This is a genomic window from Corynebacterium sp. HMSC076C10 (assembly GCF_001812455.1).
Lineage (GTDB): Bacteria > Actinomycetota > Actinomycetes > Mycobacteriales > Mycobacteriaceae > Corynebacterium > Corynebacterium jeikeium_D.
The window spans coordinates 57,672-103,629 of the sequence record NZ_KV809157.1; the positions used below are offsets into that span (position 1 = coordinate 57,672).

The 45,958-nt window shown below is 58.7% G+C and carries 38 protein-coding genes and 2 tRNA genes (1 of these 40 running past the window's edge); 24 read left to right on the forward strand and 16 right to left on the reverse strand.

The genetic code is table 11. The features are described 5' to 3' along the window. The 3 genes from HMPREF2857_RS09280 to HMPREF2857_RS09290 all read left to right on the forward strand — a co-directional run. Positions 1-615, forward strand: partial view of an ABC transporter substrate-binding protein gene (locus tag HMPREF2857_RS09280; RefSeq protein ID WP_070603750.1) — the 3' portion only. The gene continues 510 nt to the left of window position 1, outside the view; 615 of the gene's 1,125 nt are visible here — the last part of the coding sequence; the start codon falls outside the window, past its left edge; it ends in the stop codon at positions 613-615. A gap of 53 nt (positions 616-668) precedes the next feature. Continuing rightward, complete coding sequence (locus HMPREF2857_RS09285; protein ID WP_042389253.1) at positions 669-1,700, forward strand: ATP-dependent 6-phosphofructokinase; 1,032 nt, start codon at positions 669-671, stop codon at positions 1,698-1,700. A gap of 159 nt (positions 1,701-1,859) precedes the next feature. Continuing rightward, positions 1,860-3,323 (forward strand): YkvI family membrane protein, encoded by a 1,464-nt coding sequence (locus tag HMPREF2857_RS09290; RefSeq protein ID WP_070643889.1) that lies wholly within the window; start codon positions 1,860-1,862, stop codon positions 3,321-3,323. Positions 3,324-3,349: 26 nt separating this feature from the next. On the opposite strand, the gene HMPREF2857_RS09295 is transcribed toward HMPREF2857_RS09290, so the two are convergent. Continuing rightward, positions 3,350-4,183: a class I SAM-dependent methyltransferase gene (locus HMPREF2857_RS09295; RefSeq protein WP_070643890.1), complete on the reverse strand. Its 834-nt coding sequence runs from the start codon at positions 4,181-4,183 to the stop codon at positions 3,350-3,352. Between the two features lie 53 nt (positions 4,184-4,236). On the opposite strand from HMPREF2857_RS09295, the gene gatB reads away from it, so the two are divergent. Beyond that, the gene (gatB, locus tag HMPREF2857_RS09300) at positions 4,237-5,745 is read left to right on the forward strand and encodes an Asp-tRNA(Asn)/Glu-tRNA(Gln) amidotransferase subunit GatB (RefSeq protein ID WP_070643893.1); all 1,509 of its coding nucleotides are present in this window, start codon (positions 4,237-4,239) and stop codon (positions 5,743-5,745) included. A gap of 26 nt (positions 5,746-5,771) precedes the next feature. Here gatB and HMPREF2857_RS09305 read toward each other — a convergent pair whose 3' ends face one another. Continuing rightward, positions 5,772-6,848 (reverse strand): glucose dehydrogenase, encoded by a 1,077-nt coding sequence (locus HMPREF2857_RS09305; protein WP_240593323.1) that lies wholly within the window; start codon positions 6,846-6,848, stop codon positions 5,772-5,774. A gap of 76 nt (positions 6,849-6,924) precedes the next feature. Between HMPREF2857_RS09305 and HMPREF2857_RS09310 the strand changes: the two genes are divergently transcribed. Then, positions 6,925-8,298, forward strand: a complete 1,374-nt coding sequence (locus HMPREF2857_RS09310) for a DoxX family membrane protein (RefSeq protein ID WP_246819684.1) — start codon at positions 6,925-6,927, stop codon at positions 8,296-8,298. Between the two features lie 75 nt (positions 8,299-8,373). Then, a complete protein-coding gene (locus HMPREF2857_RS09315; protein ID WP_246819685.1) occupies positions 8,374-9,258 on the forward strand; it encodes a hypothetical protein in 885 nt (294 codons plus the stop codon). A 15-nt stretch (positions 9,259-9,273) separates the two neighbouring features. On the opposite strand, the gene ilvD is transcribed toward HMPREF2857_RS09315, so the two are convergent. The 3 genes from ilvD to HMPREF2857_RS09330 all read right to left on the reverse strand — a co-directional run bounded on the left by ilvD (position 9,274) and on the right by HMPREF2857_RS09330 (position 13,514). Then, a complete protein-coding gene (gene ilvD / locus HMPREF2857_RS09320; protein ID WP_070643904.1) occupies positions 9,274-11,118 on the reverse strand; it encodes a dihydroxy-acid dehydratase in 1,845 nt (614 codons plus the stop codon). 134 nt (positions 11,119-11,252) lie between these two features. Next, positions 11,253-11,801 (reverse strand): PH domain-containing protein, encoded by a 549-nt coding sequence (locus HMPREF2857_RS09325; protein ID WP_070643907.1) that lies wholly within the window; start codon positions 11,799-11,801, stop codon positions 11,253-11,255. A 57-nt stretch (positions 11,802-11,858) separates the two neighbouring features. Then, a complete protein-coding gene (locus HMPREF2857_RS09330; RefSeq protein WP_070644048.1) occupies positions 11,859-13,514 on the reverse strand; it encodes a mechanosensitive ion channel family protein in 1,656 nt (551 codons plus the stop codon). Between the two features lie 360 nt (positions 13,515-13,874). On the opposite strand from HMPREF2857_RS09330, the gene HMPREF2857_RS09335 reads away from it, so the two are divergent. The 5 genes from HMPREF2857_RS09335 to serA all read left to right on the forward strand — a co-directional run bounded on the left by HMPREF2857_RS09335 (position 13,875) and on the right by serA (position 21,234). Next, positions 13,875-15,785: an acetolactate synthase large subunit gene (locus HMPREF2857_RS09335; RefSeq protein WP_049172103.1), complete on the forward strand. Its 1,911-nt coding sequence runs from the start codon at positions 13,875-13,877 to the stop codon at positions 15,783-15,785. Positions 15,786-15,819: 34 nt separating this feature from the next. After that, positions 15,820-16,323 (forward strand): acetolactate synthase small subunit, encoded by a 504-nt coding sequence (gene ilvN / locus HMPREF2857_RS09340; protein ID WP_070643909.1) that lies wholly within the window; start codon positions 15,820-15,822, stop codon positions 16,321-16,323. Positions 16,324-16,376: 53 nt separating this feature from the next. Further along, entirely contained in the window at positions 16,377-17,393 is a 1,017-nt protein-coding gene (ilvC, locus tag HMPREF2857_RS09345; protein WP_038628558.1) for a ketol-acid reductoisomerase, read from the forward strand. Between the two features lie 282 nt (positions 17,394-17,675). Further along, complete coding sequence (locus HMPREF2857_RS09350; protein WP_016422497.1) at positions 17,676-19,400, forward strand: hypothetical protein; 1,725 nt, start codon at positions 17,676-17,678, stop codon at positions 19,398-19,400. A gap of 238 nt (positions 19,401-19,638) precedes the next feature. Further along, complete coding sequence (gene serA / locus HMPREF2857_RS09355) at positions 19,639-21,234, forward strand: phosphoglycerate dehydrogenase (protein ID WP_070644051.1); 1,596 nt, start codon at positions 19,639-19,641, stop codon at positions 21,232-21,234. Positions 21,235-21,356: 122 nt separating this feature from the next. Here the strand turns inward: serA and HMPREF2857_RS09360 are convergent, their stop codons facing one another. Beyond that, a complete protein-coding gene (locus HMPREF2857_RS09360; protein WP_070643912.1) occupies positions 21,357-22,859 on the reverse strand; it encodes an acetyl-CoA hydrolase/transferase family protein in 1,503 nt (500 codons plus the stop codon). A 151-nt stretch (positions 22,860-23,010) separates the two neighbouring features. After that, positions 23,011-24,087 (reverse strand): GTP-binding protein, encoded by a 1,077-nt coding sequence (locus HMPREF2857_RS09365; RefSeq protein WP_049172106.1) that lies wholly within the window; start codon positions 24,085-24,087, stop codon positions 23,011-23,013. 289 nt (positions 24,088-24,376) lie between these two features. Between HMPREF2857_RS09365 and HMPREF2857_RS09370 the strand changes: the two genes are divergently transcribed. The 3 genes from HMPREF2857_RS09370 to HMPREF2857_RS09380 all read left to right on the forward strand — a co-directional run bounded on the left by HMPREF2857_RS09370 (position 24,377) and on the right by HMPREF2857_RS09380 (position 28,708). Further along, positions 24,377-25,891 (forward strand): acetyl-CoA hydrolase/transferase family protein, encoded by a 1,515-nt coding sequence (locus HMPREF2857_RS09370; protein ID WP_070643915.1) that lies wholly within the window; start codon positions 24,377-24,379, stop codon positions 25,889-25,891. Positions 25,892-26,092: 201 nt separating this feature from the next. Further along, on the forward strand, positions 26,093-27,616 hold the full coding sequence (locus tag HMPREF2857_RS09375) for an HNH endonuclease signature motif containing protein (protein ID WP_070643917.1): 1,524 nt from the start codon (positions 26,093-26,095) through the stop codon (positions 27,614-27,616). 75 nt (positions 27,617-27,691) lie between these two features. Continuing rightward, entirely contained in the window at positions 27,692-28,708 is a 1,017-nt protein-coding gene (locus HMPREF2857_RS09380; RefSeq protein WP_101687711.1) for a 3-isopropylmalate dehydrogenase, read from the forward strand. A 28-nt stretch (positions 28,709-28,736) separates the two neighbouring features. Here HMPREF2857_RS09380 and HMPREF2857_RS09385 read toward each other — a convergent pair whose 3' ends face one another. From HMPREF2857_RS09385 to HMPREF2857_RS09400, 4 genes are all read right to left on the reverse strand, one after another. Next, positions 28,737-29,060 (reverse strand): DUF664 domain-containing protein, encoded by a 324-nt coding sequence (locus HMPREF2857_RS09385; RefSeq protein WP_246819686.1) that lies wholly within the window; start codon positions 29,058-29,060, stop codon positions 28,737-28,739. A 275-nt stretch (positions 29,061-29,335) separates the two neighbouring features. Beyond that, entirely contained in the window at positions 29,336-29,557 is a 222-nt protein-coding gene (locus HMPREF2857_RS09390) for a hypothetical protein (RefSeq protein ID WP_005323143.1), read from the reverse strand. Beyond that, on the reverse strand, positions 29,554-29,865 hold the full coding sequence (locus tag HMPREF2857_RS09395; RefSeq protein WP_005323142.1) for an ArsR/SmtB family transcription factor: 312 nt from the start codon (positions 29,863-29,865) through the stop codon (positions 29,554-29,556). Before HMPREF2857_RS09395 ends, HMPREF2857_RS09390 begins: the two co-directional genes overlap by 4 nt. A gap of 209 nt (positions 29,866-30,074) precedes the next feature. Continuing rightward, positions 30,075-30,743, reverse strand: a complete 669-nt coding sequence (locus tag HMPREF2857_RS09400) for a hypothetical protein (RefSeq protein ID WP_005323141.1) — start codon at positions 30,741-30,743, stop codon at positions 30,075-30,077. A 613-nt stretch (positions 30,744-31,356) separates the two neighbouring features. Here HMPREF2857_RS09400 and HMPREF2857_RS09405 point away from each other — a divergent pair. Next, positions 31,357-32,352 carry a tyrosine-type recombinase/integrase gene (locus HMPREF2857_RS09405; protein WP_070643920.1) on the forward strand — a complete coding sequence of 332 codons (996 nt, stop codon included), beginning with the start codon at positions 31,357-31,359 and terminating at the stop codon, positions 32,350-32,352. A 269-nt stretch (positions 32,353-32,621) separates the two neighbouring features. Here HMPREF2857_RS09405 and HMPREF2857_RS11440 read toward each other — a convergent pair whose 3' ends face one another. Continuing rightward, positions 32,622-32,741: a hypothetical protein gene (locus tag HMPREF2857_RS11440; protein WP_349267147.1), complete on the reverse strand. Its 120-nt coding sequence runs from the start codon at positions 32,739-32,741 to the stop codon at positions 32,622-32,624. On the opposite strand from HMPREF2857_RS11440, the gene HMPREF2857_RS09410 reads away from it, so the two are divergent. Further along, complete coding sequence (locus HMPREF2857_RS09410; RefSeq protein ID WP_371441572.1) at positions 32,688-33,983, forward strand: hypothetical protein; 1,296 nt, start codon at positions 32,688-32,690, stop codon at positions 33,981-33,983. The genes HMPREF2857_RS11440 and HMPREF2857_RS09410 overlap by 54 nt on opposite strands. Then, positions 33,984-35,750 (forward strand): hypothetical protein, encoded by a 1,767-nt coding sequence (locus tag HMPREF2857_RS09415; RefSeq protein WP_070456055.1) that lies wholly within the window; start codon positions 33,984-33,986, stop codon positions 35,748-35,750. A gap of 187 nt (positions 35,751-35,937) precedes the next feature. Here the strand turns inward: HMPREF2857_RS09415 and HMPREF2857_RS09420 are convergent, their stop codons facing one another. Further along, positions 35,938-36,342, reverse strand: coding sequence for a DUF664 domain-containing protein (locus HMPREF2857_RS09420; RefSeq protein WP_246819688.1), 405 nt, complete (start codon positions 36,340-36,342; stop codon positions 35,938-35,940). Positions 36,343-36,403: 61 nt separating this feature from the next. Between HMPREF2857_RS09420 and HMPREF2857_RS09425 the strand changes: the two genes are divergently transcribed. The 3 genes from HMPREF2857_RS09425 to HMPREF2857_RS09435 all read left to right on the forward strand — a co-directional run bounded on the left by HMPREF2857_RS09425 (position 36,404) and on the right by HMPREF2857_RS09435 (position 39,753). Further along, on the forward strand, positions 36,404-38,278 hold the full coding sequence (locus HMPREF2857_RS09425) for a DUF294 nucleotidyltransferase-like domain-containing protein (protein ID WP_070643923.1): 1,875 nt from the start codon (positions 36,404-36,406) through the stop codon (positions 38,276-38,278). Positions 38,279-38,311: 33 nt separating this feature from the next. Further along, positions 38,312-38,899, forward strand: a complete 588-nt coding sequence (locus HMPREF2857_RS09430; RefSeq protein WP_070643925.1) for a 3'-5' exonuclease — start codon at positions 38,312-38,314, stop codon at positions 38,897-38,899. Positions 38,900-38,964: 65 nt separating this feature from the next. After that, the gene (locus HMPREF2857_RS09435) at positions 38,965-39,753 is read left to right on the forward strand and encodes a fumarylacetoacetate hydrolase family protein (RefSeq protein ID WP_070644053.1); all 789 of its coding nucleotides are present in this window, start codon (positions 38,965-38,967) and stop codon (positions 39,751-39,753) included. Between the two features lie 25 nt (positions 39,754-39,778). Here the strand turns inward: HMPREF2857_RS09435 and HMPREF2857_RS09440 are convergent, their stop codons facing one another. Next, positions 39,779-41,011, reverse strand: a complete 1,233-nt coding sequence (locus HMPREF2857_RS09440) for an isochorismate synthase (protein WP_070643928.1) — start codon at positions 41,009-41,011, stop codon at positions 39,779-39,781. Between the two features lie 56 nt (positions 41,012-41,067). Beyond that, on the reverse strand, positions 41,068-41,790 hold the full coding sequence (locus HMPREF2857_RS09445) for an SDR family oxidoreductase (RefSeq protein ID WP_070643930.1): 723 nt from the start codon (positions 41,788-41,790) through the stop codon (positions 41,068-41,070). Between HMPREF2857_RS09445 and HMPREF2857_RS09450 the strand changes: the two genes are divergently transcribed. Next, the gene (locus HMPREF2857_RS09450) at positions 41,789-42,502 is read left to right on the forward strand and encodes a TIM barrel protein (RefSeq protein WP_070643932.1); all 714 of its coding nucleotides are present in this window, start codon (positions 41,789-41,791) and stop codon (positions 42,500-42,502) included. The two genes, HMPREF2857_RS09445 and HMPREF2857_RS09450, sit on opposite strands and share 2 nt — an antisense overlap. Before the next feature lie 45 nt (positions 42,503-42,547). After that, positions 42,548-44,035 carry a glutamate--tRNA ligase gene (gene gltX / locus HMPREF2857_RS09455; RefSeq protein WP_070643935.1) on the forward strand — a complete coding sequence of 496 codons (1,488 nt, stop codon included), beginning with the start codon at positions 42,548-42,550 and terminating at the stop codon, positions 44,033-44,035. Here the strand turns inward: gltX and HMPREF2857_RS09460 are convergent. Then, positions 44,019-45,428, reverse strand: coding sequence for a hypothetical protein (locus tag HMPREF2857_RS09460; protein ID WP_246819689.1), 1,410 nt, complete (start codon positions 45,426-45,428; stop codon positions 44,019-44,021). The two genes, gltX and HMPREF2857_RS09460, sit on opposite strands and share 17 nt — an antisense overlap. Positions 45,429-45,700: 272 nt before the next feature. Between HMPREF2857_RS09460 and HMPREF2857_RS09465 the strand changes: the two genes are divergently transcribed. Both HMPREF2857_RS09465 and HMPREF2857_RS09470 read left to right on the forward strand, forming a co-directional pair. Further along, a tRNA-Gln gene (locus HMPREF2857_RS09465) sits at positions 45,701-45,772 on the forward strand. Between the two features lie 49 nt (positions 45,773-45,821). Continuing rightward, positions 45,822-45,894 (forward strand) — tRNA-Glu (locus HMPREF2857_RS09470). Positions 45,895-45,958 lie beyond the last annotated feature (64 nt).

Below are 45,958 nucleotides of genomic sequence, written 5' to 3' on the forward strand. Positions count from 1 at the left end.
GGCAGTGGCGACCCGGGGCACACTCGTGGTCTGGTGGACCCGTGGGAAGCTGTCAAAATCGATTTGAAGAACATCGCTACTTTGACCGGACACGACGGTGAGGGCGACAAGGTTATTGCAGATATTGATAACCGTCTGCAAGCCCTGGATGCCGCGCCGAAGGGCGACAAGAAGCCGGTGGGCTTCCTCTTTGACTCTGCCGGCGACGCACCGTTTACCTCGGGTTCCTTTGGCGCACCGCAGGGCATCCTGGAAAAGGCCGGCGCGACGAATGCAGCCGAGTCTATTAAGGACACCTGGACCACGATGTCCTGGGAACATGTCGCGGAAACGGAACCCGACTTCATTGCGCTGGTGGACTACCCAGGTCAGACCTTCGAAGAGAAGATCAAGGTTTTGCGCACGAATCCGGCAACGAAGGATCTAGAGGCGGTCAAGGAAAATCGCTTTATTAACCTGCCGATTGCATTGTGGACGGAGTCTCCGCTGAATATCGATGCCGCCGAGTACGTGCGCAAGGCACTCGAAGAATATGGTCTTCTGCCGGCGTCGGAGGTGACGACGAAGATGGAGCTGCCATCCGAGCTGCCGGGGCAAGAGTACCTGCAGAAGTAGTTTTGACCAAGGCTGTCAAGCACGATCTGACTAACGCGACTAAGGTGGGCATCATGCGAATTGCGACCCTTACCTCCGGTGGAGATTGTCCCGGTCTGAATGCCGTTATCCGTGCAATTGTCCGTACCAGCTCGAGTGAGTACGGCTCAACCGTTGTCGGCTTTGAGGACGGTTGGATTGGTCTTATGGAAGACCGTAGGGTTCAGCTTTACGACGACGAGCGGATTGACCGCATGCTGCTGCGTGGCGGCACGATGCTGGGCACCGGCCGTGTGCACCCGGACATTCTCATGTCCAACCTCGACCGCATCAAGGAGAATCTCTCTGATGCGGGCATCGATGCCCTGATTCCAATCGGTGGCGAAGGCACGCTGAAGGCCGGCAAGTGGCTTTCGGACAATGGGGTGCCGGTCGTCGGTGTTCCGAAGACCATTGATAATGACGTCAACGGTACGGACTACACCTTCGGTTTCGACACTGCAGTGGCCGTTGCCACCGACGCGGTTGACCGTTTGCACACCACCGCGGAATCCCACCAGCGCGTCATGATTGTTGAGGTCATGGGCCGACACGTGGGCTGGATTGCATTGCATGCGGGTATGGCCGGTGGTGCTCACCACATTGTCATTCCGGAAAAGCCATTCGACATCAATGAGATTGTGAAGTCGATGGAACGCCGTTTCCAGATGGGCGAGAAGTACGGCATCATCGTCGTCGCCGAGGGCGCCACCCCGAAGCCGGGCACCATGGATTACGAAGAGGGCGGTGTCGACCAGTTCGGCCACCAAACCTTCAACGGCATTGGTCAGGTTATTGGTGCGGAGATTAAGAAGCGCACCGGGTACGACGTGCGCACCACGGTGCTTGGCCACATTCAGCGTGGCGGTACGCCTACTGCGTACGACCGCGTACTGGCTACCCGCTACGGTATCCACGCGACCCGTGCGGTCCACGAGGGCGATTTCGGCAAGATTGTTGCTCTCCACGGCGAGGACATTCAGCGTATCGACATCGATGATGCGGTCTCAGAGTTGAAGGTTGTACCTGAGGGGCGTTACCGCGCAGCTGCTGCGCTGTTTGGCTAAATGCGTTGGTTAAGCACGCTTTGCTAAACATTTCGGCACATCTTCATAACGAAATAGGCGTACGGCCCGGGTTGGTGTTTCAATCACCAGCCCGGGCAGTATGTTTTATAGGGTTCCAGTTTTTTTGAAAAATAGAAGAATATTTAGGATTTTCTCGCTATGTGGAAAAGAGCCACAACAATTGCAATGGCCTTTGTCGGCCTAACTGTCGGTGCCGGATTCGCCTCCGGCCAGGAAATGATGCAGTACTTCGTGGCATTCGGCACCAACGGACTGTGGGGTGTGATACTTGCCTCCGTCGTGATGATTGCCAGTGGTCTGGCGGTACTGTCAATTGCCAGCTATTTGCAGGCTGACGAACACTCCGAGGTCTTCGACGTAATCACCCGCAATTGGGTTTCGAAGATTTTGGATATCGCCGTGATGATCACGCTGTTCTGTACCGGCTTCGTCATGTTCGCCGGTGCCGGTGCGAACTTGAACCAGCAGTTCGGACTTGAGGTGTGGATTGGTGCCGTCATCATGGTTGCCCTGACATTGGGTGTCGGCATGCTGGATGCCGACAAGGTCAGCCGCGTGATTGGCATGATCACTCCGTTCATCATCGTGTTCTTGCTTGGTGCCGGTATCTACACTCTGTTCACCACCGACACGTCGATGTCGGAGGCTGCGCAGTACACCAATGAACTGTCGACATCGCTGCCGCACTGGTCTATTTCTGCCCTGAACTATGTTGGTTTCTGCGTGATGGTGGCCGTGTCGATGTCCATCGTCATCGGCGGTAGCTACCTGAACCCGCGCGAAGCTGGCATCGGTGGTCTCATGGGCGGCAGCATCTACGCAGGTCTGCTGACCCTGGTGACCTTTGCCCTCTTCTTCAAGGTCAAGGACGTTGGCCATGAGGATATGCCGACTCTGGCAATCGTCAATGAAATCCACCCGGTCCTGGGTACCGTGATGGCGATCATCATCTACGCCATGATTTTCAACACGGCCATTGGCATGTTCTACGCGCTGGGCCGCCGCCTGACGCGCAATACTCCGCACCGCTTCCGCTTGGTGTTTATCGTGACCGTGCTGATTGGTTTTGGCCTGAGTTTCTTCGGGTTCAAGGCTTTGGTCGGCTCCATCTACCCGGCCCTTGGATACGTCGGTATTGCTCTCATCGTTGTTCTGTGTGGTGCGTACTTGACTGGACGTAACAAGCTGATGGAGGAGTCGAAGCGCCGCGGCCGTATCCGCAAGCTCGCTCGCCGGAAGATGCATCCGAACAAAAAGTTCACCACCGCGGATCAGAAGAAGCTCGATCGAGCTTTGGCTAACTCCAACATTTCCAACGTCGACCTTCAGGAAAGCGTTCGCGATGACATCGTCGAGGAATTGGTCAGCGACGATAACGTGGACTTCACTGAGGATGACGCCGAGCGCATCGTAGAAAAGGACAATGAGCGGCTGGAGAAGCTCTCCGAAATTGAAGAGGCCTCTGACGCGGACAATCCTCGCGAGACTGCGAAGAACTCCTTCCCAGGCGAGGCCGTAGACACCGCTCCGAAGAAATTGGCAGGACAGACTAAGAATGCATTCAAGCGCGTGGCTCACCCTAAGTCGAAGAAAGAAAACTAACTAGCGCGACTAGGCAACTTGAAGATTTAGGCAGCTCGAAAATAGAAGGCATCGCACCGGTAGGGAAGGGCGATGCCTTCTTCGTATGTGTGCCCCAAGTGTTCGTGGAGATACCAGTGCAAGTTCGCCTCCACCTTGGCGCGTGTGGCGGGCTTGGAACGAAGCCAGTAGGAACGTGTCCGTGCCAGCAACACGATGTCCTCGATAGTCAGAGTCTGTTCCCAGGCCAGGCGTACCTCATCGACTAACTCCAACTCTGGACCAACCTCGGGGTAGAAGCCGGGGCGCAACACGTCGCCGGCGTGCATGATGCGGCTGAGCCGATGCACCCACGGTACGGAGACATCCAAGGTGTTCCAGACCAACATAGCCACGCCATCCGCACGTAACACCCGAGCGAGTTCTTTACTTGCAGCTGTCGGGTCCACCCAGTGCCACGTCTGCGCACATGTTGCTACATCGACGCTGTCGGACTCCAGTCTCATGCGCTCCGCAGTACCTTCCAGGCATTCCGCCGCTGGCACATTGTGCATCAGTGCTTGCCGCATCGCGGTGGAGGGATCGAGTGCCAGCAGGGTGGCATCGCGGTAGACGTCGGCAAGCGAGGCGGTGAGCTTTCCAGTGCCGGCGCCGATATCGGCGACTACCTGTGGGCGCGGTGCAAGGCGGGTAAGCGCTTCGATGACGGTTGGAGGATATCCGGGGCGCACGCGGTGGTAGCCCGAGGCGCCGTCGGCGCTTTCCTGCAGTTCGTCGCCGAAAGTAGCGCCTGCGCGGTGGCGGTCAGCGGCATCGCGGAACGTTGGCGTATCGCGTGCTGACGTCGGTGGAATCGGTGGGTGTTCGTTAACTCCGGGCACGACTTATACCCTAGGGCACGCACGCGGGGCCATCGCTAGTAGACTCTACAAACATGACCGTTGCATACGCTGATGACTTGATGGACTTTGATGAGGTCCTCGAACGTTTTGACCCGGTAATGGGCATGGAGGTTCACGTCGAGCTCTCGACGAATACCAAGATGTTCTCCTCCTCCTCGGCGCACTTTGGTGCCGAGCCGAATAGCAACGTCGATCCCTGCAGCCTCGGCCTGCCGGGCGCGCTGCCCGTGGTTAACCGTCAGGGCGTTGAGTGGGCTATCAAGATTGGCCTCGCGCTGAACTGCGAGATTGCTGAGTCCTCCCGCTTCGCGCGCAAGAATTACTTCTACCCGGACCAGCCGAAGAACTACCAGATTTCGCAGTACGACGAGCCAATCGCCTACGACGGATATCTTGACGTTCAGCTTGACGACGGCACGGAGTTCCGTGTCGAAATCGAGCGCGCTCACATGGAAGAAGACACCGGCAAGCTGACGCACCTGGGCGGTGCCGATGGTCGTATTCACGGCGCCACGCGTTCGCTGGTGGACTGCAACCGCGCAGGTATTCCGCTGATCGAGATTGTGACTAAGCCGATTCTCGGTGCAGGAGAGCGAGCCCCAGAGGTTGCTCGTGCGTACGTTTCTGCACTGCGTGACCTGGTGAAGTCCCTCGGTGTCTCCGATGCCCGCATGGACCAGGGCTCAATGCGTGTGGACTCCAACGTTTCCCTGCGCCCAATTGGCCAGGAGGAGTTCGGTACTCGTACCGAGACCAAGAACATCAACTCCCTGAAGTCGGTTGAACAGGCTGTTCGCTACGAGATGCAGCGCCAGGCTGCTGCGATTACCAATGGCGAGGAGATCGTTCAGGAAACCCGCCACTACCAGGAGACCGACGGTACGACTTCTAAGGGCCGCCCGAAGGAGTCGCAGTCGGACTACCGCTACTTCAACGACCCGGATTTGCCACCGGTTATCGCTCCGCGTGAGTGGGTGGAGGAAATCCGCGCAACTCTGCCGGAGCTGCCGTGGGTTCGCCGCGCTCGCATCCAGGAAGAGTGGGGTCTGAAGGACGAGGAAATGCGCGACCTGGTTAACGCCGGCGCACTCGACCTGATTGTCGACACCGTTGAGGCTGGTGCCGGCCCGGCTGAGGCTCGTTCCTGGTGGGTCGCTTACCTCGCTCAGAAGGCCAACGAGGCAGGCGTGGAGCTGGCTGAGCTCGCAATTACTCCGGCACAGGTCGCCCGCGTGATTGCTCTGATTGAAGAGGGCAAGCTCACCAACAAGCTGGCCCGTAAGGCCGTCGACGGCGTGCTCGCAGGTGAGGGCGATGTTGATGAGGTCGTTGCTGCCCGTGGCCTGGAGGTCGTTCGCGACGACGGTGCTATTGAGAAGGCCGTCGACGATGCACTGGCTGCTAATCCGGATATCGTGGAGAAGTACCGAGCTGGCAACAAGAAGGTTGTCGGTGCCATCGTGGGGCAGGTCATGAAGGCCACCCGTGGCAAGGCGGACCCGGCTCAGGTTAACCAGCTGATTGCGAAGAAGCTGAGCTAGCAACACCGAGCTAGCCTCCCCGAAAGTTAATCCGGGGAACCGCCGGCGGCACCATCGCTCGGCAGTCTGACGACGCGCTCGTCAGACTCCGACGGTTGTGCCCCGGCGGTTTTGTTTGTCGTGGCACCCCAAACTTCAATACCCTGATTCGCTGCGACAGCTGCTACATGCGAGATGTGGCCGAAGTCGCCGTCGACAAGCACTTCAGGGGACCCCTTGACCTCCCACGCCGCGTCGGGCCCACTGTACTGTGGCCCCACCGGCATGGAGATGACCTTCTGCGCGTCTGGGATAGCAATGACCACGCGGTCACCCATCACTGCGCATCCACCGATGGAATCGTTCAGGTCCACACCGCCGAGGGGGTTAATCACAGGGCCGGTGAGCTGAACCAGCTGTGGGGTGCCGTCGAGAATGGCGGTTGCCAACGGCGGCATTCCATCAGGACCATGGCAGAACTGCTGAAACTCGATGCCTGGATCCCCCACGAGCAATTTGCGCGGGGACAGGGCGCCCGAATTTCGGTCAAAATAGATACCGAGAATGCCCGGCTCGCTGAGGTCCGGAAGTTCGCGCACGTCAGCGGTGCTGCCCTCCACGAGGGTGACGCGCGCGATGGTGTCGTCGTTACGCAAAACAAAGACCTGGCGGTCCTCTTCAACCGAGGGACTGGGCAGCAACTGTTTTGCAGGGGCGCCGAGCCGTGCGACCTCACGCGGTGTCTTACCCGGTGCGACAACGGTGAGCGCACCGTCATCGGTGGCGACGAGAGCCTCCCCAGGGGCGGTTGAGGCTAGCGCGGTGGTAAGCGGTAGGCAGGCGGCGAGAGTGACATCGTCGAGGTCACAGGGGCCTTTGTCTTTGGCTTTGCTTTCCGTGGTCGGTACCGGGGTAGAGGGCAAATCAGGGGAGGAAAACTTTGGCATGGCAATGCCCGTCGGCTCTGACTTGTCTTCCGTAAACGGCAACTCAAGCGCGTTCGAGGCACTCATGCAGCCGGAAAGAGAGACCATCCCGATGACACCAGCGGCGAGCGCAGCACGACGACGCCGCCCGCGAGCGCGAGCCTGTGCACTGCTGGTGTGGACGAGGTGGAATCCCATAGGCATACACAATACAGCCTCGTTTCACGGCCACGCCTGCGACCAAAAGTGAGGCAGTAGATTTAATGTGGACGATGTGAGCGACTCAGAGAAGTACCCGAACGACCGCGCCCTCGAGAATGTGGAGGACGGATTCGATGACGATCTCGACGTCCCGACCTACCGCAAGCTCGCTGAGCCAATGAACGAAGAAACCAACCGTGATGACAGCGACAACACCGCAACGCAGGTTTTTCCGGGTGTGCCGGAAAAGCGCGTAGCGGAGGAGTCGGAGGCAGACCAGGAAAACCTGCCGCCGGAATCCACCGCTGTATCAGAGACAGTGGCAGAGACAGAGGTCGAGCCGAGCTCGGAACCGGAGCCTGAAGTTCAGGAAGCCCCGAAGAAGCGCTACGACGCCTACGCCGCTGCAGGCCGCACGGCACCTCAGGTGATTAGCCCTGCCGGTAAGCCTTCGCCGCGGGATGAGCAGGCTGAAACTGAGTCAGCGCCCGCGGCTGATAAAGAGTCGGAGGTGGCCCCGGAGTCGGAGGCAACCGAAATCTTTGAGCAGCCGGCTCGTAGTGAGCGCGTTGATTCAGACGAGGATTTCAGCCAGCCGACGCAAGCCTTCTCGGCTTCTGAAGCGGCAGGAGCGTCCGCAGCGGGAGCTACTGCAAATAAGTCGGAAGCACAGCCAGCATTCGACGATGAGGCGGAGCCGACCTATGACTCTTCACGCAATTCCGCAGCTGAGACTCAGTATTTCGACGAATCGGATTTCGCTGAACCGGCTGCGTCCCGCGATACCGCTGGTGCAGCTGGCGCAGCTGGTGTTGCAGGAGCAGGCGTAGGAGCTGCCGGGGCAACTGCTGCTACGACTACCGCCGCTGCTGACGACGATGAAGACACGGACTTCTACGACGACAACGAACCGGAGTTCCGTCGCGGTACCACTGACTTCGGCCTCCTGCTGCTGCGTCTTGGACTGGGTGCGCTACTGCTGGTCCATGGTCTGACAACGCTGCTCGGCTGGGGCAACTCCGGTGGCACCACTGCGCTGGAGACACAGTTTAGCCAGAACAACTTTGCCCTCGGCCCTGTAATGGCCACTGCCATCCCAACGGTTCAGCTTATCGCGGGTGCCCTGCTTATCTTGGGTCTCGCGACACCGCTGGCCGCGGCGTTGGCGCTGGCATTGTCCGCCTACCTCAGCATGTTTGATGTGGCTACCTCTGCCAATGGTGTGAATATCGTTGGACAGGATTCCAGTAACCTCCAACTACAGCTGTTGATGACCGCCATGGCGCTTGGCTTGCAGTTCACCGGCCCGGGCCGTATCGGCATCGACTTCGGACGCGGCTGGGCTCGTCGACCACTGGCATCGTCTTGGATTTTCGGAATTCTGTCCATCGCCGCAGCAATTGGCCTGTGGTGGCTGACGACCGGCACGCTGCCGTTTGTTGGCTAAGGCGGCTCGCAGCTACACAAACAGTCGAGCGACCTAAACTAGGTTCTCGGTTAGGGCCGGGGTACAATGCCCCCTATGCCAAAGTCGAGACACGCACTAAAGACCACCCTCGCGGTGGTCTTTTTCATGTCTTCGATAGGCGCTACAACGTCGATTCACTCACCCTCGACAGCCGCTGCCGGCGAGCACAATGAGGTTGCAGCCTCCGTCTCGTCGGCAAGCGCCTGGCCGACTCATGGGGTGAGTCTGCCGCGCATGAACCTCAACGCCGAAGGGTTGATCGAGACTGACCCGCGCACGCAAATGGCGGTGAGCTACGAGCCGGTGGGCGTGGGGTACAGCAGCCAGGCATCGCAACGCCCGCTGCCGGCGCTATCCCTGATTAAGTTGTATATCGGTCAGTATGTGCTCGAACACGGCACTGCCGACGATGCCGAGCGCGTCGAAAAGATGATTTCGCGTTCCGACGACGATTTGGCCGCCGACTTTTACCGGAAGTACCCGGAATCGGTCGATTCCATTGCGACCGAGTACGGCCTGTTCAACACTTCCGGCGGAGAAAAGTGGGGAGTATCGAGGACCACCGCGGAAGATGTGGTGTCTTTTATTTCCCAGCTTCATCTGAAGCATCCTAATTCTGAGGTGCTCGAGGCGATGCGACACTGGTCGCCGATTGCTGCCGATGGCTATCGACAGAATTTTGGTCTTGCCGGGCTGCCCGGCTCTGAAGGCGCGAAAATGGGCTGGTCCAACCGGCGTTCGTGGCACTCTTCCGTTGTTTTTGGCCCCGGATATGTAATGGCGGCCATTACCGAGGGCGGCAAATATGCACACACCGAGGACGTCGCTGAGGGGATTGCCGACGTCGAGTACCGGGATTTGGTGAAGCCCACGCAGAAGACTGGGCGCAAAGCCACTCTAGAAACGCCAAAGGCCCGTGCGGTAAGCACAGGCCTTTAAGCGGGTTTGATCTAGCTAGTCGACAATGCGGACCGCCCCCTTATCCGCACTGGACGCCATCTTGGCGTATGCGCGCAGCGCCTTGGAGACCTTGCGCGGACGCGGCTTGTGCGGAGTAAAAGGCTTATCGCGCTTGAGCTCCTCATCGCGGCGAGCGGCCAGCTCCTCGTCGGACACCTGAATCTCGAGCCGTCGTTCAGCGACATCGATGTACACCGGGTCGCCGTTGCGGACGAGACCGATTGCGCCGCCGGCAGCGGCCTCCGGGGAAACGTGGCCGATAGACAGTCCGGAGGAACCGCCGGAGAAGCGACCATCGGTGACCAGCGCACAGACCTTACCCAGGCCAGCGCCCTTGATGAATGCAGTCGGGTGCAGCATCTCCTGCATGCCAGGGCCGCCGGAAGGACCCTCGTAGATGACAAAGAGAACTTCGCCCGGCTGCAAGGTGCGGTTCAAGATGACCGAGACAGCCTCTTCTTGGCTCTCTACGACGCGAGCGGTGCCCTCGAAGTGGAACTGATCCTCGCCGATACCGGCGGTCTTCAGGATAGCGCCGTCCTCGGCGATGTTGCCGCGCAGGACACACAGACCGCCTTCCTTCGTGTAGGCGTGGTCGAAGTCGCGGATGCAGCCATTTTCGGAGTCCGTATCCAGGCTCTCCCAACGGTTGGATGTGGAGAACGGCTCGGTGGTGCGCACGCCGCCAGGGGCTGCGTGGAACAGTTCAATCGCTTCGTCAGTGGCCTTGCCGCCGCGGATATCCCAATTGTCCAGGTGCTCCTCCAGAGATGGGGAGTGAACGGAGCGGACACTCATTTGCAGCAGGCCCGCGCGGCGCAGTTCGCCGAGGATGGCTGGAATACCACCGGCGCGGTGGACGTCCTCCATGTAGTAGTCCGAGTTCGGTGCCACCTTGGACAGACAAGGCACGCGGCGCGAAATCGCGTCGATGTCAGAGAGGTCGAAGTCGATCTCGCCCTCCTGGGCGGCAGCGAGAATATGCAGCACCGTGTTGGTGGAACCGCCCATGGCAACGTCGAGCGTCATTGCGTTGACAAAGGCGTCGCGGTTGGCGATGTTGCGCGGCAGCACGGACTCGTCATCATCGTGGTAGTAGCTCTTCGCCAGGTCCACAATCAGTTCACCGGCGCGGGTGAACAAATCGCGACGCGCCTGCTGAGTTGCCAGGGTAGAACCGTTACCCGGCAGGGACAGGCCGAGGGCCTCGGTCAGGCAGTTCATCGAGTTTGCGGTGAACATGCCCGAGCACGATCCGCAGGTCGGGCATGCCGAGCGCTCGATGTCGAGCAGGTTCTTGTCATCGACCTTGTCGTTCGCGGATGCAGAAATAGCCGAGACGAGGTCAGAGCCGGGCTTGACGACGCCATCGATAACAACCGATGATCCCGATTCCATCGGCCCACCGGAAACGAAGACCACCGGGATGTTCAGACGCAGAGCCGCATTGAGCATGCCAGGCGTGATCTTGTCACAGTTGGAAATACAGACCAATGCGTCAGCGGTGTGAGCGTTGACCATGTACTCCACAGAGTCAGCAATAATCTCACGGGACGGCAGCGAGTAGAGCATGCCGTCGTGACCCATCGCAATTCCGTCGTCGACAGCAATGGTGTTGAACTCACGGGGGACGCCACCGGCTGCGGTTACAGCTTCTGCGACGATGTCGCCAACGTCCTTCAGGTGCACGTGACCCGGAACGAACTGAGTGTAAGAGTTGGCAATTGCGATAATCGGCTTGCCGAAGTCGTTATCGGTCATGCCAGTTGCGCGCCATAGCGAACGCGCACCTGCAGCATTACGGCCGGCAGTGGTGACTTTAGAGCGAAGGGGAATCATGGGGGCTGCCCTTCCTAGATAGGGTGCAAGGTAATTAATTATCCATATTAATCACAAAAAGCCCCTAATGTCTCATTTCATGGTCACTAGTGTCCGCATAATGAGATTTAGGGGCTTTGTGGACTGCTTATATGTTACTCGGCAGAGGCGTCACCTTTAGCCTTGGCACCTTTGGCTTTAGCACCTTTAGCCTTGGCATCAGCCTCAACCTCACTGACCTTCTTCATTACGGAGTAGCCATCGCGGTCGAAAACCTCGACCTTGTCATTTTCCGCCATACGAGCCGAAGCGATCGGATCTGGAATCAGACCGCCAGTGGCTTCCTTCAACTCCGGCAGCGAATTAAAAGAGATGGCCGGCAGGGCGATGCGCTCATCTGACTTGGTTACCGCAAAGGCGCGGCCGCCCTTGTTGAAGAAGATGCCCGCAAAATCGCCCCAGGGCACCGAACGGCGCTTGGACAATAGGTACACCGCAGTGATGCCGCGTGGCCCTACGGTGGTGCGTACTCGGAAAATCCAAAGCGTATAAATCAACGGTGCCAGGAAGGTAATGGCCAGCCACGGGGCAAAACCGGTGGCAATTACACACAGCACGAGCATGAACGCAACGATGAACAGATGCGTCTTCTGTGGGCGAAATCGCTGCGTCGCAATTTTTAGCTGTGGAGTCGAGTCAGTCATGGCCTTTGATTGTAGCGGGTAGTTCGGATTGGTTAATGCGCGGTAGGCAGTTGCGCGTTATTGCGCCCCGGCCGAGTTTGGTTCTGCGTTGTTAGTGGAGTCTGTCGACTGTGATCCGCCAGTGTTCTCGTTGTCGGTGTTGCTCTGAGTAGAGTCTGGCTCGGTGGAGGTGGCGGTCGAAGGTGCGCGGTTCTGCGTGCTCTGGGGCTGCTGTGAAGTCTCGGACGGCTGATTCTGTGATGTCTGAGGCTGCTGTGAAGTCTCGGTGGGCTGCACACTCTGTGTGGTGCTAGTCGGCTGGTTCGATGATTGCGGAGCTGACGACTCTTCCGAGTCCTCTTCCTGTGTCGTTACCCGATCGCTCCACCTGCTCGGTGCCAGCCATCCGGACGGACCGCCCTCGGTCTCGACCGTCATGAGATTCAAAACGCCGAGGACAATTAGGGTTGCCAAGAGCATGATTGTCGAAACGCGAGCACGTCCACCGGCAGAGAGGAATCGCCGGATCTTCTGGCGCGTCGTGAGCGTCTTCCAGTCAGGGTGGCTAACCAGCTTGCGGATGGCATTGTTGCTTCCGCTGTCCTCCTGCTCACGTCGAGCATCATCGAGGTTGGCACCCGCATGCGGTAGGTCGGATCGCTCGTTCCCGTCTTGCTTATCGACGGTCTGAGTTTCCATCAGTTTGGTTTCTGCGGTATCCGGCTGGGCAGTAGTGTCCGCTACCGCTTCGACAACTTCGGTTGGAGCGCTGTCGCCGTCGTCAAGCTGTTGTTTCTTCTCTTGCTTAGCATCGGCCTGCCTGAGCTGTTCGATCATCGCGTCATCGCGGACATGACCGGTGATTTCTTCGGCGGGAGCAAACGGGGTCTGTTGGGCGCGCTCGCCGTAGTCATCCCACCAAGTGTCGATGACTGCGGCTCGGATGGCGCGCTCGATGAGCCATTGGTCGCCCGGTTTGCAATCGACAATCAGGCGCATAGTGACGGTCCACGGCAGTCCCATAACCGTTGGCGGATTGAGTTCTGTGGAGGACTGCAATTTGATCTCAGAGAGAACTGCGTCCTTGACGGAGTCCAGTGCGATGGCACGCTTGGCGGCGGCGACAGTGCGCTCTTCCAGGTCCTTAATGGAGCCACCGGCGGTCATCGGTACGGGAACTTCAACAACAGCACGGGACCACTGTGAGGAGTAGTTGATACACATGCGTGCCTCGGAGTTCGGCACGATAATTTCCTCGCCGTTGAGGGTGCGGATGGTGGTGGCGCGCAATGTCATATTGACCACGTCACCCTGCACGGTGCCCGAAGGGGCATGGAACTCAACCCAGTCGCCAATGCCGTACTGCTTCTCGGCGATGATGAACAGTCCGCCAAGGAAGTCGGCGATGACTCCCTGTGCGCCAAAACCAACAGCGGCGGAAACAACCGTCGCGGGGATAGCGGCGGCGGTCAGTGAGATTCCGAATTTCGACAGAATCGCGATGATTAAGACGAAGTATGCAATGACTTCGACGATGTAAACCACAGCGCCAATCAGTGCGCGCCGTCCCTTGGACTGCTCCTCTGAAGAGGAGATGTTTCCGTCCGCAATTGCCAGAACGAAACGTCGGATGCGGGGAACAAGAATTAGCAGAATGGCCAGACATGCGATGGCAAGGCCGTTATTGGCCACCCATTGCCATGTCCGTAACAACATGTATTGCAAGAATTCCATGCCATCCACCGTAGGTCGTTCGCCTTAATATGCGCTGAGTTTAAAGGTAAAGAATTATGCATAAAGACGAGCTTTGGACTTGGGGCTTGCGGGGCTTGGGCGTGTAGGGCTCGGGTGTGCAGGCTTGGGTGTCCCCGGGGTCGTGGTCGGGGAGTTTCTGGGTAGAGTGATTCCCAAAGTTGGGGCGGGGTTCTCGTTGGAATCGGGTGGGTGCTCGGGGTGTGATACGGGTGGCGTGTCCAATTGGCGGGATTGACTTCTCACTATGTGGACGTTATGGTCGTATTCAACGTCACATTCGTAGCTTCTTAGCGGGAATGTGAGTTGAGTAGTTGCCCACCATGATCCAGGAGCGAAATCGTGAACGCGCACGAGCAGCACACCCCATCGCCCGCCCAATTCGCGGCCAAGGCGCGTACCAGCGCCCCCGAGCGAATTTCTGGTGCACAAGCCATTGTCCGATCCCTTGAAGAGCTCGGCGTCGAGGTAGCCTTCGGTATTCCCGGTGGTGCAGTGCTTCCGCTCTACGATCCGATTTATGACTCGGAGAAGCTTCGCCACGTCCTGGTGCGCCACGAGCAGGGAGCTGGCCACGCTGCCACTGGTTACGCGCAGGTTTCCGGCAAGGTTGGTGTCTGTATCGCGACTTCCGGCCCGGGTGCTACTAACCTGGTGACCCCGCTCGCGGATGCTCAGATGGACTCCGTTCCGGTTGTCGCTATCACTGGTCAGGTCGGTCGCCCGCTGCTGGGTACTGACGCTTTCCAGGAGGCTGACATCCGCGGTGTGACCATGCCGATTACGAAGCACAACTTCATGGTCACCGAAGCTGAGGACATCCCGCGCGCGCTCGCTGAGGCATTCCACCTGGCTTCTTCTGGTCGTCCAGGTCCGGTTCTGGTCGATGTCCCGAAGGACCTCCAGAACACGATGATCGACTTCACCTGGCCACCGGAGATCAACCTGCCGGGTTACCGTCCGGTGACAACCCCGCACCAGCGACAGATCGACGAAGCCGCTGAGATGATTGCGGCGGCAAAGCGTCCGGTGCTCTACATCGGTGGTGGCGTCATTAAGGCCGATGCTTCCAAGGAGCTGGTCGAGTTCGCCGAGCAGACTGGGGTTCCGGTCGTGACCACGCTGATGGCTCGCGGCGCATTCCCGGACTCGCACCCGCTGCACATGGGTATGCCGGGCATGCACGGCAAGGTGTCAGCCGTCGCTGCTCTGCAGAAGTCCGACCTGCTCATCACTATTGGCGCGCGTTTCGACGACCGTGTTACCGGTGATCTGAATTCCTTCGCGCCGAACGCGAAGGTAATCCACGCCGACATTGACCCGGCAGAGATTGGCAAGCTCCGCGAAGTTGATGTTCCCATCGTCGGCGATGCCCGCGAGGTCCTTGCCGCACTTAGCGAGTCCTACACCAAGCTCGGTCTTAGTCGCCCGCAGATTGCCGACTGGCTGAAGCTTCTCGACGGTCTCCGCGACGAGTTCCCCCTCGGGTGGGAAGAGCCCGCTGATGGTGCAATCGCTCCGCAGTTTGTAATTCAGACTCTGTCCGACATCGTTGGTCCAGAGGCCATCTATGCCGCTGGCGTCGGCCAGCACCAGATGTGGGCAGCGCAGTTCGTCCAGTACGAGAACCCGCGCACCTGGCTTAACTCCGGTGGTGCCGGCACGATGGGCTACTCAATCCCGGCTGCGATGGGTGCCAAGGCGGCTGCTCCAGAAAAGGAAGTCTGGGCCATCGACGGTGATGGTTGCTTCCAGATGACCAATCAAGAGCTGACCACCTGTGCAATGGAAGGTTTTCCCATCAAGGTTGCCTTGATTAACAACGGTAATCTGGGCATGGTTCGTCAGTGGCAGACGCTGTTCTACGATCAGCGCTACTCCAACACCAAGCTGCGCCCGGAGGATAACTCCTACCTGCCGGACTTCGTCCAGCTCTCCGAGGGGCTTGGCTGCGTGGCGATCCGCGTGACCAAGAAGGAAGATGTCGCGGCGGCGATTAAGAAGGCACGCGAGATTAATGACCGACCGGTGGTTATTGACTTCATTGTCGGTGAGGATGCTCAGGTGTGGCCGATGGTGGCAGCTGGCAAGTCCAATGATGAGGTCGAATACGCCCGCGGTCTGCGCCCGCTGTTCAATGATGAGAATTCAGCAGCTGAGGCCCCGGCTGACATCCACGGCACTGTTGTGGACAACTCCGAGGACGCCGCGAAGCAGCCCGACGCTAACCACCCGTCCATGAAGACCCGCTAATCGGGATCCGAAGCAACAGGAAGTGAGTCCCAAAATGGCTGAACTGCACACTCTATCCGTGTTGACCCTCGATGAGCCGGGTATTCTGGTCCGCATTGCGGGCATGTTCACCCGCCGAGGTTTCAGCATCCAGTCGATTACCTCGGGTGAAACTGAGACCGAGGGAGTCAACCGCATCACTGTCGTGGTTGAGACGGAGACGCTGCCGATCGAACAGATTACTAAGCAGCTGAACAAGCTGGTGCCCGTGCTGAAAGTGGTCCGCCAGCCCCCAGAGACCATGGTGTCGCGCGGACTGCTGATGGTGAAGGTTTCCTGCGACAACACCAATCGTCCGCAGGTAGTCGATGCCGCCAATCTCTTCCGTGCCCGTGTGGTGGACGTTTCTCAAGAGTCTGTCATCATTGAGGCGACGGGTGAGCACTCGAAGCTTGTAGCCCTGCTGGAGGTCCTCGAGCCGTTTGGTATCCGTGAGCTCATTCAGTCCGGTACCGTCGCAATGGCACGTGGGCCGAAGCCGATGCTCCAGGCCCGCTAACAACTAAACGCTAAGATTTTTAACGAATCCGATTCGAAAAGAGGCTAACTTTAATGGCTATTGAACTGCTGTACGACGACGATGCTGATCTGTCCATCATCCAGGGACGTAAGGTTGCCATCCTGGGCTACGGTTCCCAGGGCCACGCTCACGCTCAGAACCTGCGCGAGTCCGGTGTCGAGGTTGTTATCGGTCTGCGTGAAGGCTCCAAGTCCGCTGTGAAGGCTCAGGAAGCTGGCTTCGAGGTTAAGTCCAACGCAGATGCCGCTGCATGGGCAGACGTCATTATGGTGCTGGTTCCGGACACCACCCAGGCAAAGGTTTACAGCGAGGACATCGAGCCGAACCTGAAGGACGGCGACGCGCTGTTCTTCGGCCACGGTCTGAACATCCACTTCGACCTCATCAAGCCGGCTGACAACATCACCGTCGGTATGGTTGCTCCGAAGGGCCCGGGTCACCTGGTTCGTCGTCAGTTCGTCGATGGCAAGGGCGTTCCGTGCCTGATTGCCGTTGACCAGGACCCGAAGGGCGAGGGCCGCGACCTGGCTCTGTCCTACGCTGCGGCTATCGGTGGCGCCCGCGCTGGCGTTATCCCGACCACCTTCGAGGCAGAGACTGTGACCGACCTCTTCGGTGAGCAGGCTGTTCTCTGTGGTGGCACCGAGGAACTGGTCAAGGTCGGTTTCGAGGTTCTGGTTGAAGCTGGCTACGAGCCGGAGATGGCATACTTCGAGTGCCTGCACGAGCTGAAGCTGATTGTTGACCTGATGTTCGAGGGCGGTATTGCCAACATGAACTACTCGGTCTCCGACACCGCTGAGTTCGGTGGCTACCTGTCTGGCCCGCGCGTTATTACCGCTGATACCAAGCAGCACATGCGCGAGATTTTGTCTGACATTCAGGACGGCACCTTCACCAAGCGCCTGATTGCCAACGTCGAGGGCGGCAACAAGGAGCTCGAGGACCTGCGCGCTTCCTACAACAACCACCAGATTGAAGAGGTCGGCTCCAAGCTGCGCGACCTGATGAGCTGGGTTAAGGTCGACGCTCGCGCTGAGACTGCCTAAGTTTGTTGCTTAAGCGAATCCCTCGCTTGTTCGCGAAGTAGGGCTTCATCACTGAGCTTCACCGCCGTGATGAGGCCCTTTTCGTATCTCTTTTACTAGTTTTCTTTCGCTGAAAACGTGTGGGGTAAACGACTGAGATAAACGTCCGAGATAAAAGCACCTACTGCCAAATGGGTGTAGCCCCAGTCCTATCCGGGGTTCTAATCTGGGTTGAAAGGTCTCCCTCAACAAAGACGTTCGATAGTCTAATCGTTGAAATCAAATCATTTCACGGAGGTAAATGTGCGAGTATCCGCAATGACGCGGCGCGTGACGGCGACCGTTGCCCTGACGGTCAGCCTGGCGTTGGGGTCAAGCGCCTTGGTCGCGTGTGGTAATTCCGACAGCGCTGTTTCCACGAAGAAGGTGGACGCTGAATCGACGGTGCTTAGCGACGACATCGCAGCGTCGGAAAGCCTGATCGACAGTTCGGAAGCGGTTGTTGTTTCCTCGGCTGGCTCTGCTGAGCAGCGTAGAGCGGCAGGCATCGCGGTTGCTGCTGGTCTGCCGATGCTAGTGGCTGGTTCTGCCGAAGATGCGGAAGATGACACTACTGCCAAGAGCCCGAAGAAGGATGCTCGTGGCCGTGATACTGGCGCCGATATCGCCGATGTGGAAAAAGAGATCGACCGCCTGGGCGCAAAGACAGTCCTTACTGTGGGGGCAGTTGACCTGACTGGCGAAGAGGGCCGTCAGATCATTGCGGATCCGGGTACGGCCGATGGCCTTAAGGAGCTCGTCGGTACCGAGTTTAAGGTTCTCAAGAAGACGGAGTCGAAGCCGACTCGCGCTGTCGTTGAGATGGATCCGGAGAAGCCAACTGTCGTCGAGGGCGATGCAACGAAGGATGGGGTAGCCAACCAGGAGGCTCAGGATCGCGCCAGCGATGGGCAGGACGACAAGGGACAGGAGAGCGTCACCCTGCCGAAGGGATCTCCGAAGGAGGTCAAGGACAAATTGGCACTGGCCGCACCGGGTACCGGTTTGGCCTCCATTGCTACGGCCCGCGCCGCTGGCCTGAAGGTCAGTTGGTTGCCGGTGGGCGACGCGCGTGCTACCTCTGAGTCGATTTCTGCTGCTCGCGACGGCGAGTCCCTGATTGCTCTGGGTAAGGTTTTCGGCGATAAGGACAAGTTTGATCAGTCCATCGAGCTTGCCAAAGATGACAAGGTTAAGGAGCTGCCAGGTGGAGGCACACTGCTGTTCCCCGGTCGTCATCTGATTGCAACGTATGGTCACCCAGGTGTCGCTCCATTGGGCGTGATGGGCGAGGATGATCCGGAAGATGCCGTCGCACGTGCGAAGGACTACGTCAAGCAGTACGAGAAGTTCGCTGATGACCCGGTACTGCCGGCCTTCGAGATTATCGCTTCGGTCGCGCAGGCTGACCCGGGTCCACGCGGTGACTACTCCGAGCCAGCTCCGGTTGAGACTCTGAAGCCGTACGTCGAGGCCATGACCAAGGCCGGCGGCTACGTCATCATCGACCTGCAGCCGGGTAGTGCAGACTTCCTGGACCAGGCCAAGTTCTACGAAGAACTGCTGAAGATGCCAAACGTCGGTCTGGCGCTGGACCCGGAGTGGAAGATGGAACCGGGGCAGGTTCCGGCGACCCAGGTTGGTCACGTTAAGGCTGAAGAGGTTAACCGCGTTGCTGATTGGCTGGCTGAGCTGACTCGTAAGAACAACCTTCCGCAGAAGATGCTGATGCTGCACCAGTTCCAGCTACAGATGATTCGCGACCGTGAGACGCTGGATCTGTCGCACCCGGAGCTCGCATTCGTTCTGCATGCCGACGGCCATGGCACCGCGCAGGAGAAGTTTGAGACCTGGAACGTCATGCTGCAGGATTTGCAGCCGGAGATTTTCGAGGCGTGGAAGAACTTCATCGACGAGGATCAGCCGATGTTTACTCCTGAGGAGACCATGAACATCGAGCCGCGTCCGTGGTTGGTTACGTACCAGTAGGTTATAGACCAGCAGAAATAAAAATATAACGCGAAATATTTGCCGACTTGAATGTCGGGGGCAACGGCGCTTACTCCCTAAACAAAGGGTAGTAAGCGCCGTTTTGCTTAGGTAAGTCCCCCCGTGTCTCACCCCCAGAGTTTATGATGAGACGTAATGCGCGTGCACGCTTTAGTAGTTTTCTTAAGTGACACCGCACATACTGCATAAACTTTTCGAGACAAACCAGGAGATGCTTGTGAGCCAGAACGCTCGCCCCGTTGTCCTCATCGCCGACAAGCTGGCACAGTCCACTGTGGACGCATTGGGGGATTCCGTTGAGGTCCGTTGGGTAGATGGCCCGAACCGCGCTGAGCTCCTGGCTGCGGTTGGTAATGCTGACGCACTTCTCGTCCGCTCCGCTACCACCGTGGATCAGGAAGTCCTCGAGGCTGCTCCGAATCTGAAGATCGTCGGTCGCGCCGGCGTTGGCCTGGATAACGTCGACATCGATACCGCTACCAAGCGCGGCGTCATGGTTGTCAACGCTCCGACCTCTAATATTCACTCTGCATGTGAGCACGCAATCGCACTGCTGCTGGCCACCGCTCGCCAGCTGCCGGCTGCGGACGCGTCCCTGCGTGAGGGGGAGTGGAAGCGCTCTTCCTTCAAGGGTGTCGAAATCTTCGGCAAGACCGTCGGTATCGTCGGTTTCGGTCACATCGGCCAGCTGTTTGCGCAGCGTCTCGCTGCTTTCGAGACCAACATCATTGCGTACGATCCGTACGCGAACCCGGCTCGTGCTGCTCAGCTCGGTGTTGAGCTGGTTGAGCTGGAAGACCTGATGGCTCGTGCTGATTTCGTGACCATCCACCTGCCGAAGACCAAGGAAACCGCTGGCATGTTCGATGCTGAGCTCCTGGGCAAGGCCAAGAAGGGCCAGATCATCATCAACGCTGCCCGCGGCGGTCTCGTCGACGAGCAGGCGCTTGCCGACGCAATCAAGGCTGGCAACATCCGCGGTGCTGGCTTCGACGTGTACGCGACCGAGCCGTGCACGGATTCCCCGCTGTTTGGCCTGCCGGAAACTGTTTGTGCTCCGCACCTGGGTGCCTCCACCGTCGAGGCGCAGGACCGTGCAGGTACCGATGTCGCTAAGTCCGTACTGCTGGCCCTGGCTGGCGAGTTCGTCCCGGATGCAGTCAACGTTTCCGGTGGCGCTGTCGGAGAAGAGGTGGCCCTGTGGCTCGAGCTGGCTCGTGAGCTGGGTCTGGTTGCTGGCGGTCTGCTCGAGGGCGCTCCGGCTGCTGTTGAGGTCACCGCTCGCGGTGAGCTGCACACTGAGGACGTTAACGTTCTGGGTATGGCAGCAATCCGTGGACTGTTCTCCCTCATGGTGGAAGAGCCGGTCACTTTCGTCAACGCCCCGCGTATCGCAGAAGAGCGTGGTGTGACCTTCACTGTCGAGACCGAGCCGGAGTCCGTCTCCCACCGCTCCGTTCTCGAGGTCAAGGTCATCGGTGCTGATGGCTCCACCGCTACCGTCGTTGGTGCTCTCACTGGCCTGAACCGCGTCGAGAAGATTGTCCGTATCAATGGCCGCGGCATCGACATGCGCGCTCAGGGCCGTAACCTGTTCCTGCTGTACAAGGATGTCCCGGGCGCTCTGGGGCGCGTTGCTACCACCCTGGGTGAGTCCGGCATCAACATCGAGGCTGCTGCTCTGTCTCCGCAGGAAGCAGATCAGACTGCCATCCTGGTGCTGCGCGTTTCCAAGGAGGTTCCGGAGGAGCTCGTCGGAAAGATTACCGAGGAGATCTCCGCTACCCACGCTCTGCAGCTCGAGCTGGACTAGTTCTGAGCGCCTAGGCGTTTTAGAGCTAGTTTCTAGCGCAGCTTCTACTGCATGAAAAAATCCCCTCCGCATGGAGGGGATTTTTGTTTCCCAGCTAATCTATGCAGCCGTAGCCCTACTGCCTAGCCCTTCATCGAGCCCTTCTCAATCATGTTGACGTGGAAGTCGAAGGCAGTACGCAGGTCGTGCGGGGTAGACATGCCCGGAGCGGTCTTCAGCGCGCGCTCGTAGTACTCCTCCAGCAGTGGCTGGTACTCCGGGTGTGCAACGGAAATCATCTTCGCCACGCGGTCACGCGGTGCCAGGCCACGCAGGTCAGCGAATCCACGCTCGGTGATGATGACCATGGCGTCGTGCTCGGTGTGGTCAATGTGCGAAGCGAACGGAACGATAGTCGAAATTGCACCGTCCTTCGCCAGCGACGGCGAGATGAACGAGGAAACGAAGGCGTTACGGGTGAAGTCACCGGAACCGCCGATGCCGTTCATCATGCGGCTGCCGTTGATGTGGGTGGAGTTGACGTTGCCGTAGATATCGGCCTCAATCATGCCGTTGGTGGCGATCAGGCCGACGCGACGGACAACCTCCGGGTGGTTAGAAATCTGCTGCGGGCGCAGAATGATGTTCTCGCGGTAGCGAGCAGCCTCGTTGTTCATACGCTCGGCCGCTTCCGGAGACAGGGAGAAGGAGGTAGCCGAAGCGACGGTCATCTTACCTGCGTCAATCAGGTCGATCATGCCGTCCTGAATAACCTCGGTGTAGGCCTTGATGTTCTCAAACTTGGAGTCCAACAGACCCGCCATCACGGCGTTCGGAACGTTACCGACGCCCGACTGCATGATGTACTGGTCGTAAGCCAGGCGACCCGCGCGAACTTCGCCCTCGAGGAAGTCGAGGAAATGGCCGGCAATAGCCTTCGAGGTCTCATCCAACGGCTTGAACGGGGAGTTGCGGTCCGGCGCGTTGGTCTCGACAACTGCGACAACCTTGTCCAGGTTGATGTCGATGTAAGGGGTACCAATGCGGTCACCCGGGGCGTTGATCGGCACCGGCGTGCGGTTAGGCAGGTGCTGAATGCGGTAGATGTCGTGCATGCCCTCGAGTTCCTCGGACTGCCACGAGTTGACCTCAATGATGATCTTGTCAGCGTTGTCCATCCACTCGACGTTGTTGCCAACGCTTGACGACGGAACGAGGTGTCCATCTTCCGTAATACGAGTGACCTCTACAATCGCGGCGTCAATCGGCAGGAAGCCCTGCTCGATGTACAGCGCGGAGTGGGAGAGATGGATGTCCTGGTACTTCGCCTTGCCCGAGTTGATGGACTTACGCAGTGCCGGATCGCCCTGGTACGGCATGCGGTAGCGGATGATGTCAGCTTCTGCCATCACGCCGTCACAGTCCGGGGCAGTGGAAGCGCCGGTGTAGATGTCGACAGTGAACTCTTCACCCTTGGCGTGGAGTTCCTTGCCGCGGTTTGCCAGCGCAGTCGGCAGGGCCTTCGGGTAGCCAGCACCGGTGAAGCCAGAGATGCCGAGGGCATCACCATGATTGATAAACTGTGCAGCCTCGTCGGCGGTCATTACCTTGCCGCGCAAACCGGCATGTGCGATGCGATCAGACATGTCATCTCCTAGATAGACTGTTCGACTTTAGTTTTGTCGCCTAACCTAGCATGCGCTAACAGTGTGTTGCCACACCCGCAGGTTGAGAAGTGATTTATGACACTCTGATCGCTTCAGCGGGTCGTTTATCGGCGCTCTTCCAGGGGCTTTGTTACAGCAATTCCCGCACTTCTTCGTCAGTCAGCATGGCATCCTCGAATGCCTGCAGTGTGGCCTCTGGGTTAAATTTCACACCGATGAGTACGACCTCATTGGATGGTGGGACATCGGTCTGCGCCCACATGACGGCAGGGGTGATTTTCAGGTTCGGCCCCGCCTGACTCCACACGTGGGCGACTTCGAGGCGGTCGGAAATCCAGCAGTGCCCCTTGGATCGTACGAGCCCCTTTGTGCCGCGGAGAGCCTTGATTAGTCGTTCGCGGTCGAAGGGTCGGTTGCCTCGGAAAACAACCGAAGAAATGCCGTATTCTTCAGTCTCCGGCGTGTGGGGATTCGCAAGTTCTTCTGCATATCCGTGGAAAGTGGCCGCGGTACCTTCGTCGTAAAGCGATGCGTCGAGAATGGCAGAGGTTGCGATTTCGCCGTTAGTCACGCGGACGATGCGTGCGCGGGGGTTCATTGCGCGGATCGTTTCCTCGGTACCGCCGGTGAGCTTTTCGCCTGCGAGGTCGGATTTGGTGATGAGGATGAGATCGGCGAATTCCACCTGGTCGACAAGGAGGTCGGCGACCGTGCGTTCGTCGTCAGGCAGCGCGCGCCCCTGGCGGAGACTGTCGAGGAATGTAGAGGCGTCGACGAGCGTGACCATCGTGTCGATGGGGGCGATGTCGGCGAGACGGCGGCCGTCGTCGAATTCCCACTCGAAGGTAGCGGCGACTGGCATGGGTTCGGAGATACCGGTGGATTCGATGACGATGTGTTCGAATTTGCCGCTGCGCGCGAGCTTGCCGACGTTTTCCACGAGGTCATCTCGCAGCGTGCAGCAGATGCAGCCGTTAGACATTTCGATGAAACGGTCCTCGCCGCGCTCGAGATATGTGCCCTGCTCGATGAGGGCGGCGTCGACGTTGACTTCCGAGAAGTCGTTGACGATGACCGCGATTTTGCGCCCCTGTGAGTTTGCCAGGAGGTTGTTCAGGAGGGTGGTCTTGCCGGCGCCCAGGAATCCGGACAGGACGGTGACGGGAGTGGTCTCGGTGGTGCTATCAGAAAATTCGGTAGAAGTCACCCGACAAGATTAACGTACTGAAAATGATTATCAATAACTACTGCGCGAATTGGGCTAGGCAAGGGGTTGTGAATGTGTCGCATGGCTGATTGTTGGTCAGTTGTGACGTAGGGCATAAAACGGTGTTGTAGTCGGCTTTAGTGTCGCGTGAAGTGTGCCTAAAATGGGGGCGCTTTCGGGCATCTGAATGAAAGGCACTAACCGCTTCGTTGATAGGGTTGGGGGTGTGCTTTGGTGTTCGAAGCACTACCCCCGATAGTCGCGTTGGGGGATATAGAAAGGTGAATTCATGTCAGATCGTATTGCCCATGCTGGTCTCAAATCCAAGGTGATGACCGCGCAGGAGGCGGCGCAGTTCATCAACCACGGAGACATGGTGGGCTTTGCCGGATTTACCGGTGCTGGCTACCCGAAGGTTGTCCCGCCGGCTCTCGCTGAGCGCATGGAGGCCGCTCACGAGCGTGGCGACGAGTTTAAGATTAAGGTCTTGACCGGCGCGTCTACCGCTCCGGAACTTGATGGTGCGCTGGCGAAGGCCAATGGTGTTGAGTGGCGTATGCCGTACCAGTCCGACCCGGGAATGCGTAACCGTATTAATGCAGGCGATGCCTTCTATAGTGATATTCACCTGTCGCACTCTGGCCCGATGACTGAGCAGGGCTTTTTTGGCCCGGTCAATGTTGCCGTGGTCGAAGCTGTTCGCATTAAGGCCGATGGCTCCCTGATTCTTTCCTCTTCGGTTGGTAACAGCATTTCTTACTTGAATGCTGCAGAGAAGATTATTATTGAGGTCAACTCCTGGCAGTCCGAGGATCTCGAGGGTATGCACGACATCTACAGTGTCGGCCTGCCTCCGAACCGTAAGGAGATTCCGATTGTGAACCCGGGGGACCGCATCGGTACTCCGGATGTTCAGATCGATGTCGATAAGGTTGTCGCTGTCGTCGAGACGAACGCCGAGGACCGTAACTCGCCGTTCAAGCCGCTGGACGATGACTCTAAGGCCATTGCCGGCTACCTGCTCGACTTCCTCGATGGGGAGGTCAAGGCCGGTCGTCTGCCGGAGAACCTGCTGCCGATGCAGTCGGGTGTCGGTAACATTCCGAACGCCGTTCTCGCAGGTCTGCTCGACTCCAAGTATGAGAACCTGACCTCCTTCACTGAGGTTATCCAGGACGGCATGGTCGACCTGATGGATGCTGGCAAGCTGACCGTGGCTTCCGGTACTGCATTCTCGCTGTCTCCTGAATATGCAGCTCGTATGAACGAGAATGCTGCTGACTACCGCGAGAAGATCGTTCTGCGGCCGCAGGACATCTCCAATAACCCGGGTCTGGTCCGCCGCATGGGGCTGATTACCACCAACGGCATGATTGAGGCTGACATCTACGGCAACGTCAACTCCACTCACGTGGCTGGCTCCCGCATGATGAACGGCATTGGCGGTTCCGGTGACTTCACCCGAAACGCCTACATCTCTACGTTCGTGTCCCCGTCGCTGGCTAAGAATGGCGACATTTCCGCAATCGTGCCGATGGTCTCTCACGTTGACCACACTGAGCATGACGTGATGGTCATCATCACTGAGCAGGGTCTGGCTGACCTCCGTGGGCTGGCGCCGCGTCAGCGTTCCCGTGTTGTCATTGAGAAGTGTGCGCACCCGATGTACAAGGAGGCGCTGCTCGAATACGTTGAGTGTGCTGAGAGGGCCACCCCGTACCTGCATACTCCGCATGACCTGGGTACTTCTTATGACTTCCACCGTCGTTTCCTCGAAAACGGTTCCATGAAGCCGGTCGACTAGGTTTCTAGTGCGGTTCCCGCTTTACGACGAAGTTTGCGTCGTAGGGCGGGATTTTCTTTCGGCTTTAGTTCGAAATAGTGTTCGAATAATGTGGAGATTTTTGGGGTGCGCAGCGGTTTGAATCCGGGGTGGGGGATATGGTGTGGGCGAATTGATAAAGAACTGTTCGTTAGGGGACCTCGTTAGGGAGGGGACAGTGCAATGTCAGAGTTGGAATCGTGTGGGGAATTTCGGTTCAGCCATGAGGTGAGGGCTCATTCGCTCGCTGAAGTGATGCGCGAGATTAATCGTCTGCAGATGGTTATCGCTCAGCGGGTCGCACCACCAGATGATGGCGATGTCGAAGCTCATTTGGCTTATTGGTCGGTGGTGCTTGGAATCTCACGCGCCGAAGTGAACAAATATATGGAAATTGGCTACATGCTTGGACGTATGCCGCAACTAGCGGAAATGTGTCAGGAGCGCGGGCATTTGTCGATGAGGCATTTAGCAATGCTTGGTAAACATACCCGACCTGTAGCCGATGACAAGGTTGACGCAGTGGAGTCGGGTCTCGTGGACGTCGTTAAGCCTAGGCGCGACGGGGAGGCACTCCGTGGCGTGCGTGCGATGGCAACGCGGGTGCAGCGAGTGATTGGTGAGTGTGCTCCGGAAGTGCGGCCACGTGATGTGGATGTCGCTGGGTTGCAGGCTGATAGGGTCCTGGCCCGGAATGTGGAGGCGACCGTAGATGCTGCAATTGATGCGGCGGCATACCAGGTCGAGGCGGATGGAGAGTCGGCGGATAATCCCGTGGAGTCGGAGGAGGTACGGGAGGTTCAAGCTGCGGCTCTCGACTACTTCGGCGATCGTATGACGGCTAAGGAGTTTATCGCAGTTGATGAACATGGTGACGCTGGAGTTACGACACTGACTACTGTCCTCGAGCGGCATCATGCAGTGGAAGCCCTTGCAATTATCGACGCAGTGGCTAAGAAGATGAAAGTGAGTCGCGCGGCAGCTTTCATGCATGCGTTACGCGGTACTTGTGAGGTGGAGGTGAATCTGGAACTCTTCCGAGTGCTCTCTCCCGGGGAGGATGGCGAACCGGAAAACACTCCAGTGTGGCTCGCTGGCGCAGGTTGGCTTTCTTCGCTGGTGGCCGAGTCTTGGCTGAAGCGGGTATCGGCATTGCGGGTGCTGGGGGATAGTGCGGTTGAGGGGTATCGGCCCTCTGAGTCTCAGCGTGCATTCGTGCGTGCCCGTGACGGTGTGTGTAGTTTTCCTGGATGCGATGTCCCCGCAGAAAAGTGCGATATCGACCATATTGTGGAATTTGATCACAGCCTTTCCGGTGGTGAGCGGCCAAAGGAAGGGGTCACGCACACAGATAATCTCCATTGTCTCTGTCGAAGGCACCACAACCTCAAAACTGCCGGTATGTGGCGAGTTGTTCGAGGTGATGATGGGATCGAAGCTTGGACGTTCCTCTCTTGTGATGAAGGGCCGTTTGCGCAGTCGGAAAAAGAGCACACCGGGCATGGTCGTTACACCTTTGCCTCGCAGACTGAAAAGAAGACCGCTGCGCTGGCTGAGCACAATGAGAAACGTCGCAAATTGCATGACAGTCTCCGCGGCCTAGTGGATAAGGTGCGGCGGGATATGGAAAAGGAGAGAGCAGTAGGCGGGGTGGATTGTGAAAACGATGGAGATGGTAAAAATCGCGCAGACAGTGACGGGGAGTGAGCGCTAGGTTCTGCTACACTCATTTGCGTCCATATAGTGAGAAGGGTATCTCAAAAAATGACTGAGGCAGGAAAACTGAAGATCGCCGTCATCCCGGGTGATGGCATCGGCACGGAAGTTACGGCAGAGGCGCTGAAGGTGCTCAAGGCTGCTATCGGCGAGTTCGACACTACCGAGTACGACCTCGGCTCGCGTCGGTACTTGCGCAATGGCGAACTGCTTACCGACGCTGACCTTGACTCCCTGCGCGAGCACGACGCTATTCTGCTCGGTGCCATCGGTGACCCGGCGAACGTACCTCCGGGCGTTCTCGAGCGCGGCCTGCTGTTGAAGATGCGCTTCGCGCTGGATCACCACGTCAATCTGCGTCCTTCCAAGCTCTTCCCGGGTGTCGAGTCACCGCTGAAGAACCCGGGCGAAATTGATTTCGTGGTCGTCCGCGAGGGAACCGAAGGTGCCTACACAGGTAACGGCGGTGCGATTCGCGTCGGCACGCCACACGAGGTTGCCAACGAGACCTCCGTCAATACCCGCTTCGGCGCTGAGCGCGTGGTCCGCTACGCCTTTGAGCTGGCTATGACCCGTCGTAAGAAGCTGACGCTTGTCCATAAGACCAATGTGCTGGTGCACGGCGGCGGTATGTGGCAGCGCACGGTCGATGAGGTCGCTAAGGAATACCCAGAGGTAGATGTCGATTACTCGCACATCGACGCTGCGACGATCTACCTCGTCACTAATCCTTCGCGTTTCGACGTCATCGTCACCGACAACCTCTTTGGCGACATCATTACTGATGAGGCTGGTGCAGTGTCGGGCGGTATCGGCCTGGCGGCGTCCGGTAACATTGACGCCTCCAATACCAACCCGTCCATGTTCGAGCCCGTTCACGGCTCCGCGCCAGACATTGCTGGCAAGGGGATCGCGGACCCGACGGCAGCCATTCTGTCGGGTGCCATGATGCTGCGCCACCTGGGTCGTGAGGAAGACGCCCAGCGCATCGAGGCTGCTGTGGAAGCTGACATGGCTACTCGCGGTAGTGGCCCGATCAAGACCGCTGAGGTTGGCGACCGCATTGCTGCTGCTTTGAAGTAGCGCAGTAAAAAATAGGGGGGGGAGAGGGCTAGGCAATCACAGTTTTGCCATCGACGGTAGTGATGTGAGTCTTACCGTCGGCGGTGTGCTCGATGAAGTCCGACGCATGTCCGACCTGGCGAAGTACATCGATGATGGTGTCAAGGGGGTATGGGGATGAGCTTCCTGCGCCGTTATCGGAATCATCCCCTCCCAGTCCTGCCACTAGCGCATCCCTCGTAATCTCCGCATGTCCCAGGTGCTGAGCCGCCTCGTGGAAGACATGCACAATCACGCCTTCGATGCTGCCGCACCACCAACGGTCCTGAGTCTTTTGCGAAACTACCCACCCACCTGCAACGACCCGAACCACAGCTATGGTTTCCGTCGGTTTCCGTTCCCGGTTCCGTCGGCAGGTGGGCCGGGGCGGTGTCGGAGGTGGGGGCACACCACGTGGTTCGTCCCCAGTCCTAGCCCCTATCCGCGAGAGGGACAGGATAACGCCACGACCGGAGACACACCCCGCCGCCAAAGTCACAAGCAAGTTTATGTTGCTGGAGGTCTACGCGACGTGCTTAGCGCATACGCTGTGACAGCCCATAGCGCGGAGCCAAAACCACCGCGCCCCTTGTTTAAGGAAGAGCCTGATTACTCGGGGATCTCGCTGAGTTGGGCCTCAATCCGATCCAACCGCTCGGTGATGTTGCGTAGATGCTCCACGATGAGTTGGTTGGAACCATCGATCGCCGTCGCCGTTTCGCGTCGTGCGCTGGTGACGGTGCGTACCACCCAGACGGTAAGAGCAACGAAGATCGCGAGTGGTAATGCGGCGGCGAGGATGACAAGAAATACGGTAGCGGTAAGTGTCACGAAGATTCCCTTTTCTGTTCTTGATTAATCAGGTGCCTAATGTGGTCTGGAGTTACTTCAAGCTGAAACGGAGCGACCCAGTAGTGCTTCCTCACCCGGCTCTCTCCGAGCTGTTCCAGGCCACTCTCGATGAGTCCAGCAGCTTCCAAGCGGTTGAGGTGCTGGTAGAGCAGTGGCCGAGACATCCCGAGTCGGCGGGCCAGCTCACTGACATGGGTCGAATCCGTCTCTAGGGAGGCGATAATTCGCAACCGAGGCTCACTTCCAAGAGCACTGAGCATCTGAGCGAGCCGTGCTGCGTCCATCATCCCTCCGTATCGTAATCGAACGATGTCAGGTGTAAGTATATGCTTACAGTCAGCGGTGCGCAAGTTCTGCCGGGTCTGGCGGAGACGCTGCCCGACTTAAGACGTGGCCGGTGTCCCATCACGTCCCCTCTTCACCCTCCCCAAGAAGAAACCCAGCCGCAGCACACACCACAGCTGGGTTCCTTCATGGCTTACAGCGTAGCCAGCAGCTACAGCCGCTCGATGTCTACATCGCCATCGAGAATCCTCGGCTCTACCTCCATGTGGATCCCGCGGTAGGGAAGTAGTGCGCGGATAATGTCGTGGGTGATGTCGATGCCTGGAGATGGTTCGTCCCGCAAAAGGTGGTACAGGCTAGGGCAGTAGTCCACGCCGGGAAACTCGTCCTTTGCTTCGGGAACGCACCCGTCCGGGTCAAAAGTCGTGCAGCGAATGATCAGGTCGTCGTGGACACTATTGGGCAGATTGATGGTGAGTCCTGGTGTGGTGGCAGACATGTCTGCAACCGTGGCCTCGTTTACAGACCGGGTAAGCGGGATTAGGCCGCGGGCGGACTCACCGCCTTGGATGCGGGTGAGTCCCGCACGGTTTCCGTAAGTGTCGGCCAGGGTGACAAACGTGACGCGCACCGGGGCAGTGGCCACCGACATGGAGTTAAACGCGGTGAGGACGTTGATTTCGCGCTCGGTGATAAGCCCCTGCGGGCCTGTGAAGCTAATGACGTGGTTGTAGAGCGCGGCGGTGGACATGGACAAGATGGTGTCGGCCACCTGTTTTCCCTGTTTCAGGGTTTCGGTGACTTGGGCGAGGTCGTCTACCTCAAGCTCGGCGGTGAAGTACTGGCAGTACAGTGGTGTGCTCATGTCGAGTGTGGACATGGTTCGTCCCTTTCCTTTGAGGGTGTGAGCAGTGGAAATGTCAAGTGTCGGGCACGGTAACAGGTAGAAATTTGCGGATACGCAAACTGTCCGCGCGGTGGGTTGCCGATGTGCGAGGTATGGCAACAAGCCGCGTGAGTTAAGACAAAATTGCGGATACGCAATCGCGCTCGACGGTGGTCACGCTAGTCGGTGCGGGGTGTGGTTGAGGCTCCGCGCAGGTCGCGCACGTATCGGTTAGCCACAACCGGGGGCAGCGGATCTACATGTTGTGGTGGACATAGCTGTGGGCCACAAAGCGGGGCCTTGAAGGACTTGGTGGGTAGGATTAAGGCCGTGTCCGAGGCTCGCGCGGGGGTACTAAATATGGCATGTCCCTTTTTTGATCTCCACAACATGATGTGGTGGTTCGTCTGGTAGATGTTTGCGGAACCGCAAACATGCAGGCCATATAAGAAATTCCTGCGAAGTTGGCGGTGTGAGGCCACCTGCTTGCCAGATTGCAGATCGGCAAACAAGACTATGTGTAGCGGAGTGCACTGCGTGGCCTAGCTACGTAGCATCCACTACACCGCCCCATTCCACTGCGATCGTGCCGACGAAGGAAAGGCCCATGTCCAGTAACTACACCACCGCCGACTATGAGGCGATCATCGCCAACTACACACCACACGCCGTGCGCTCTGAGCCGTGGAGCCACGTTGCCGACTTCACCCGCGAGTGCGTGCGCGCACTTAACATCACCCCGGATAACACCAGCCGCGACGCACTGCGCAACACGCTCAACTGCGTGTCCAAGCTCGCCGCCTGGGTCTGGGTGAGCTACGGCGTGGTGACTGTCGAGACCGTCTTCCACCCCGACATCATCGGAAACTACTTCCTTGCCGGAGGTGGTGCAAAGCTCAGCCCGTCCACCGCAGGAACCCAGCGCTCGCTGCTGTGTCGTGTGGCGGAGGTGATCAACGACGACTGGAACCCTGACTACCAGCACCCGATTAGCTACGAGCCAACCCTTGAACCCTACGGCTCTTATGCCTGTGACAGGATGTGGGATTGGGCCGAGTCGCAACCCACAGCTGCCCGCCGCCGCAACTTCACTACGGTGCTAGCACTCACGCTTGGTGCGGGCTTGCGCGCAGGAGAAATCTGCACGCTGCGCGGCAAAGACGTGCGTGTTGACGGCGACGGGGTGCTGCTGTTTCCGCACGGCTACCGCGGGGCTGGCCCGCGCGAGGTGCCACTGCTCAAGTCTCATATCGAGGTACTTCAGCCGGTCATTATGGCTACCGGCCCGGAGGACTACCTGTTCAGGCCAGGCCGCGACAACGAGAACGTCAGCCAGCTCTCGGCGTATCTCCGCCGGGTAACACCTAGTACATCGCCGGATATGGTGCCGGATACCCGCAGGCTGCGCAATACGTGGATTATCGACCGCATTGCAGCCGGAGTTCCCGCTGATGTGCTGTGTGCTGCGGCAGGACTGAAGTCCTTGCACCAGTTTGAGGACTACGTGGTCGAGGCCGGAGCTAACCGCCGCCATGCCTACCGGATTCTTTTGGCCGGAGGATCGACTCATGGCACCCCAGGTGGAGGCCTGTACGTGCTGTAGCTCGGCTCACGGAGACTTCCTGAGCTATCCCTAGCGATTGCACATCTGCAAAGTTGGATTGCGGATACGCAAAACTCGTCTCATGGCGCACAGACCGCACCAGGGACGAACCGCCCTGTGACCTGCGGGTTTACTCATGGTCTGAGGTAAGAAGGCACCGCCACCTATTTCGTGGTGTAGGTGTGCTCACCTCGTGAGCCATGAACGACACCCATGTAACTCACACCCGCCTTACCAGTGTCGGAAACATGTAGTTTCCAACCCTCGGGTCACTGACTGCCGTATCGGTTGCTGCGATGGCGCGGCCACAAGGGCTTGCCTGTGGTGACCTCGATATTGGCAATGACACGTCCCGTCGGGATCATCTCGCCGCGGATGATTCGGGTGATGGTGGAGGTGGGGATACCGCAGGCCTCGGCCAAGTCTTTGGCACTGGGGTAGCTCCCGTCCAGGGTGAGTTTCTGGACGTTGCGGGCAAAGTCCTGCAATTTCCGCATGACCGGATCGTGGGCCTCGATATGGGCATTAGGCCAGTTGGCGTAACGCCTGACCGGAGCCTCGGCGGGAAGGTCGGAAGCCACGAGACCACTTCCTTTGAACAAGAAGAAAAAGACGAACCACCTAAGTCTAAATACAATGAGGTCTACGCTGTGATCGACACACTGACGACACGCGGATTACTGCCACCTACAACTCCTACCGTTGAGCGCAACCGCAAGCGCGTGCTCGCCACGTACTTTTGCTACATGCGCGACCGCTGGTACGACGACATCTCCGTGGACGGCTGTATCTACCTGCTGCGCGATGGCGGAAAGATCCGCACCTACTTACAAGCCCGTACAGCGGATTTATCCAAATCCAGCCTCAATGCCACCCGCCGCATCCTCAACCGCTGCGCAAGCCATGTCATTGGCCAAGAAGGCGCGCTGGAGTGGGCAGAAGAATTACCGGAGGTCTTTTACCCGGCAGCTACGGCTCCGCGCCGCGCCTACAACGCCAGCGAACTTATCCGAATCGACGACTGGGTTCACTCCCGCCCCCGCCGCGAGTCGCGGCGCGTGGCCTGCATCATCGTGTCACTGGCTTTAGGTGCTGGCATGTCCACCGAGGAAATCTATCACTGCCGTTATGGCGACTTCACCGACTTTGGCACAGTGCTGGCGGTTCATGCACGCGGTGGTCGTGGGCTAAAGCCGCGTACCGTTCCGCTGACTGCACCTTTCGACGACCTCATGCGCCAAGTGCTGCATGGCGTGGGCGACGACCGTAGAGACGAACCACTGGTAAAACCCAACTCGGCGCGCCGCCGCAACGATGCCACAGGCCCACACCTGATTGCTGACTTCATCCACAAGACCAGCCAGAACCCATCGAGTACCGGCCTTGCCCCGACACTGCCCAGGCTGCGCTATACCTGGATCGCTACTCATGCCGCCGAGCGCGTGGACTTTAACCATCTGGTCTATGCCACCGGAAGCATCCAGCCCTTCCAGGACACGTTTCACCACATGATCGTTGAATCTGGCGCGCTCACCGAGACCGAATACCGTGAGTGGATCAGCGGCAACAGGGACGAACCAGACTACCCGCCGCTTCGAGTCGTCGAACCGAGAGCAGGAGGCGAAGTCTAGGTGGCCCACTTCAACACCACACCCACCCCGCTGCTTCGCCTGGATGGAGCCAGCGTTTCCTGGGCATTGACCATCATCGACCGCACCGACATCTGCCACCATCTTGACACCTGGAGGCGAGTAGACGGCTACGACCCCGCCAAAGGAGGCAGGCCTAAATCCGTTAACGACCGCACCATCCTTGCGCTCTACCTGATTCTGGCGCGTTCTGGTCAACCCATGCATTTGACCACCATGACGACGCTCCTGGCCTCGCCTGATACGACAGACAAGGCTTTAGAACTCCTTAACCTGCCCAGCCGCGATAAGGCACGACGGGTAGGTGACTTTTACGCAACCCAGCACAGCAACTGGTACTACCGCCTGTGGCGTGCGCTGCACAGCTTCCTTGATGTCGTTGACCCATTCGACAACATCCCGCACCGCGCCAGGCTTACCCGTGCTGAATTCAACCGGCTGATGGACGAACAAGACCCTGAGCGCCGCGAGGAAAAATGGCAGCGCGCCACCTACGTGTTCAATGAGCTAGTTATGGCAAGTACCGAGGACATGCCCGAAGAATACCGAGCCAACTGGCAGGGAGACCTCACCCTAGACGGAACACTTATTCCAGGCGTGCGCCGTGGCAACAACCGATGGACGAACCGACCGGACGATCTCATGTCCTCCGAGCCGGAGGCAGGCTGGTACTCCCGTGACGAGCGACAAGAAACACATGGCGAATCAAACCGAAAGCGAAACGCCAAGCATGTGTGGGGTTGGGAGGCCACACTTGTTGCCGGAGTCATCCGCGACCAAGGCCCATATGCACAGCCACACCTGATTATGGGCATGGCCTTCGACCGGCCCAGCCACAACCCTGCGATCCGTGGGTTGGAAGCCATGCGGCATTTAACGGATGATCCTGAGACACCTAAGGGCACAGTGGTGGGCGATCGTGCTTACTTCGCGGTGGCTAAGACCAAAGACTTCCATGAACCACTGCGCAAACTCGGCTATACCCTGGTGGGAGACTACAGAACCAATCAGCTGGGAAAGCGCGGATCCTATGAAACCATGGGGTTAGTTGAAGGCCACTGGTATTGTCCTGCCATGCCGAAACCTCTGGTGGAAGCCACCGAAGACTTCTATGCCGGACGTATTGATGAGGCCACCTACAACCAGCGGATCAACGAGCGCCGCGCCTTTGCCATGCGGAGAAAAGGCAAGAAGCTCTCCGGTGAGAGCCAGATGTTTATGTGTCCGGGACGAGGTAAAGGAAAGACACTGGCATGTCCCTTGGTGGAAAAGAGTCAGCGCCAGGACGCGAGAGACAGAGGACTACCCTCCATCTCCGGGCCAAATCTATCTACCGCGCGCAAGGCAAAAGGAAAGTGCTGTACCAATAAGGTCTCGGTAACCATCCCGAATAAGGAGGGAATGCGCTACCGCCAAACTGGCCCTGCTTTTAAGACACCGGAATGGAAGAAGGTGTATGGCACGTGGCGCAATGTGATTGAAACCCGCAACGACTATGTAAAGAACAATCGTGGTGGTGCTGCTATTGGTGACCATACGAGAAGACCTGTACGCGGTTTTGCTGCGGCCTTCTTCTATACAGCTCTTGGTGTGGTCGCGGCCAATGTATCTATGATTCGGCGTTTTCTTGGCCGGGTGGATCGGGATGAAAAGACTCCGCCTCCTGACTCTGGTAAACCTGTACCGCCGCGCGATCCGGCGCGCGAGAAGGCAAGCCCGAACGCGCCGCCTGCGCGCGAGGCCGCTTAAGACCAACTGAATACTTTTATCCATCTAGCTCGGAAAACCGATATGGGGTTCCGGGCTAGAAGTCGTTTTAGAGGGGACGAACCATGTTGTGTTCCTTATTAGTCAACGACTGGAACAGAGCGAAAACGACTAAACCCACCGCGGTGAAGCGGTGGGTTTAGCTATGCGGAGCAGTTTCGCAAATGATTTAAGCTAGATTCGCAAAACCGTCGTCCTTATCGGTAGGAATAACAGCAGGAGCACCAGCGCGGTCCACGCCTTGCAACTCCACCAGCGCCGATTCAATGGCCGCGCGGTCACGGTGGTAAATCTCCAGCCCTTCCGAAACACTGCAATGAGCAGAAAACTCCCCATCGCGATCACGGACATAATCACGCCCAAGGCAGACGCGCTCGAGCCAGTACCTCGCGGATCCAGTCACATGTCGTAGCAGCACGGCCAGGGAGTTAATGGCTGGGATGGGGAGGGTTGCATTGAAGGTGTCGTCGTCAAGCGTGGCGACGAGTGCCGCGAGCTTGTCCATCCTGCCGAGGATGTGGGCGTCGAGCGGCCATTCGGAATTTGTTGAAGCGCTGTGTGTGGAATTGGTCATAAGGTCGAGTATTCCCGCAAATCAGTCCTATTGGGAGCAAAAATAGGGGATAATTGACCCCATGACCGTCGAGCTTGCGGAAATCGCAGACTTCCTCAGCCATACTCGCCCCTTTTCGGACCTCAACGATGAAGAGCGCGCGACTATCCCACCGCTTTTGACCATGCGCTATGCCCGTCGTGGAACGGAGATTATCCGGGCGGGTGCGGATAACAACAGCTGTTTCATTATTCGCTCCGGCATGGTGGATCTCTTTGACCCAGCTGGCACGCTGTTGGACAGGCGAGATGTGGGAGATCATTTCGGCTATTCGACGCTGCTGAGCAGTGACCCCTCGCTGTACACGATGACGGCAGTGGAGGACTGCGTATTCCTGGTGATCTCCAAGGAGGTCTTTGACCAGCTCAATGACCAGTTCGTAGAGGTCCGGCGCTATTACGGCGGTGAAAACGCGCGCATTCGCGCAGTGGCATCGAAGCTGCGGAGTACTGCGGCATCGGAGTCGTTGCGCACACGGGTTGCGGACCTGATGGAAACATCGCTGGTTACTTGCAGCGCTGATACGACAGTACAAGAGGCGGCGCAGATTATGACGGAGCGGAATGTCTCCAGTTTGCTCGTAATGGAGTCTGCAGGCGCCAACCAGAGCCCGCTCGTCGGCATCATCACTGACCGTGACCTCCGTCGTCGAGTGCTGGCAGAAGCCAAGCCGGCGGAGAGTCTCGTAAGCGAAGTGATGACCGGGAACCCGGAAACCATCAGTCCCGACCTGCTGGTTTTTGAGGCCATGCTGCTGATGGCCGAGCGTGGTTACCATCATCTGCCGGTGCACGATGGGACGCGGGTGGTCGGCATGATTGTCATTGGCGACCTCCTGCGCAGTCTGCACACCGATCCCGTGTACGCGACGGCGACGCTGGCGCGAAAGAGCGATATCTCCGAGATTGCGGAGATTGCTCAGAACGCGCGGCGGATTGTCGGCCGGTTTATTGACCGAGGTGATTCGGGGGAGGAGGTCGCCAAGCTGCTGACCGCCGTGGCCGATGCTGTCACCCGACGCCTGGTGGCGCTTGCGGAGGAAAAGCTTGGGCCGCCACCGGTTAGCTATGCCTTTGCAGTACTGGGCTCGCATGGGCGCGGAGAGATGGGGCTCGCGTCCGATCAGGACAATGCGCTGGTCCTCGCCGACGATTACGACGCCGACGCTCATGCTGACTATTTCGCCGCGCTTAGCGACGAGATTTGCACCAACCTCGACCGAGTCGGTTATCCGCTCTGTCCAGGGGACATGATGGCCAGCAATCCTGCGTGGCGGATGACCAAGTCGCAGTGGCTGCGCACTTTCCACGGGTGGATTACGGCACCGGAGGCGGAGGCCCTGTTACATGCACAGACCTTCTTCGACATGCGAGCGGTAGCGGGCGATGTGCAACTGGTGGAGGGCCTTCGTGCGGCCTACCTGCCGCTGGCCCAGGGGTCGCAGCGCCTGCACGCGCACTTGGCCAAGCTCTCGGCCTGGCGGGAGCCGCCGCTCGGCTTCTTCCGTGGCCTGGTGCTGGAAAAGGGCGGCGAGCACGCAGAGACCCTGGACATCAAGAAGGGGGGAACTGCTGCTGTGGTGCAGATGGCGCGTCTATTTACTGTGGCGGCCGGCCTGCCACAGCTGTCGACGCGTGAACGCTTGGCGGCGAGTGCGGGTGCCGGAAGCGTGAGCCGTCAGGGTGCGCAGGATCTGGCGGATGCGTTCGAGTTCCTGTGCACGGTGCAGCTTCATCACCAGCAGGCCCAGTTCAACGCTGGCGAGCAGCCGAATAACCACATCTACCCGAAGCGTCTCTCCAGCCTGGAACGCGAGCACCTGCGCGATGCGTTTGGTGTTATCCGCAAGTTGCAGCAGAGCCTCGGGGCGAAGTATCCCATCCGGGCGATGTCGTAGTTTAGCTGTGTGAGTTAGCTGTGTGAGCGCGCAATGTTGAAGTTTTTCAAACCCCGCAAGAAACTCCTGGACACCCCTATCCGCGACAATGCTTGGCTCGCGGTCGATGTGGAAACCACCGGTCTGGATCCTTCCAAGGATCAGCTGCTTTCCATCGGTTGGGTTGCCGTCGAAGGCCGCGACATCGTACTGGAAGAATCGGGACACCTTCTCATTCGCCCAGAGCGCGAGGAGGTGAGCGTCGGCGAGTCGGCGACGGTGCATGGGCTTACCGACGACATGGTCGCAACCGGGGTAGAGGCAGAGGTGGCCGTCGGCAAGCTGTTAGAAGCTCTACGGGGACGGAAGTTGCTGGCGCACTACGCGCGGATGGAAGTTGGTTTCCTGGATCCGTTGTGTCGGAAGTACTTCGATGCGCGCTTTGATGTGCCGGTGGCGGACACTATGACACGCGAGTACGACGCGATTCTGCGAGCCAACCGCGAGCCGGTCCGTGATGAGCTGCGGTTGTGGTCACTGTGCGACAAGTACGGCATTCCCCGTTTTAAGGCCCATCACGCGTTCAACGATGCGCTGGCCTGTGCGCTGGTGTGGCTTGCGCAGGAATCCCGCGGAGTTTAGAGCGCAGAGTATAGAGAGTGGGGGTCGTTGCATAATTATCGCAATGTGACGTGTACCCTATTTTTATGCGTATTGCTCGAATCGCCCACCCAGAGGGCATGTGCTTCGCGCTCGTTGAGGGCGAAGGCAATGAAGTTACTTTGCACGAAATCGAAGGGCACCCTTTCGGTCAGCTGAATAAGACAGGCCGTTCCTGGCCGCTTGCCGACGTACGTCTGCTCGCCCCAATGCTGCCGTCGAAGGTCATCGCTATTGGTCGTAACTACGCTGACCACGTCGCCGAGGTGTTCAAGAAGTCGGCAGAATCGCTGCCGCCGACGATGTTCATTAAGCCGCCGACGGCCGTCATTGGCCCGGAAGCGCCGATTCGCATTCCGGATTTCGCCACCAACGTCGAGTTTGAGGGCGAGCTGGCACTGGTTATTGGTAAGCCGTGCAAGAACGTCAAGAAGGAAAACGCTCACGATGTGATCTTCGGATACACCATCGTCAATGATGTTTCTTCCCGTGACCTGCAGTTTGCCGATGGTCAGTGGGCGCGCGCAAAGGGCATCGATACCTTCTGCCCGCTTGGTCCGTGGATCCAGACGGAGCTGGACTACAACGAGCTGCCAATCAAGGCACACCTGACTCACGAGGGTGGTACCGAGACCAAGCAGGACTCCAACTCCAACCAGATGATTATGTCCATCCCGGAAATCATCGAGTTCATCACTGCCTCGATTACGCTGCTGCCGGGTGATGTCATCTGCACCGGCTCCCCGGCCGGTACCGCTGCGATGTTCCCGGGTGACCGCATCGAGATTGAGATCCCGGGTATCGGCAAGCTGGCCAACCCGGTGGAGCGGGCTTAAGCTGCCTGGGCTTAAGCGCCCTGGCCTAATCGCCCTTAACTCCAAAAGCGCGGAGCACAGTGCCCATCTTGGCGCTGGTCTCCGTGACTTCTTCTTCTGGGTCGGAGTGTGACACAATGCCGCCTCCGGCCCATAGTCGTGCCACGGACCCCTCAGTGTCGATCTCGGCACAGCGAATGGAGACCACGAACTCGCCGTCGCCATTCTCATCGCACCAGCCGACAGCGCCCGAGTAGAAGCCGCGGTTGGTCTCTACGGCCTGAATAACGCCGAAGGCGGATTCCGTCGGCGTGCCACAAATGGCTGGTGTCGGGTGCACCACCAGCGCTAAATCCAGCGCGGACAGCGACGGATCCTTCAACCGACCGCGGATATGCGTGGCCAAGTGCCACATCTCGGCGGTGCTCATCAGCTCGGGGCTGTCCGGAACATCCAGCGAACTGCACAGTGGCGCCAAGTTGTCGGCGATGTCGTCGACGACGAAGGCATGCTCGTCTAGGTTCTTGCGCGAGTCCGCTAAACGACGGGCCGACGCCCGGTCCACCTCGTCATTCCGGGACCTCGGCAGCGACCCGGCCAAGGGAAAAGCCTCAACGATGTCGCCCGTACGGCGGACCAGCATCTCCGGGGACGAACCGATGAGCAACTTGCCCTCATAATCGGAACCGGCGGGGGAGAGATCCACGACAAAGCCATCGCGGTTGGGGGATCCGTCGATAAGCCGCGATGCGAGTAGGAGTGGGTCAATCGGGGGATCGATTTCGAGTTCCACGGCGCGCGCGAGCACGACCTTTTCCAGCGCCGAGTACTCGATTGTGCGGATGGCTGCGGCGATGCGCTCAGCGTGCTCGTCGAGCGGGGGATCGTAAGCGACGATGTTGGCGTGGGGCTTCGGTGCGTTCCAACGGTAGTGCGCGGGTGGCTCCAGCGGCTGCGAGGAGCGGATGACTTCCCGGGGAACGGTCAGGGCGGCGGGCTTGTCCAAGTCGAAGGGCAATGCGCCGACTACCATCTTGTGAATGCCCGAGTGCAGTCCCTCGGCCGCGAGCCAGGGGTCGGAAAGCTGCTCTTCAATACCTTGCGTGCGGATGGAGCCGTGTGCCCGGGAGAGCAAAAAGTCCGGGGCGGTGGTCGGGCGGGACGTATCCCAGCGCGTCGAACGCTTCGGAGTCGCTGCAGGCTCGTTCGACGGGTGAGAATTCTCCTGCTTCTCTTCTTCGTTTCCGCCGCCCAGAGAGGGGTGGTTTTCCATGGACATAGCCCTAACCCGCCTCCTCAATCTAAACCCAGTTGTGCTCCAGTTTAAGGGGCAGGCTAACCCCTACCCAAAAAGGGCATACCCGCAGCGGTAATCGTGAGCTGATCGATGACTGCACTTGCCGGCAGATTCGCGGCGTAGAGGAAGGTCTCCGCAGCCTGCTTGGCATCGAACATTGGCTCGCTGCCTGTGAACGTCCCCAATAGGTCAGTCTGCGCATTGCCAATGTCAATGCGCGTTGCCGTAATGCCATACTCGCGTCCGTCCAGGGCAAGCACATGGGTCATTCCGGCAAGCGCGCTTTTCGACGTCGCGTACGCCGCCGTATGGGCTCTCGGCACCTGCGCCGCGATAGAGCAGTTGACCAGGATTCGGCCGCCTGCTTGATCCGTCTTCCCCTTGCGCTCCGCCTTCATCCGCGCGAACGCCTCGCGTGCGCATAGGTACGAGCCGACCACATTCGTATCGATGACCGCGCGAAAGTCCTCAATGTCGGTCTCTCCGAACTCTGCGGGCGTGCCGGGCAGCCCCGCATTGAGCACCGCAACATCAATGGTTCCCGTAGCCACCTGCGCGTCCTCAAACATCGCACGGACCTGCTCGGGGTCAGTGATGTCACACTTGGAGTAAGTGATGTTGTCCGCTTCGGCGGCAACGGCCTCGAGCGCGTCGATACGCCTGCCGCAGATATGCACGTGCCAGCCATCGGAGGCGAAAGCCATAGCAATTTCGCGACCAATGCCCGCGCCGCCACCAGTTACTACTACCGTTTTGGTCATGAGCACTATTATTAACTGTTCTACGGTCTACGCACACATGTCCCCGCACGACGCCGTCAACGCCGCGCGTGACGACGGCTACGCGGCCGTGGAATTCTGGTGGCCATTTGACCTCGCAGTGCCCGCACCCGATGAGGTTTCCGGTTTTTGCGACCTCTTTGACGACAGCCTCGGTCTTTATGCCATGAATCTGTGGGGAGGGGACATGGCAGCGGGGCAGCGAGGAGTGCTCGATACGGATGGGCTGCCCGCGGGGCATCTGGAGGCAGTGAGCCAGATTGCGCGGGCCACTGGGCTGAAATGCTCGAACGCGCTGCTGGGGCGCTCGGGGGAGCTGACCGATTTGCAGGTGCAAAGACTGACTGAGATTACTGCCCAGCTGGAGCTCAGTGGGGTTCGCGCGTTGATTGAGCCACTGTCCGGGATGAGTGATTATCCCATTACAGATCCGTGGCAAGCCGAGGAGTTAGCTCAACAGACTGGTGCTGGTGTGCTCGCGGACTTTTACCATTTTGCGGCCAATGGCGTCGACGTGGATGCCTGGCTCACTGATGTGGAGACCGGAAGAGTGAGCCTGCCGGTGCACGTCCAGATTGCCGATTTCCCAGGCCGCGGCGCGCCGGGCACCGGTGAGGCGCCACTGCGCAGCTGGGTTGAGCGGCTGCGCGCCGCCGGATACGCCGGCGAAGTGGCTGGGGAGTGGACTCTGTAACCCTATGCATGCCTGCAGGTGGGAGGGCGGGTATCGTGGGAAAGCATGTCAGATGTTCGCGTACGCTTTTGCCCGTCGCCAACCGGTACCCCGCACGTTGGCCTCATCCGCACCGCCCTGTTCAACTGGGCATATGCCCGTCACACTGGTGGCAAGCTGGTCTTCCGCATCGAAGATACCGATGCCGCTCGCGACTCCGAAGAGTCTTATCAGGCAATCATCGAGGCCCTGAATTGGCTCGGTATTGACTGGGACGAGGGCATCGATGTCGGCGGTCCGCACGGCCCGTACCGCCAGTCGCAGCGCAAGGACATCTACGCCGATGTATTGCAGCGTCTCATTGACGCCGGTGAAGCGTACGAGGCCTTTTCCACCGCTGAAGAGGTTGAGGAGCGCCACAAGGCCGCTGGCCGTGACCCGAAGCTGGGCTACGACAACTATGACCGCAACCTCACCGAGGAGCAGAAGGAAGCCTTCCGCGCAGAGGGCCGTAAGCCGGTGATTCGCCTGCGCATGCCGGACGAGGACATTGTCTTCGATGACCTCGTGCGCGGTCGTATCGAGTTCAAGGCCGGCCTGGTTCCGGACTTCGTCATTGCTCGCTCCAACGGTGAACCGCTCTACACCCTGGTTAACCCGGTCGATGACGCTCTGATGGAGATCACTCATGTCCTGCGTGGTGAGGACCTGCTGCCATCGACCCCGCGCCAGATCGCTCTCTACGAGTCGCTGAAGCGCATCGGTGTCGCCAAGTTCACCCCGGAGTTCGGTCACCTGCCGTTCGTTATGGGCGAGGGTAATAAGAAGCTGTCCAAGCGTGACCCGCAGTCCAATCTCTTCATTCACCGCGATAACGGTTTCATCCGCGAGGGTCTGCTGAACTACCTGGCACTGCTGGGGTGGTCTATGGACGGCGACCAGGACATCTTCACGATGGACGAGATGGTCAAGACCTTCGATATCCACGATGTGCTGTCCAACCCGGCTCGCTTCGATCAGAAGAAGGCCGACGCTATCAACGCGGACCACATCCGCATGCTCGATCCGAAGGACTTCGAGCAGCGTCTGCGCACGTACCTGGAAAGCCACTTTGACTTCCCGGCCGACTACCCGGCGGATAAGTTCGCTTTCCTGGCAACGCTGCTGCAGACCCGTGTGAAGACGCTTTCCGACGCCTGGGACCTCTCGAAGTTCCTGGTTGTGGAAGAGGACGAGTTCACCTTCGATGAGCGCTCGGCACGCCGTAACTTCAAGGAAGACGCCGTCGCTGTCCTGGAGGCCACCATTGCAGCTGTGGAGCCGCTCAGCGAAGAGGACTTCGTCACCGAGAAGCTTGAAGCTGCACTTCAGAAGGCCCTCATCGAGGACCTGGAGCTGAAGCCACGCAAGGCTTTTGGCCCGGTGCGCGTGGCCGTGACTGGCGCTCAGGTATCGCCGCCGCTGTTCGAGTCCATGGAGCTGCTTGGTCGCAGCCGCAGCCTGGGCCGACTGCGCAAGGCACTCGAGGTCACTCCTTTTACTGCTGCTCAGTAAAGAGCGCGAGCTGGGCTGAGCGAAGCAGGTTCGTGTAAGAGCCCGCTTCCTTGCCCACCTTCTGCGGGTCGCGGTTCAGCATATTCATGGAGGTTTCGCGGTAGTCCTTGACCAGCGACCCCATGTGGTTGTTGAAGAACTCGTGCCAGTCGGTTCCCCAGTGGACCGTGCCGTCCTCGTTTCGCTTGAGCAGTGCGGCAAAGGCGTACACGAGCGGGTAGATGAACCCGTCTGGAATCGCGTAGCCGATGGGCTGGCGGTAGAACTTCGAGTACTTCTGTGGAGTCTTGCCAGTTCGCGGATTCTTCTTATTGGCCTTGTCAACAGCATCAATGCCGCCGAATTTACCGCCGCTCTTGTTGTAGAGATCGGGTAGCTCTGCGTTGATACGCTCGAAAATATCGATGAAGTCACGCGTGAGGTTCAATGCGCTGCGGACCTTCTCGTTGTAGAGAACGACCTCTTCGGTGCGCTCATTGATGCTTTCAGTGCTGGGCTTAGTGACCTCCGGTGAGCTCATGACATCCTCGAATCGGTCAAGCAGCTTGGCCTTGCCGGAGTATAGGCTGGTGGGGGTCGGTGCTTCAATCTGCTTCCCGTCGGCATCCTTCGGCAGGTCAATACAAGACAGCGGAATCCACGCCATAGCGATGACATCGCCCACCTTTAGTCGACCAGTATCGTTGGTGCGCCACTGCACGTTGTCGCTAATTCCCTGAGGCAGGGCATGCTTCAGATCGTCAAAGTAGCCGGCGCGATTGAGCTTTGCTTCCGCCTTGAGCTCCGCATTGTTGTTGCGGGCGGCACAGATATCGAGCAGTGCATCGGAGAAGTCCTGCACAGTGTCCTCGTCCCGAGCACCGGGCACGAGTACCTCTACCGGAACACGGGCATCGAGCTCGGTGAGGCTTTCGTCGGCAAGCAATTCCTCAATTTCTTCCGTACGCTCCGACCAGACCTCCTTCATTTCGGACCACGTCTTGATTTTGCGGCTAGGTGGTGGAGTGAGCTTGCCCAGAACGAATAGTGCGATAGCTAGCGAGTTGTGACCGCCGTCGAGGATGCCTTCGATGCGACGGTTGCTGAAGGTGAAGCGGTAGAGATTGTCTTCACTGGTGAACTGAGTGGAGGCCAGGAGCACACCCTTGGACTTGTAGGCGAAGAGCTCCGGCGTGGTGTCGATGGTTTCCATGATGGCATCGGTGATGCGGCCGGTGCGGGACACGCGTGGGTTGGCGTCGAGGTTGAGGGCCGAGATGATTTTTGCGAACTGACGGATAGTGACAGTGCCGATGACGCGACCGATGGTGCCGTTCATTTGCTCCGTGATGTCGGAGAACTCCAGCTCGAGCGTGATGGGGGCGGTTGTTGCCGTCGTTGTTGGGGAAGTCATGGTGCCTGCCTTTCAGGTCTGGTTTTTTGGTGTGTGTCGGCTGTTTACCAGCCGCTTCACCACGAAGTGTCTCCTGAAGGGCGGATCAGCTTTGAGCTGCGATCGAATGGGCTTTCGATCTGGGGCTGCGTTAGTTATATGCATTGCATTAGTTATGCGCACTGCTGAGGTGGGCTGTGGGGAACTCGCGAATTTAAACGAGCCTTTGACCAGGTGATTTGCTCTTGTTAGCGCGAATTGGCTATATTATTCCTCGTTGCGTTCAGCAGCGATGGCCTATGGTGTAATTGGCAACACTACGGTTTCTGGTACCGTCATTCTAGGTTCGAGTCCTGGTAGGCCAGCAGTGAAGAAGTTCATTGTTGAATGTATTCACTAACTGCAAAGTTCTAAGCCCCGTTCGTCTAGCGGCCTAGGACGCCGCCCTCTCACGGCGGTAACACGGGTTCAAATCCCGTACGGGGTACAAAGGCAGCGTGAAAGCGCCAGTCTTTATTGGCCTATGGTGTAATTGGCAACACTACGGTTTC

Coding starts and splice junctions, on each gene's coding strand:
- ilvD (WP_070643904.1), bottom strand. CDS start 11,118: ATGATTCCCCTTCGCTCTAAAGTCACCACTGCCGGCCGTAATGCTGCA.
- HMPREF2857_RS09315 (WP_246819685.1), top strand. CDS start 8,374: ATGCCAAAGTCGAGACACGCACTAAAGACCACCCTCGCGGTGGTCTTT.
- HMPREF2857_RS09405 (WP_070643920.1), top strand. CDS start 31,357: ATGTCCAGTAACTACACCACCGCCGACTATGAGGCGATCATCGCCAAC.
- HMPREF2857_RS09325 (WP_070643907.1), bottom strand. CDS start 11,801: ATGACTGACTCGACTCCACAGCTAAAAATTGCGACGCAGCGATTTCGC.
- HMPREF2857_RS09420 (WP_246819688.1), bottom strand. CDS start 36,342: ATGACCAATTCCACACACAGCGCTTCAACAAATTCCGAATGGCCGCTC.
- HMPREF2857_RS09360 (WP_070643912.1), bottom strand. CDS start 22,859: ATGTCTGATCGCATCGCACATGCCGGTTTGCGCGGCAAGGTAATGACC.
- HMPREF2857_RS09460 (WP_246819689.1), bottom strand. CDS start 45,428: ATGACTTCCCCAACAACGACGGCAACAACCGCCCCCATCACGCTCGAG.
- HMPREF2857_RS09290 (WP_070643889.1), top strand. CDS start 1,860: ATGTGGAAAAGAGCCACAACAATTGCAATGGCCTTTGTCGGCCTAACT.
- HMPREF2857_RS09440 (WP_070643928.1), bottom strand. CDS start 41,011: ATGTCCATGGAAAACCACCCCTCTCTGGGCGGCGGAAACGAAGAAGAG.
- HMPREF2857_RS09395 (WP_005323142.1), bottom strand. CDS start 29,865: ATGATGGACGCAGCACGGCTCGCTCAGATGCTCAGTGCTCTTGGAAGT.
- HMPREF2857_RS09305 (WP_240593323.1), bottom strand. CDS start 6,848: ATGGGATTCCACCTCGTCCACACCAGCAGTGCACAGGCTCGCGCTCGC.
- HMPREF2857_RS09450 (WP_070643932.1), top strand. CDS start 41,789: ATGAGCACTATTATTAACTGTTCTACGGTCTACGCACACATGTCCCCG.
- HMPREF2857_RS09425 (WP_070643923.1), top strand. CDS start 36,404: ATGACCGTCGAGCTTGCGGAAATCGCAGACTTCCTCAGCCATACTCGC.
- HMPREF2857_RS09445 (WP_070643930.1), bottom strand. CDS start 41,790: ATGACCAAAACGGTAGTAGTAACTGGTGGCGGCGCGGGCATTGGTCGC.
- HMPREF2857_RS09400 (WP_005323141.1), bottom strand. CDS start 30,743: ATGTCCACACTCGACATGAGCACACCACTGTACTGCCAGTACTTCACC.
- HMPREF2857_RS09435 (WP_070644053.1), top strand. CDS start 38,965: ATGCGTATTGCTCGAATCGCCCACCCAGAGGGCATGTGCTTCGCGCTC.
- HMPREF2857_RS09330 (WP_070644048.1), bottom strand. CDS start 13,514: ATGGAATTCTTGCAATACATGTTGTTACGGACATGGCAATGGGTGGCC.
- gatB (WP_070643893.1), top strand. CDS start 4,237: ATGACCGTTGCATACGCTGATGACTTGATGGACTTTGATGAGGTCCTC.
- HMPREF2857_RS09375 (WP_070643917.1), top strand. CDS start 26,093: ATGTCAGAGTTGGAATCGTGTGGGGAATTTCGGTTCAGCCATGAGGTG.
- ilvC (WP_038628558.1), top strand. CDS start 16,377: ATGGCTATTGAACTGCTGTACGACGACGATGCTGATCTGTCCATCATC.
- ilvN (WP_070643909.1), top strand. CDS start 15,820: ATGGCTGAACTGCACACTCTATCCGTGTTGACCCTCGATGAGCCGGGT.
- gltX (WP_070643935.1), top strand. CDS start 42,548: ATGTCAGATGTTCGCGTACGCTTTTGCCCGTCGCCAACCGGTACCCCG.
- HMPREF2857_RS09430 (WP_070643925.1), top strand. CDS start 38,312: ATGTTGAAGTTTTTCAAACCCCGCAAGAAACTCCTGGACACCCCTATC.
- HMPREF2857_RS09285 (WP_042389253.1), top strand. CDS start 669: ATGCGAATTGCGACCCTTACCTCCGGTGGAGATTGTCCCGGTCTGAAT.
- HMPREF2857_RS09370 (WP_070643915.1), top strand. CDS start 24,377: ATGTCAGATCGTATTGCCCATGCTGGTCTCAAATCCAAGGTGATGACC.